General features: G+C 43.5%; 37 protein-coding genes and 1 tRNA gene (1 of these 38 only partly in view). 29 read left to right on the top strand and 9 right to left on the bottom strand.

All coding sequences use genetic code 11. The features are described 5' to 3' along the window. Window positions 1-65: 65 nt before the first annotated feature. The 4 genes from L0M98_RS03110 to L0M98_RS03095 form a co-directional block, all read right to left on the bottom strand. Window positions 66-674, bottom strand: a complete 609-nt coding sequence (locus L0M98_RS03110) for a GNAT family N-acetyltransferase (RefSeq protein ID WP_227214969.1) — start codon at window positions 672-674, stop codon at window positions 66-68. A gap of 5 nt (window positions 675-679) precedes the next feature. After that, entirely contained in the window at window positions 680-1,453 is a 774-nt protein-coding gene (locus L0M98_RS03105) for a class I SAM-dependent methyltransferase (RefSeq protein WP_227214967.1), read from the bottom strand. A gap of 300 nt (window positions 1,454-1,753) precedes the next feature. After that, window positions 1,754-2,836, bottom strand: coding sequence for a hydrogenase maturation nickel metallochaperone HypA (locus tag L0M98_RS03100; RefSeq protein ID WP_227214965.1), 1,083 nt, complete (start codon window positions 2,834-2,836; stop codon window positions 1,754-1,756). A 3-nt stretch (window positions 2,837-2,839) separates the two neighbouring features. Then, entirely contained in the window at window positions 2,840-3,955 is a 1,116-nt protein-coding gene (locus L0M98_RS03095) for an SPFH domain-containing protein (protein WP_227214964.1), read from the bottom strand. A 361-nt stretch (window positions 3,956-4,316) separates the two neighbouring features. On the opposite strand from L0M98_RS03095, the gene L0M98_RS03090 reads away from it, so the two are divergent. The 9 genes from L0M98_RS03090 to L0M98_RS03050 all read left to right on the top strand — a co-directional run bounded on the left by L0M98_RS03090 (window position 4,317) and on the right by L0M98_RS03050 (window position 18,440). After that, window positions 4,317-4,898 carry an RNA polymerase sigma factor gene (locus L0M98_RS03090; RefSeq protein ID WP_186975697.1) on the top strand — a complete coding sequence of 194 codons (582 nt, stop codon included), beginning with the start codon at window positions 4,317-4,319 and terminating at the stop codon, window positions 4,896-4,898. A 61-nt stretch (window positions 4,899-4,959) separates the two neighbouring features. Further along, complete coding sequence (locus L0M98_RS03085) at window positions 4,960-6,072, top strand: FecR family protein (protein ID WP_227214962.1); 1,113 nt, start codon at window positions 4,960-4,962, stop codon at window positions 6,070-6,072. A 170-nt stretch (window positions 6,073-6,242) separates the two neighbouring features. Then, window positions 6,243-9,632 (top strand): SusC/RagA family TonB-linked outer membrane protein, encoded by a 3,390-nt coding sequence (locus tag L0M98_RS03080; protein ID WP_227214960.1) that lies wholly within the window; start codon window positions 6,243-6,245, stop codon window positions 9,630-9,632. A gap of 18 nt (window positions 9,633-9,650) precedes the next feature. Then, complete coding sequence (locus L0M98_RS03075) at window positions 9,651-11,147, top strand: RagB/SusD family nutrient uptake outer membrane protein (RefSeq protein WP_227214958.1); 1,497 nt, start codon at window positions 9,651-9,653, stop codon at window positions 11,145-11,147. Window positions 11,148-11,163: 16 nt separating this feature from the next. Beyond that, entirely contained in the window at window positions 11,164-11,859 is a 696-nt protein-coding gene (locus L0M98_RS03070) for a DUF4843 domain-containing protein (RefSeq protein WP_227214957.1), read from the top strand. 13 nt (window positions 11,860-11,872) lie between these two features. Further along, window positions 11,873-13,465 (top strand): PKD-like family lipoprotein, encoded by a 1,593-nt coding sequence (locus tag L0M98_RS03065; protein WP_227214955.1) that lies wholly within the window; start codon window positions 11,873-11,875, stop codon window positions 13,463-13,465. Between the two features lie 257 nt (window positions 13,466-13,722). Continuing rightward, a complete protein-coding gene (locus L0M98_RS03060; RefSeq protein WP_227214992.1) occupies window positions 13,723-14,649 on the top strand; it encodes an ABC transporter ATP-binding protein in 927 nt (308 codons plus the stop codon). 12 nt (window positions 14,650-14,661) lie between these two features. Further along, window positions 14,662-16,968: a Gldg family protein gene (locus tag L0M98_RS03055; RefSeq protein ID WP_227214954.1), complete on the top strand. Its 2,307-nt coding sequence runs from the start codon at window positions 14,662-14,664 to the stop codon at window positions 16,966-16,968. 107 nt (window positions 16,969-17,075) lie between these two features. Further along, on the top strand, window positions 17,076-18,440 hold the full coding sequence (locus tag L0M98_RS03050) for an alpha-L-fucosidase (protein WP_370645573.1): 1,365 nt from the start codon (window positions 17,076-17,078) through the stop codon (window positions 18,438-18,440). Window positions 18,441-18,509: 69 nt separating this feature from the next. Here the strand turns inward: L0M98_RS03050 and L0M98_RS03045 are convergent, their stop codons facing one another. Further along, a complete protein-coding gene (locus L0M98_RS03045; RefSeq protein ID WP_227214950.1) occupies window positions 18,510-19,067 on the bottom strand; it encodes an RNA polymerase sigma-70 factor in 558 nt (185 codons plus the stop codon). A 350-nt stretch (window positions 19,068-19,417) separates the two neighbouring features. Between L0M98_RS03045 and L0M98_RS03040 the strand changes: the two genes are divergently transcribed. The 9 genes from L0M98_RS03040 to L0M98_RS03000 all read left to right on the top strand — a co-directional run bounded on the left by L0M98_RS03040 (window position 19,418) and on the right by L0M98_RS03000 (window position 32,565). After that, window positions 19,418-20,575, top strand: a complete 1,158-nt coding sequence (locus L0M98_RS03040) for a FecR family protein (protein WP_227214948.1) — start codon at window positions 19,418-19,420, stop codon at window positions 20,573-20,575. Window positions 20,576-20,653: 78 nt separating this feature from the next. Continuing rightward, entirely contained in the window at window positions 20,654-24,295 is a 3,642-nt protein-coding gene (locus L0M98_RS03035; protein ID WP_227214946.1) for a SusC/RagA family TonB-linked outer membrane protein, read from the top strand. A gap of 12 nt (window positions 24,296-24,307) precedes the next feature. Further along, complete coding sequence (locus L0M98_RS03030; protein WP_227214944.1) at window positions 24,308-25,858, top strand: RagB/SusD family nutrient uptake outer membrane protein; 1,551 nt, start codon at window positions 24,308-24,310, stop codon at window positions 25,856-25,858. Window positions 25,859-25,879: 21 nt separating this feature from the next. Beyond that, window positions 25,880-27,022, top strand: a complete 1,143-nt coding sequence (locus L0M98_RS03025; RefSeq protein ID WP_227214942.1) for a hypothetical protein — start codon at window positions 25,880-25,882, stop codon at window positions 27,020-27,022. 73 nt (window positions 27,023-27,095) lie between these two features. After that, complete coding sequence (locus tag L0M98_RS03020) at window positions 27,096-28,202, top strand: TlpA disulfide reductase family protein (protein WP_227214940.1); 1,107 nt, start codon at window positions 27,096-27,098, stop codon at window positions 28,200-28,202. Window positions 28,203-28,207: 5 nt separating this feature from the next. After that, entirely contained in the window at window positions 28,208-29,323 is a 1,116-nt protein-coding gene (locus tag L0M98_RS03015) for a TlpA disulfide reductase family protein (protein ID WP_227214938.1), read from the top strand. Between the two features lie 349 nt (window positions 29,324-29,672). Next, window positions 29,673-30,509 (top strand): AraC family transcriptional regulator, encoded by an 837-nt coding sequence (locus L0M98_RS03010; RefSeq protein ID WP_227214936.1) that lies wholly within the window; start codon window positions 29,673-29,675, stop codon window positions 30,507-30,509. A 91-nt stretch (window positions 30,510-30,600) separates the two neighbouring features. Next, window positions 30,601-31,188: a DUF417 family protein gene (locus L0M98_RS03005; RefSeq protein ID WP_227214935.1), complete on the top strand. Its 588-nt coding sequence runs from the start codon at window positions 30,601-30,603 to the stop codon at window positions 31,186-31,188. 6 nt (window positions 31,189-31,194) lie between these two features. Continuing rightward, complete coding sequence (locus L0M98_RS03000; RefSeq protein WP_227214933.1) at window positions 31,195-32,565, top strand: FAD-dependent oxidoreductase; 1,371 nt, start codon at window positions 31,195-31,197, stop codon at window positions 32,563-32,565. Window positions 32,566-32,609: 44 nt separating this feature from the next. On the opposite strand, the gene L0M98_RS02995 is transcribed toward L0M98_RS03000, so the two are convergent. Continuing rightward, a tRNA-Asp gene (locus tag L0M98_RS02995) sits at window positions 32,610-32,683 on the bottom strand. Between the two features lie 356 nt (window positions 32,684-33,039). Between L0M98_RS02995 and L0M98_RS02990 the strand changes: the two genes are divergently transcribed. The 11 genes from L0M98_RS02990 (at window position 33,040) to L0M98_RS02940 (ending at window position 42,447) form a co-directional block, all read left to right on the top strand. Then, window positions 33,040-34,212 (top strand): OmpA family protein, encoded by a 1,173-nt coding sequence (locus L0M98_RS02990; RefSeq protein ID WP_227214931.1) that lies wholly within the window; start codon window positions 33,040-33,042, stop codon window positions 34,210-34,212. A 133-nt stretch (window positions 34,213-34,345) separates the two neighbouring features. After that, window positions 34,346-34,891 (top strand): FKBP-type peptidyl-prolyl cis-trans isomerase, encoded by a 546-nt coding sequence (locus tag L0M98_RS02985; protein WP_099292802.1) that lies wholly within the window; start codon window positions 34,346-34,348, stop codon window positions 34,889-34,891. Window positions 34,892-35,056: 165 nt separating this feature from the next. After that, window positions 35,057-36,124: a chorismate synthase gene (gene aroC, locus L0M98_RS02980; RefSeq protein ID WP_227214929.1), complete on the top strand. Its 1,068-nt coding sequence runs from the start codon at window positions 35,057-35,059 to the stop codon at window positions 36,122-36,124. Between the two features lie 256 nt (window positions 36,125-36,380). Beyond that, on the top strand, window positions 36,381-36,671 hold the full coding sequence (locus L0M98_RS02975; RefSeq protein WP_099292798.1) for a hypothetical protein: 291 nt from the start codon (window positions 36,381-36,383) through the stop codon (window positions 36,669-36,671). Between the two features lie 66 nt (window positions 36,672-36,737). Beyond that, entirely contained in the window at window positions 36,738-37,451 is a 714-nt protein-coding gene (locus L0M98_RS02970; protein WP_227214927.1) for a M48 family metallopeptidase, read from the top strand. A gap of 12 nt (window positions 37,452-37,463) precedes the next feature. Then, on the top strand, window positions 37,464-38,000 hold the full coding sequence (locus L0M98_RS02965; RefSeq protein ID WP_227214925.1) for an NUDIX domain-containing protein: 537 nt from the start codon (window positions 37,464-37,466) through the stop codon (window positions 37,998-38,000). Window positions 38,001-38,004: 4 nt separating this feature from the next. Further along, complete coding sequence (locus L0M98_RS02960; protein ID WP_227214923.1) at window positions 38,005-38,520, top strand: O-acetyl-ADP-ribose deacetylase; 516 nt, start codon at window positions 38,005-38,007, stop codon at window positions 38,518-38,520. Between the two features lie 26 nt (window positions 38,521-38,546). Then, window positions 38,547-39,629 carry an Mrp/NBP35 family ATP-binding protein gene (locus L0M98_RS02955; protein WP_099292792.1) on the top strand — a complete coding sequence of 361 codons (1,083 nt, stop codon included), beginning with the start codon at window positions 38,547-38,549 and terminating at the stop codon, window positions 39,627-39,629. A gap of 105 nt (window positions 39,630-39,734) precedes the next feature. Next, window positions 39,735-40,760, top strand: a complete 1,026-nt coding sequence (locus L0M98_RS02950) for an HPP family protein (protein WP_227214921.1) — start codon at window positions 39,735-39,737, stop codon at window positions 40,758-40,760. A gap of 406 nt (window positions 40,761-41,166) precedes the next feature. Further along, the gene (locus tag L0M98_RS02945; protein WP_227214919.1) at window positions 41,167-41,808 is read left to right on the top strand and encodes a DUF6266 family protein; all 642 of its coding nucleotides are present in this window, start codon (window positions 41,167-41,169) and stop codon (window positions 41,806-41,808) included. Between the two features lie 12 nt (window positions 41,809-41,820). Continuing rightward, window positions 41,821-42,447, top strand: a complete 627-nt coding sequence (locus L0M98_RS02940) for a DUF6266 family protein (RefSeq protein ID WP_227214917.1) — start codon at window positions 41,821-41,823, stop codon at window positions 42,445-42,447. A gap of 116 nt (window positions 42,448-42,563) precedes the next feature. Here L0M98_RS02940 and tpiA read toward each other — a convergent pair whose 3' ends face one another. The 3 genes in view from tpiA to L0M98_RS02925 are tightly spaced (at most 29 nt apart) and all read right to left on the bottom strand, a layout consistent with a single transcriptional unit that may run on beyond the window. Continuing rightward, the gene (gene tpiA, locus L0M98_RS02935; protein WP_227214915.1) at window positions 42,564-43,334 is read right to left on the bottom strand and encodes a triose-phosphate isomerase; all 771 of its coding nucleotides are present in this window, start codon (window positions 43,332-43,334) and stop codon (window positions 42,564-42,566) included. Between the two features lie 29 nt (window positions 43,335-43,363). Next, the gene (locus L0M98_RS02930; RefSeq protein WP_227214914.1) at window positions 43,364-44,611 is read right to left on the bottom strand and encodes a BT_3928 family protein; all 1,248 of its coding nucleotides are present in this window, start codon (window positions 44,609-44,611) and stop codon (window positions 43,364-43,366) included. A 24-nt stretch (window positions 44,612-44,635) separates the two neighbouring features. Then, window positions 44,636-44,731: the end of a DUF1599 domain-containing protein gene (locus L0M98_RS02925; protein WP_099292782.1), read on the bottom strand. Its footprint extends 441 nt past the window's final position; 96 of the gene's 537 nt are visible here — the last part of the coding sequence; its start codon lies beyond the right edge, outside the window; the stop codon is at window positions 44,636-44,638.

Here is a 44,731-nt window from a genome sequence, read left to right as displayed (position 1 = left end):
TCATATAGGAAAAGAAAAAAAGAGGACTGCCAACATTTTATTGTTAGACAGTCCCATTTTCTTATTTACTTCAATTGAGTGTCTGTGACGTGTTTCTCTTTGTACGGAAAAGCTTTGTCATATTCTTCTATTTCTTCTTCGGTCATATCGAATACGACGTCTTCATAGAATTTGCCGGATATTTCGCACAGACTTCCTTTTGCCAATTCATAGACCATGAATGGCTCGAAATTCTTACCCTCGTGCGTGGTAATATTGAATTGGGCTGCATTCACGAAACCGAATCTATGGTAATATGCCGGGTTTCCCCAGAGAACGATGGCTTTATATCCCATTTGTCCGGCAACGTTTTTCGTGTGTCCTATTAACCGGGTGCCGATTCCCTGTTTCTGTACTTCCGGTGCGGCACAAATCGGTCCAAGGTAAAGGATTGTATGTTCCTTCTCTTCTTTATCCACGACTTTTGCCCGGGTACACACGACATGCCCGACGATCTTCCCTTCGTGTTCGGCAACAAAGTTAAGTTCGGGAATGAAACAATCCGCTTTTCTGATTTTGTGTAATAACAGGTGTTCTGACGCTCCCGGTTGATACACGTCCCAAAAAGCCTCCCGTGTCATGTTCTCCACGTACGCGTGGTCTTGCTCTTTTTCTTGTCTGATAGATATTTTCATGTATTTTAATTTTTTATTCCGATGTAGAATACATAACCGTAATACGATTTGTATCGTTGATAGAGATTGCTCTCGTTCAATTGTCCGGTCACGAAGGTTTTGGCGTCATCGCTGTACTTGTATTTTTGCAGGAATGATTCCGCATGTTCTTGCGCGGGACGGAAGAAGTTTTCTGTCCAACAATTTTCGGGTAACACGAAATGTGCCGCGGGAGTATATCCCGCCTGTTCCATTTGTTTTACTTTGGTCGAGATCAAATCGATTTCACTGTAATGGAATGTCCAGAAACGGTCTATTTCTTCGGGACGTGTCGGCGTGAACCATGATGCTTCCGAAACGGCAATTATTCCTCCCGGTTTTAGAAATTTTTTCCACTCGTTCAATCCTCTCTCGTACCCGATGTTGTAAATTGAACCCTCCGCCCAAATCAAGTCCAGTTCGTTTTCTTTAAACGGTAATTCTGCCATAGAACCCGTGATTCCGGATACCCGGTCGCTGAATCCATGTTGTTTCATGCGATCGTTTACTCTAGCAATCATCTTGGGTAGTAAATCAATAGCCGTGATTTTCCCTCGCGTATTCGCCGCGAGGGTTAGGGTTTGTCCTCCCGCCCCGCAACCGATATCGGCGATTTTTGATTCCGGGGATAGATTCCCGACGAAGCTTAACGCCAGTTTTGTTACCTCTTCACTTCCGGGACCTTGACGATCCAATGGTGAGAAAAAGTCTTCGATCATGTTCATGTCGAAGTCCGCGATTAATTTCAATTCTTCTTTCATGATGTACTTGTTTTTTGAATAATGAATAATATGTTTTGAATCACGTGCTTTTCGGGCACAAGGATTCAAATGATGATTTTCGAGGCACCCGTGGATGTGCTTCAAAACCTTAAAAGTGTTTTCAATAAGAAATCATTCCGGGTGGAATACCCGAATCGAAAAGCCCAGTCTGAAAAGATTACAGACTGTTAATTACGCATTTATCTTCTTAGAATTTGTTGTTTTCAAAAAGCAATTGTATTATTTTCGGGAGTAAAGATAGTGCTTTTTGGGTTATTTCCAATAGTATGTGTCATTTACTTACCGGTTGTAGTATATTATTCCCCCGATTAGCAAAAGTCCCAAGATGATCGTGAACACGATTTTCAGGGTACTGTAGGGGCGATCCCCTGTGATTTCTCCCGTTCTTCCGTTCACGAAGAAGTGGTATACTTTTTTGCCATACAAGTAAGACGACATGTAAACAGGCAGTAATATTAATTTGAATTTGATGTTGTCGTACCGTGTGTTTTTTGATAAAATCCGCTGTTTGTCGCCACCGATGTCCCGTCGGATGGCAGAGTCTATTTGTGTTGCCATTTTGCCTTGGGCAATCTCGAATCCTTGGGTGAGGTTGATGATGTATTTTTCCGTGATGAACCCGCTTAGGAAACGGTTGTCCATTTCCACGAGGTTTTCCGTGTCCCAGTTTTCGATTTTTGCCACGGTTCCCGAGGCGATTAATTTGGATGCCGGAACCATTACATCGTCGAAAAAGAGGGATATGTTTCCGTCGCGGTAACTCCACGCCGTGCGGATTACCGTGCGTCGGTTTTTGCCTGTTCCTACCGAGGTCGTGTAGGTAACACCCCGTTGTCCCGTGTATTGGGTTTCCGTTTGCGCATCGTATGTCCAACAAGGGATATACACGCCTTGCATTTTTTCGGAGCAACGGGCTTGTTGTTTCAAGTTACCGGGTGCGAACCATAATTTCCGTAACCATTTGTGGAGGCAGTCGTCAATTTCTTTACCGGAGATTTGGAATGGTAGCAGGTAGGATGGTTTGAACAGTCGTTCATAATGCGCATCGGCTTCAATCAAGGGAGTACCGCAGTAGGGGCACTCCATGGATTTCATGTTTTCGTCGAATGTCGATTCGGCGCCACATTTCCGGCATTTGATGATGTTTGTGTTGTGCGTGTTGAGTTCTTCAACGTGCCGGATGTGTTGCATGTAGTCCAGTTCGTTGATATTGACCACCACTTTCGTTTGGATTGGGGTGTCCGCCCCGCAATATTCACAATGCAGGAATGTTGTTCCCGGTTTGTATTTTAGCACGGCTCCGCAACATTCACACGGGAATGTGTCACCGATCGTCCGGTTGTCCTCGGTTTCTTCCGTCATACTTTATTTCTGTTTTGGAAGCGGCGGGGGTGTTGTTGTCCATAAACTCTGTAAATCAGCTTGCTCTCCGGCCGGAACCCACTCCGGTAATCCGTTTTTCCATACCAGAGAATCCGGGTTCAGAACTTGTTGCTTTACCAGTTCGAGTAAGCGCGCGAGGTTATAGGGACCGGACTGTTGACCGTTGATGGCGACGTAGTACAGTGTTTCTCCCGGTAACGGCGGGGGAGTGGCAGGGGTATTCTGCCCGTTTTGTCTGTCCGACGGGTTCATCATGTTTTGAGTCATCTGTTGGGCCATTGCTATACCCGCTCCCAGACCGACGCCCATTCCGGCTGTGCCCGACGGATTCTCCGCGGCAGCTTCCATGGCTTTGGCGGCTTTTAGTTTAGTCAATTTATCCAAGTCGATTTTTTCCAGACGGCTGAGTTCGAATATCTCTTTTTTCACATCTTCGGGCATGGAGATGTTTTCAATCAGGAATTTCGTTACTTCCATGCCGTAGGCGGCAAAGTCACTTTGCATGTAACTGAAGATGGTTTCCGATAATTCATTCAAGTTGGAAGCGTAATTCTCGATCGGTAAATTTGACTCTCCCGTGGCATCGGAGAAACGGGTGACGATGATACTCTTCAATTGTTCGCTGATATGCCGGGTGGTAAACGATTGGTTTGTGCCCACGATCTCCCGGATAAAAACGGGAGCATCGGTGATCTTGAACGAGTATATTCCGAATGCCCGTATTTCAACCATCCCGAATCGATTATCGCTTAGGATAATGGCGTTTTTTGTTCCCCATTTCTGGTCCAAGAAGTTTTTCGTACTCACGAAGTAAACTTCAGCCTTGAACGGACTGTTGAAACCGTATTTCCAGCCCTTCAACGTGCTTAATACCGGGAGGTTCTCGGTGTTAAGGGTATAAGTTCCCGAGGTGAATATATCCGCTATTTGTCCCTCGTTGACAAAAACAGCCGTTTGTCCTTCCCGGACGATGAGTTTAGCGTTGTTTTTTATCTCGTTGCCATGTCTTTCGAAACGGTACACGATGGTGTCTTGGGTGTTGTCCAAGAATTCGATGATGTCAATAAACTCGCCTCTAAGTTTACTAAATAGCCCCATGTGTTTTATCTTTAGTGTTATTTTAATTTCACGTCAAAAGTATATTTTTTTGTGCAATGTTGTCGGTTTGCTTTCTGTAAATTTATCTTTTTTCACGGAAATTCTCTCGTTATCCTAAGGTAATACTACCTCAACTTGCTTATCAGCCGGATGTAATGCGGTTATCGCGTCCTTTGCCAACGGGGGGATAAGAGGGGTAGAAGTATTTTGTGACGGGGTAGGGATTGTATTACGGTAGGATTGCCTTGGAAATTCAGCAGGTAGATTTATTGAATGTAGACAAGAATTTTCTGTTTAACAGATGTTGGTTATTGATATTTAAAATTTAATTTTATCTTTGCTTTTCCAAAGGATGTTGGATATGACAGATGAACAAAATACGGTGCAGCGACTGATTGCCGGGGATGTGAAGGCTTTTGAAAAAGTGTTTCGTGATTATTCCCGGGAGTTGTATTTTGTCGCGTTGGGATTAAGTCGTGATCAAGCGGTGGCGGAAGATGCCGTGCAGGAGAGTTTTGTTTATTTGTGGAGTCACCGGGAACAGATAAACGTGAAACATTCGCTCGTGAATTACTTGCGGAAAATGGTTAGGAATTACGTGTTGAATTATATGCGTCACCAGAAGGTGCGGGCGGAAAAGGAAGCGGATATTATTCGGGAACAGGTGTTCCTGAACGAAGAGGAGGAGGATATAACGCCAAAGATCGAGGCTATTCGCTCGGTGGTTGATTCTTTGCCGGAGGGATGCCGCAAGATATTCGTGATGGCGGTAATCGAGGGAGTGAGTTATGCCGAAACGGCGGAATCCATGGGAGTTGCCGTGAATACAGTGAAATCTCAGGTCAGGATAGCCTATAAGAAAATAAAGGAGTCGGTGCAGAATAATCCCGATAATACGGCGCTTACTATGTTATTTTTACTTTCCTTGAAAAAAATGTTATAATCTTTTCACCCTTTCGGGCAGTTCGAGTGCATTTATTATGCAACGAAAAATGAATGTATTCATGAAAACAAAGGATGAATTGTTCGAGAGTTTATGGAATGTGTTGTATCCCAATGAGTATTCCCCGGAAAAGAAGATAGATCCGGATGTGCGGGAGGCGATAGAGAAGCTGTATGATTTGACGTCTATGCCGGAACCCGATTATGACGGGATATGGAATCGGGTGGTGAAAGACCCGGTTATCGTGCGGCGTCACAAGATACGGAGGGTATTAAGGTATGCTGCCGTGATTATTTTGCCGTTTATATTACTTTTAAGCGGGGTGTTCCTGTTAAATCGGGATAAGCCGTCCGGTGAAATGGCAGTGTCGTTTGAGCGTCCCAAGAATGCTATTCTTCTGACATTGTCCGACGGTTCGGAGTTGAATCTGAGGGAAATGCAACAGAAGTATCTGACGAGAGAGAGTACGGTGGAGATACGGCAGGATAGTACGAAGGGATTGGTTTATGAAACAAAAGCCGAGGATGACACGGTTCGGCGATATCATACTCTTGAAATTCCGGTAGCTGCCGATTTCCGTTTGCAGCTTTCCGACGGGAGCGTGGTGTATTTGAATTCCGGTAGTAAGTTGAGGTACCCGGTGACTTTCGGGGGAGCGGAACGGAAAGTGTACTTGGAGGGAGAAGGTTACTTTGAAGTGGTCAGAGATGAGGCTCATCCTTTTAAGGTGGAAGTCCGGAATATGGAAGTGGAGGTGTTGGGGACAAGTTTCAATATAAATGCTTACCCGGAAAAAACGGATGTACAAACCACGTTGGCGAGCGGTAAAGTACAAGTGACGAGCGGGACGAAACGGGTGGTATTGTCGCCCGGGGAACAGGCCGCGTGCGTGAATGGCGATATTCACGTGAGGGAAGTCGACGTGCGGGAGTATACCAGTTGGAAAGATGGTATGTTTATTTTCAACAAAATGTCGCTACGGGATATTATGATTCAAATGGAGCGTTGGTATGGTTTAAAGGTAACTTTTTTCGGTAGTGGAATCGAGGAGTACACTTTTACGGGGATGATTGATAAGAATCTGCCGGCAGCGGAAACGTTCAAGGTGATCGAAAAGGTGGTAGATGTTCGATTTTCTCTGAAAGACAGGAATGTAGTCGTCACCAGACTGTAATATAAAAAATTACCGATAGTTGTTGGTAGCGTCTATCGGTAAGTTTCATGTTCCGGTAATTTGTTGGTAGCAAACCCGGATATTGTCTAACTTTAAAGTTCAAATTTATGAAAAAAAAGCAATTACACGTTGCTAGGTCAAGTTTTTTATTAAAAAAAATGCTTCGTGTTATGAAATTAACATTTTTTATTCTGTGCGTGTGTTTTATACACGTGAGTGCGGCAACTTACTCTCAACAGCAGAAAGTGTCGCTAAAATGCGAGAACGAGGTACTTTCGAAAGTACTGAAAGAATTGGAGAAGCAGACGAGTTTGTACTTCTTTTTCAATGACAAGGCGTTGGACGTGGAACGTAAGGTTTCGCTTTCCGTGGAGGACAAGGAGTTGGGTGAAGTTTTGGGAAAGTTACTGGGAAAAGATTACCGGTGGGAGATCATGAATAATTTGATCGTGGTGACTTTCAAACCGATAACGGACGAGAAGAAGGAGATAAGGATCGTGGGGAAGGTGACCGACGAGAAGAAACTGCCACTGGCGGGCGTGACCGTTTTGGTGAAAGGATTAACCGTGGGTACTGCCACGGATATGGATGGTAAATACGCTTTGACGTTACCCCGGATGGATGGTTTTTCTTTACTTTTCTCGTTTTTGGGTATGGAGACTCAAGAGGTGAAATACTCGGGAAAAGACACGATCAACGTGGTGATGCGGGAGGATGTGAAAAGCGTGGAAGAGGTGGTCGTGACGGGATATGCCAATATCAAGAAATCCAGTTTCACGGGTTCTGCCACGCAAGTGAGCCGGGAGGAGATATTGAAAGTGTCCTCTTTTAATTTGATAAGTGCCTTGGCGGTATTCGATCCTTCGTTGCGGTTGGTCAAAAATAACGAGATGGGTTCCGACCCGAATACCTTGCCGGAGTTTTACGTGCGGGGGCGTTCGGGAATAGCCAGCGTGAAGGAGTTGGATGAGATGGGAAGTTCTTCCAGTGTTGCGAAATTCGCTTTGACGAGCAATCCGAATATTCCTATTTTTATTTTGGATGGTTTCGAGGTGAGTGTTGAGAAGGTGTATGATTTTGATATTAACAGGATTGCCAATATTACAATTCTGAAAGATGCGGCGGCAACAGCCATGTATGGTTCCCGGGCTTCCAACGGGGTGATCGTGATTGAATCGGTGGCTCCTGCCCCGGGAGAGTTGCGGATTAGTTATAGCGGGAATTTGAGTATTACCGCCCCGGATTTGTCGTCTTACAATATGATGAATGCCAAGGAAGCTTTGGAGGCGGAGGTGGCTGCCGGGTTGTTTGATTATGATCCGGGAGATGCAACGGACCCTTTGTCACAAATAAAGATTAAGAATCAATATTACATAGAGAAGCTTAATAAGGTTTCCAAAGGGGTGGATAATTATTGGTTGTCGCAGCCTTTGCGGACGGAGGTTAATGCTAATCATAGCGTTTATGTAGAGGGTGGAAGCGAAAGTATACGTTTTGGGATAGATTTGCGCTATAATAATCAAAATGGTGTGATGAAGGGATCTTACCGGAATCGATTGGGTGCCGGGGTTGCATTGGATTACCGGTATAAAGGGTTGCAGGTGAGGAATCAAACGACTTTTGATATTACGCGTACAAAGGATTCTCCTTACGGCACTTTTGCCGATTATACCCGGCGTCACCCGTATGACGAGTGGGTGGATAAAGACGGGAATTATGTACAAACGTTACCTGGTTATGGATTGACCGGAACGATAGAGAAAAATCCCTTGTACGAGGCACAGTTAGAAAACTACTCTAAATCGGGATATAAGGATTGGACGAATAATTTGACGGTAAATTGGTATATCAATAATTATTGGCAGATTAAGGGGCAATTGGCTCTGAATTATAATATTTCGGATACGGACAAGTTCACGGATCCGGCTTCTTCCACTTACAGCGTGACAGCTTCCGCTTTTACCAAAGGAGAGAGGAACTTGACTGAAACAAAGAGTTTTGGATGGAACGTGAACTTGTTTACATCGTATAACCGTAGTTTGGGGAAGCACAATATCAATTTGTCGGTGGGTATTAACGTGAAGGAGGATCAGAGAGGATTCGAGGAGTCTGCATACAAAGGTTTTCCCAATGCCAAACGGCACGCGATTTCTTATGCCTACGAGATCGTGAAGAAACCCACGGTAACGGATAATAAAACACGTTTGTTCGGTTTCTTTACCACGTTGAATTATAGTTATAATGATATTTATTTGTTCGATTTTTCTTTCCGGGGTGACGGTTCATCCGAATTCGGGAGCGACAAGAAATGGGGACCTTTCTGGTCTTCCGGTGCCGGGGTGAATATCCACAAGTACGCGTTCGCCGAACAATGGAGTTTCTTGGATCAATTGAAGGTAAAGGCTACTTACGGGCAGACGGGTAAGTTGAATTTCCCGCCTTATGCCGCCCGACATTCTTTCGAAACCAAGCTGGATCAATGGTATCCTACCGGAATCGGGGCAACTTTGATTGCCATGGGAAATGATAAGCTGACGTGGGAGAAAACGCTTTCTTGGGATCTGGGGATGGAAGTCGGTGTTTTTCATGGAATTTTGTTCGGTCGGTTTAACTGGTATAACCGGAAGACGATTGACGGGATCACGGATGTTTCTTTACCGGCTTCCGCGGGTTTTTCCAGTTACAAGAGTAATGCGGGAGAGATACAGAACAGGGGAATGGAGTTTTATCTGAACGTGAAACCTTATACTTCCAAGAAATTGGATATCGTGATATACGGTTCTCTGTCACATAATGAAAATAAGATTCTGAAGTTGTCCAAGGCTCTGGAGGAATATAATGACCGGGTAGACGAGCATTTTAAGAAATATGCTAATGCCAATGCCAATTCCCCGTTGACTTCTATTTTGTGGACAGCGGATGATAACCGGGTGTACTCGAAGCCGGTGATGAAGTACGAGGCGGGTAATTCAACGACATCGATTTACGGGATGAAGTCGAAAGGGATAAACCCGGCTGACGGGCAGGAAATCTATCTCAAGCGTGACGGAACTATCAGTTACGAGTGGTCAACTTACGAACAACAGAAGATAGGGGATACCGAACCTTGGGGAAATGGTTCGTTGGGTATTAATGTACGGTTTATGAATTTTACTTTCTATACTACATTTATGTTTGAATTTGGGGGTGACAAGTATAACCAGACGTTGGTGGATAACGTGGAAAATGTCAACTTGTGGCGGAATAATGCGGATCGCCGGGTGCTTTCCCAACGTTGGCAAAAGCCGGGGGATGTGACTTCTTTGAAGTCTTTGAAGGATCGTTATTATATTACCCGTCCGACTTCCCGGTTCGTGCAAAAAGACCGGACTTTGACGTTCAATTCGTTGAACGTGGGATATGATTTTAATCGTGGTTTAATTCAACGTATCGGTCTGGATATGTTAAGGCTTCAGTTTAGCATGAATGATATAGCCACGGTTTCTTCTATCAAGCGGGAGATGGGGTTAAGTTATCCTTTTGCCAGAACCTTTACTTTTACTTTAAATGCAAGTTTCTAATCTAAAAAATAGAGTGAAATGAAAATGAAGAGATTGATACAGTGGTTGTTGGTGGCGATGGCGTTGACATCGTGCAATGATTGGCTGGATATAAAGTCTGACAGTGTGTTACTGGAAGAGGAGATTTTCGGCGATTATACCGGGGTGCAAATGGCAGTGAACGGTGTGTACCGGGAAATTAGTGTCACGAATTTGTACGGGAAGAACTTGAGCTGGGGATTTACCAGTGCTTTAGCCCGAAATTACCTTACTTCCGGGTTGCCCACGGAGTTGGTGGAGGCTTCTAATTATAATTGGAAAAATTCGAGTGTACAGGAGGTGACGGAAAGTACATGGGCGAAAGCCTATAATGTGATAGCCAGTTGTAATAATATCATACAGCAGGTGGAGAAGAAGGATAGTTCTTTTTTTAATAACAAGGATATAGAGAAACAGTTGATTCTTGCCGAGATGCGTGGCTTGCGGGCGTTGTTGCATTTTGATATGTTACGCTTGTTTTGCCCGATGCCCTCGGGAACGAATCAAGGCAGTCCGGCTATTCCTTACGTGACGAGATATCCGGATCATCAGCCCGAGCGTATGACTATGGAGCAAGTGCTTGAGAATATCGTTTCGGATATGGAGTTCGCGCAGGAGAAGTTGGGACCTTTGGATACCTTGAAATTCGCGGCATGGACGAAAGGGAGGCAGCATCGTTTCACATCGGGAGCTCATGCAACCCCGTTAGGTGGAGATGATTTCCTGAATTACCGGGGGGTACGAATGAATTATTGGGGTGCAACCGCATTGTTGGCACGGATATACATATGGATGGGTAACGAGGAGATGGCTTATAAAAATGCGGCGGCTATCAAACGATTCGTGGACACGGGATGGTTTAAGTGGACACCTGCCAATAATCACGGGAATTACGACGCATATCCGGAAATGTCCGATCCCAAACGCTGGGAAGAGCTTCTGTTGGGATTCTATAATAAAGATAATCTGGAGAATTTCGAGAAGGTAGCTTCGTATGCTCATTATTTTAGAATGAATGAAATGGAGAAACTTTTCGGGTTGGAAACGGATGATTATCGTTATAAATTTTATAACCGGTATAATGATAATCACCGCTATCTGGTGTGGGAGCGTCCGATTGCGTCCATAACTAATATGAGTGGTACCGTAACCACGAATATTACCCATCAGTGTCCGCTTATCCCGATAGTTCGTTTCCCGGAGATGTATCACATCATGATCGAGTGTCTGATTAACAAGGGACAGATCGTGGAGGCAAAAGAGTTGTTTGCCACGTTGAGAATCCAGCGGGGGGTGAAGGAGTATGCTTTGCCGGATGATCCGGATGACTTGAAGGAAAAGTTGGTGTACGATATGATTCGCGAAGGGTTGACAGAGGGACAAACGTTTTTCATGTACAAGCGATTGAATCATGATATTTTTAACGGGGATAGGGATATTCCGATGACAGCAGATAAGTTTATTGCCGAATATCCTAATAATGAAACGTCTTATTAATTTAATGGAAGAATTTATGAAACGAATACTATTGATATTAGGAATGTTGTATCTCTTCTCGGGTTGTGAACGAGAGCATATCATGACTTACGGTAATGATGCTTATATTCAGTTCACGGGTAGGATGGCGGATTCTTTAGAGGTGTCTTTTACTTTTTACCCGAACCAAGATACGATAGATTACGCTTTAGGCGTGAAATTAGTTGGGTATCCGGAAGGACGGGAGAGAGAGTACAAGGTCGTTGTTGTGGATGATTACACGACTGCCGCCCCGGGGAATTATATATTACCGGAACGTTGCGTGTTGGGAAAGAACGAGGAACAAACCGAGTTGGTGGTAAAGATTATTAAAACTCCGGATTTGCAAACGACACCGGTAAGGTTGACCGTGCGTCTGGAACCGACCCGGGATTTTATGCTTGGGGAGACATCTCATTCCGCTCGAATCCTTTGGATAAATGATAAGATTTCTAAACCGAGTTGGTGGAATAACACGATCATAAATAGTTATTTGGGGACTTATTCCGATGAAAAGTATCGATTGTTTATCAAGGTTACCGGGATAGGGTACTTGGATCCGGATGATGCCGTGGAGTGTCGTTACAACGCGTTGCTTTTGAAAAAGTATTTGAATGAAAAAGAGGCAAACGATGAAACCGTGTACGAGAAAGACGGACACACGAAAATGACTGTTACAGTAATAGGGGGTTGATTAAATGAAATATATGATGAGAAAAACGATTATATTTTGGGGAATAGTGTGCTCGTGGTTATTAAGCGGATGCTACGAGGACAAGGGTAATTATGATTATATTGAAGTAAACGAGGTGACTGTTACCGTGAAACCGGCAAACACGTACACGATTTACGGTTATCTCGGGGAAGAACTTACGGTTGTCCCTGAGTTGACATTTCAAAACCCGTCGGATACACTGGAATTCGATTATGCTTGGAAACTTGATACAACGGTTATTTCGCGTGAACGTGTGTTGAAGTACACGCATGAGGGGAAATGTGCGATTTATTCGCTTAATCTATTCGTGACGGATCGGAAATCCGGGCAAGTATATTATGACCGTAACGGGGTGGCTTTGCAGATAGATTCCCCGTATAAATACGGTTTCGTGCTTTTGGCGGAAAAGAGCGACGGGACGACGGAGCTTCATTTTTTGCGATTGGAAAAGCCTACGGATAAGCCTTTTTATTATACTCCTTTTTACAATCTTTACACTTCCTTGTACCCGGGGGAACCTTTAGGACGGAAACCTTATTACATCGCGGAGAATTTCACAAGTCCTAATAACGGAGGAGACGAGTTAACGATACTTCAAGAAGGAGGGGGATGCGTTTCTTTGAACGGGGCGTTGCTGAATAAAGAGGTTGCCTTGGAGGAAGAATTTTACGGTGGTTACCCGAAAGGGGTGAATCCGAAGCTTTTGTTGTTCGGTAATGTAGTTGACTTGATGATAGGTGATGACGGGAAAGCTTATTCCCGGTATATTTATCCACAATCAACTCAGCCGACGGGTTTTCATCTGACTCGTTTTATGAATATACCCTTTGATTTTGACAAGGCAAATACTTATATTGACAGGATTATTCCCGCTACTTATTTTTGGGTAGGGTTACAGTTGATGCATGATAAAGCGAATAATCGGTTTGTGGCTATTGCTGCTAATAGTGATCCGTCGGCAGGGTCACAGGGAGTCATTCGGGATAATTCGACAAATCCAGATGAGTTTGTGAATTTGACGAATTTTGGCGAGTATTCTTTGATTTGGGCGACCTGTGAGAGGGGTGATTATAGTACAGGACATTACCGGTGTATATTCAAAAAGGATGACGAGTATTATGTTCAAAAATTTTCGTTGACTAAAGAGTATTCTTACGTGACAATGAACGTATCGAATAAAGGTAAGTGGTTGTTTGCCGGTTCTGATATTGTATCCGATCGCACGGTGTACGCTATGTTGAGAAATGGAAATTACATGTACTTCGCGGAAGGAAAGTCTTTGTATTATTGCGAGTTTCGTGCTGAAGCCGAGGGAATGCGACAGATCGTGAAGAAAATACATGATTTTGATAGGAATGTTACACATTTAACCCCGGATTATAGTGGCGAACGGTTGTTGATAACTTTGGAAGGAGGTAAGTTATTTATATTCTACACGATAGATCAAGTGTTGGGTTCCCCGGATCCGTGGGCCGCGGGAAATATGTATGAATCACCCGATAACGTTGACTTGGGTGAGATCAAACAGGTGATATTCAAGTACGGGAATTTTTCGAATAGCAGTGGTGGGAGTGCCCCGTGGTAGTATATTTTGAGTAGGGGGATTCCCCCTACTCTTAAAATTCTATTTTTAAGGTTAAAGATATGAAGCCAGAAAAATATTTTGGCTGGGAATGTTGTGTTTTTTTATGTATATCGATTGTATGTGGAATGTGTGTGATAAATATTTGTACTATACAGTGAATATGGGGTGCTTGTTGCGAGAGTAAGGTGGTTAGACGAGATTTTCAAGAAATCAGTATATACGTGTGATAAGAAATTATGAATATTGATAATAAATTTATGCAAGAATCTATTTTAAAAATTGAACACTTGTCTCATCGCTATAATATTCAATGGGCGGTAAGGGATATTAGTTTTGAAATACCCAAGCGAGGAATTTACGGGTTATTAGGCTCAAATGGGGCGGGTAAATCGACCACGATGAATATTATCAGTGGGGTAATCAAGCAAACGGAGGGAAGTATTTTTATTAAAGGTGTTGATGCTCGAAAATCATCGATTGATGCAAAGCGTCATATCGGTTTTCTACCTCAAAAGCCTCCTTTATACGGGGATTTGACCGTGGAGGAGTTTTTACGTTATTCAGCCCGCTTGCGTTGGGTTTCAAATCAAGAACTAAAGTCATCCGTGGAAGAGGTCTTATCCCGTTGTGGTATTACCCATTTCCGAAAACGTTTAATAAAAAATCTTTCCGGGGGATACCAACAACGTGTGGGGATTGCACAAGCCATAATCCATAAACCCGATATTGTGATATTTGATGAACCGACTAATGGATTAGACCCTAATCAAATTATGGAGGTTCGCCATTTGATAAAGGACATCGCGCAAGAGCGCACGGTTATTCTCTCCACTCATATTTTACCAGAGGTGCAAGCAACTTGCGATCACATCATGATGATCGAGCAGGGAAAGCTTGTTTTCATGGGTACCGTGGATGAATTTGATAACTATATAGTTCCTAATACGCTCTATCTTTCTATGATGGATCCTCCTGCCATGGAAGAATTGAATAATTTAGAAAACGTGCTGGGTGTGGAAGAATTAGGGGAAAGGAAATTCCGTGTTCGTTTTAATGATGCTCAAGGAGCTATTGATGATATTGTAAAGCAATGTGCAATTCATGATTGGCATTTATCGGAAATTAGAGTGGAGAAAAGTTCTTTGGATAAAGTATTTTCAGAATTGTCTAAAAAAGTGCAATAAAAGAATAGGGTTATGTTTAAAATGATATTTAATATAGCGAAAACGGAGTTACAGATGCTGTTTTATTCTCCTGTTGCGTGGTTTATATTGGTTGCTTTTGGCATACAAGCCGGAATGTCGTTTGCCGGTCAACTTCAAAATACCGTGTATTCTCAAGAAATGGGATATATCCCTTATGGATGTACGCAACGCCTTTTCTCTGTTTACTGGGGGGGCGTTTTCGTGACGATGCAGAAATATTTGTATTATTATATTCCTCTTCTGACCATGAGTTTGGTTAGCAAGGATTTGAGTAGTGGGGCTATTCGTTTATTGTATTCTTCCCCGATCACCAATTTCCAGATTATCGTGGGTAAGTTTTTCTCTATGATGATTTATGCCCTCGTTATGATTGGTGTGCTTTTTTTACTTGTTTTGTGTAGCTGGGGATTTGTCAAAGATTTTGACTTGCCTTTGGTGTTGACCGGTTTGTTGGGTTTGTATTTGTTGATTTGCGCTTATGCGGCAATCGGTATTTTTATGTCTTCATTGACATCGTATCAAATTGTTGCGGCAATCGGTACTTTGGCAGTGTTGATGATATTGAATATGGTTGGCGGATGGTGGCAGGAGTACGATTTTGTACGGGATGTAACCTATTGGTTGGCGATATCCGGACGATGTGGTAAATTCGTGAGCGGGTTAATTTGTAGTGAAGATTTACTTTATTTTATCATAGTTATATGTTTATTCTTGGCATTAACGATTATTCGTTTAAATGCCGTACGGCAAAAAATTCGCTTTTCGATCACGGTAGGGAAGAATCTTGGTGTGATTTTTTTGAGTTGTTTTTTAGGTTATCTTTCCTCGCTTCCTTTAATGAGAGTGTATTATGATGTAACGGAAACTAAGCATAATACATTGACACCTAATAGCCAAGAAATTGTGGCGAAATTGGACGGAGGGGTGACTATTACTACTTATATAAATGTTCTAGAACCCGGTGGGGCATGGTTTGCCGCGTACAATTTTTTAAAGCCGGATATGGAGCGTTTTGATCAATATTTGCGTTTCAAGCCGGATATGAAATTGAAATACGTGTATTATTATGACGAAACCCCGAATCCCGATCTGGATAGACGTTTCCCGGATAAAACGTTGCGAGAAAAGATGTGTGAAATATGTAAGGTGTATGGGTTGGATTCAAATAGATTCATGAGTCCGAAAGAAATTCGTGCAAAAATTGATCTGTCGGGAGAAAAAAATACTTTTGTCCGTCAAATAGCACGAGACAATGGAGAGAAAGCATGGTTAAGGATATACAATGATATGCAGCGTTTCCCGACGGAACGGGAGATTTCAGCCGCCTTTAAACGGATGGTAATGAAACTTCCGATCGTGGGAATGGTCGAAGGACACGGGGAACGGAGTTTCACCGGGGGAAAGGATCGGGATTATAGTTTGTTCGCAAGCGAAAAAACATTTCGCAACGCTTTGATGAATCAAGGGTTTGACGTGGAGAGTGTTTCTTTGAGCGGGCAAATACCGGAAAATATCAATATTATTGTGATTTCTGATATGCGTGAATGGCTGACTCCGGAAGAAGAGGTTAATTTGCAGCAATATATTGATCGTGGCGGGAATTTATTTATTTTAGGAGAACCAAAACGTCGGGAGATCATGAACCCCCTTTTTGCTAAGTTCGGTTTCGAGATGACTGAGGGCGTGTTGGTTAAACAAGATTCAAGTCTTCAAGCGGATGTTATTCTTTCTTATCCGACGAAAGCAGCCGTTGATAGTATTTCTTATGAATTCGAGCGGATGTATACGCGTAAATTCGTGTTGTCGACACCGAGTGTCGCGGGATTGGAACAAGTTGCCGATAAGGGATACAAGGTAATTCCTATGTTCAAGACGGATACAACGGGAGTTTGGAATGAATTGGAAACAACTGATTTTATTGATGATGCGGTTCGTTTGAATCCCTCGATAGGAGAGATTGAAAAGCATTTTTCAACGGTAGTAGCATTATCCAAGAATATTGGGGATAAAGTACAAAAAATTATTTTAACGGGTGATGCGGATTGTATCAGTAATGGTGAGTTCGGACGGAGAATCCCCGGGAAGCAAGCATCGAATTACACGTTGATCGCGGGTGGGTTTTATTGGTTGTCAAATGGGGAGGTGCCGATTGATATAAGACGTCCCGATTTGCCGGATGATAAAGTGTACGTGAATAAGACAGGGTATGAGGTAATTAAATGGTTATTTGTAGCTATTGTACCTATGCTTTTGGCTTTCGGGGGTATTTTCATTTGGATTCGTAGGAAAGGAAGATAGGTTGAGTACCGCAAATGGAAGATTTTATTGAATAGCAGATAAAAATAGATAATTATTTTAATAATTATAGAGAGATGAAGAGGTTGCTTATAATTTTATTTCTAGGGATGATTTCTATACAATTCATGTATGCTCAAGATAAATCGCTTTATCAGTTGCAACAGGAATTTGTGGATTTGCGTTTCGGTATGTTTATTCATTTTAATATGCCGACCTATTTTAACGAGGATTGGCCTGACCCGGATGCCTCGCCAGCACTTTTCAATCCGACCAAGTTGGATTGTAAGCAATGGGCGAAAGCGGCGAGATCCGCGAATATGACTTACGGATGCTTGACAACGAAGCATCATAGCGGATTCTGTATTTGGGAAACCAAAACGACAGATTATAGTGTCACGAATAGTCCGTTTAAGCGTGATGTGGTGAAAGAATATGCCGATGCATTCCGGGCAGAAGGTTTGAAAGTGATGCTTTACTATTCTATATTGGATATGCATGCCCGGTTGCGTCCACATTGTATCACTCCGGAGCATGTGGAGATGATCAAAGAACAGATTCGTGAATTACTCACGAATTACGGGGAAATTACCGCTTTGATTATTGATGGGTGGGATGCTCCATGGTCCCGAATCTCGTATGATGAAGTTCCTTTTGAGGATATTTATTGTTTGGTTAAATCGCTTCAACCCCATTGTCTGGTGATGGATTTGAATGCCGCTAAGTATCCGGCAGAGGTGTTGTTCTACACGGATATAAAATCTTACGAGCAGGGGGCGGGGCAACATATTTCTAAAGAAACCAATCGTTTGCCAGCATTATCTTGTTTGCCGTTGCAAGCAAATTGGTTTTGGAAAGAGGGTTTTCCTTCCACGGCAGTGAAGAATCCGGAAAGAATGGTGAACGAGAATATTATTCCGATGGGGAAGGTGTATTGTAATTTTATTTTAAATGTGGCACCCAATAGGGATGGGCTTATGGATGCCAATGCGTTGAAAGCGTTGAAAGAAATCGGTAAACTTTGGAAGAATGATGGTCAAGTTGCTATACTTCCCGAGACAGAGGAGCCGATTATTTCTTCTAATATAGCTAAATTCAAACCTGCCGAAGGGTCGTGGAGTAGTGATTATGCTATTATGGATTTTGCCAATGATGATAATTTCGGTACATGTTGGAATTCCAATCCGGAGGTGAAAACTCCGTGGTTTACAGTGGCTTTTGAACGGGAACAACCTTTCAATATGGTGGTTGTCACAGAACGGAATAATGACTGTATGCAGGAGTATCGTGTGGAGTATCGCGTAAATGGCGTGTGGAAAACAATTTACGAGGGAAAGGCTCTCGTGAGCTCACGGGTGAAAATCCATCGTTTTGACACGGTGTGGGGAGATGCCGTGCGGATAACAGTATTGAAGTCTAACGGGACGCTTTCGATAGCAGAATTCGGCGTTTATTGTGAACGTTGTAGATTTTAGTTGTTAATGTGTGTAAGAGGCTGCCTGAAAACCTTTTGAATATTTTTTATAAGGTTTTTGGGTTGCTTTTTATAATAATGTTTCCAGATATAATATCATGGCTATGGATGATAGGTTCCCCAGTTCATCTTGTAAACGTTTTAAGGCTATCGTTTTTTGTTTTTTCACGGTGTCCACGGCAAGGTCTAATTCTTGGGCGATTTCGGAAGGTTTTTTCCCATCGAGTGTCATGAGGCAGATTTTTTTGCATTGCGGGGGGAGATGGTCAATCGAATTTAATAGCTGACGATATACTTCTTCGCGAATGAGAGCGTGTAACACGGAGGGGTTTTCTTGCTCTTCTATTTCATCGGATATTTTTTTCTCGTGTTGTTGTTGAATCTTTTGCTTTCGGATGTGGTTTATACACTTGTGTTGTACGGAGCGATATAAATAAGTACGGAGAACTAATTCATTTGTGAATTTGAGTTCCTTTTCCCAAAGTTGCACGAATAAATCTTGAACTATATCCTTTGCAGCCTCGTTGTCGTTGATTATTTGAAAGGCGAATTGCACTAAAGGGTTATAAAATTCTTTAAATAGAATCTCATATTCGGACTCATCGTATATGTTGCGAAAGTTTTTCATTATCAGTTTAATCCACCTCTGAAGTGTAATATGAATAAATGTTCATTTAATAATACTCTTTTCGTGCTTGAAAATCATTCGTGGAATTTTGATATCAAGTAAATGAAAGACTTTGATTATGAAATAGATCGAAAATACATTCATACTCTTGTTTAGAAATAAAAAAACACTAATTTTGAATTTTATTAAATGAACGTTTTTATATATTATCTGTGTGGTTGCTAGCTTATTTTATTTTTTTAGAAATCCGATCTATTGGAGTGATGTATCGCTATAATCTATGAATTTTTTGAGTTTCTTTTACCACTTTTTATCTCTTGATGTGTTTGTATTATAAACAGAGATAAGAAATGGATAAGAATTTTGAGATTGCAGATATAATAGTTGCTTTTATCAAGAATGAGGCGACTCCTCGACAGATAAGCGTGTTAGATGATTGGATAAATGAATCGGAGGCTAATAAACGCTTGTTTATTTCATTATTGGATGAGGTGGCATTTGAACAAAGATTGGATAGATCGAGAGTGTTGGAATTGGAAGATGCGTTTGGAAAGGTGCGTGCAAGAGTAAGAAAATCCAAACGCGGCTATTGGCGATATGTTGCTGTAGCGGCTTCTGTTGCAGTGGTTGTTGCTATCGGTGGCATTATGGCATATTGGGTAGGAATACCGGAGAAACAGGGTATTGTCACTCGGCAACAATCTATATCCGTGGGGAAGAGTCGGGCATTTTTAACTTTGGGTACGGGTGAAAAAGTGGCTTTGGAAAGTCAGGATACATTGTTGAGGGGAAAAGCAATGAATATCCGGATACAGGAAAACGGGGAAGTCTTTTACGAGATGGCGGATTCCATTGCGCCCGCGGAGGTGGAATACAATATAATGGAAACACCGCGGGGGGCGGAATTTCAATTGGTGTTGTCCGACGGGACAAAAGTATGGTTAAATGCCGGGACGAAATTACGTTATCCCGTGAAATTCATTGGAAAAGAGCGAAGAGTGGAGTTGACGGGAGAGGCTTATTTTGACGTGACTCGTGACGAGGATGTGCCTTTTGTCGTGGAGACTTCCCGCTCTGCTGTGACTGTCTTGGGGACGGAGTTCTGCGTAAGGGATTACGCGGGTGAGGCAAATCTGACTACTTTGGTGCAAGGGAGCGTTTCTGTCGAAGATCAGCGGGGCAATGCTTATCTGATTCGTCCGGGGCAACAGGTGAATATCGGCAAGGAGGGTTCCCGGGTATTGGATGTGGAAACTATTTATTTTACTTCATGGAAAGACGGGTATTTTATATTTAACGAGGCGACATTGAGCGAAATTATGAGCGAATTGTCTAAATGGTATGATTTTGATTGTTTCTTCCTCAACCCGGATGCCGGTAATGAAAGACTAACTGCAAGACTGAAAAAATATGATGATATAAGCGTTATTCTGGATATTTTATCCCGGACAGGTAATATACAATTTACCCAAAAGGGAAGAGCTATTACGGTAAGAAGCGCTTGGTAAGAAAAACTTCGGGGAATCGGCACCACCCAAATTCCCCGTAAGTAATTATTAATTAACGTACAATTAATACGCAAATTTATGAAAAAAACGGAGAATGCGGGTAAATGCCCGCGAGAAAAATTGAAACATCTGATGAGGCTTTTGAATGTCTTGTTGCTGATGACTTTATTATGTATGCCTTCGCGAGGATTCTCGCAAGAAAAAAGGTTCACGTTTGAATTTAAACATGTGCCGGTGAGTACGGTTTATCTTCACATCGAGAAGAATAGTGATTATTCTTTCGTGTACAATACCCAAGAACTTCAACGGATCGGGTTGAAAGATTATAAATTTGAAAATGCCACGATTCAGGAAATTCTGGATTATTGTTTGAAGGGAACCGATTTGAAATACGAGATTCGGGACAAACATATTATTATCAGTCGTACGCGTGAAATCCGGGGACCGGAGGATATGCAGCAAATTCGGGGAAGGGTGATCGGTAAGGATAGCATCGCGCTGCCGGGAGTAACGGTTATGTTGAAAGGAACGACCATGGGGATCACGACCGACCAGAGAGGGTATTACTTTTTTTATATCCCGAAGCGTGATGATGCCGTGTTGGTGTTTTCTTTCGTGGGAATGAAAACACAAGAAGTTCCTTGTAAGGGGAAAAATATTATAAACGTGGTCATGGAGGAAGACGTGGCACAAATGGAAGAGGTGGTCGTGACCGGGTATCAGACGATGCGGAAAAGTGATGTCGTGGGTTCTGTCACTACAATAAAGGCTTCGGATATCATGATGCCAGCCTATACTTCAATCGATCAGATGTTGCAGGGGCGTGTTGCCGGAATGATGGTGATGAACACGAGTTCCCGCGTGGGGACGAGTCCGAAGATTCGGGTTCGGGGAACTTCAACCATTTTAGGTAATCAAGACCCGTTGTGGGTAGTCGACGGGATTATTCAGCCGGACCCGCTTCCCATAGACCGGAGTGACGTGATGGTGGATGATTTGAAAAATATTCTGGGGAATCAAATATCATGGTTGAATCCGGCGGATATTGAAACGATCACGGTGTTGAAGGATGCTTCTGCAACAGCGATTTATGGTTCAAAGGCGGCAAACGGGGTTATCGTGATAACGACGAAACGGGGGCAACAAGACCGTATGACCGTGAATTATAGTGGTACTTTTTCTTTTAGAGCCCGTCCGAATTACGGTTTGTTCAATTTGATGAATTCCAAGGAACGAATCCAGTTTAGCCGGGAAGCGTTTGACGAGGGTGCGATTTACTCATCGACACCTATTGGTTCTATGGCTACCTACGAGGGAATTATGCGTTTGTTCTATGACAGAAGAATAACTAAAGATGAAGCCGAAGAGGCAATATTAAAATTAGAGAAAACGAATACAAATTGGTTTGAATTGTTGACTCGAAATTCTTTCAGTCACAATCATAATTTGAGTATTTCGGGTGGAAGTACGAAAGTTACTTATAACGCTTCCTTGGGATACAGCGATCAAGCTGGAATAGAATTGAATAATGATGCAAAGAATTTAAGCGGGAGAGTGAATGTCGGGGCACAATTACATCCTAAGGTTCACGTGGATGTGAATTTGATAGGTTCAATTAATAAAACGTGGGGGTACGCGGCGGAAGTAAGCCCGATGAAATACGCGACGGAAACAAGTCGTTCGGTATTGGCTTATGATGATAATGGTGAGCGTTACTACCAGCAGAGACGCGGAGGATATCGATATAACTCGGACGAACACTATTTAGGCTATAATATTTTGAATGAAATAGATCATAGTTATTCAAGAAATAAGACTTCCCGTTTAGACGGTTCTTTAAATTTCTCGTGGGAAGTGTTACCGTGGTTGAAATATGAATTTGTCGGGGGGGTGAGTAATAGTACCGGAACCAGAGAGTCTTATGCCGGAGAGCAAACGTATTATGTTGCGAAGAACTATCGAGGCTATGATTATGAATCTGAAATGTACGGTTCGGATAAGTATAAAGCGGCGATGTTACCATTTGGCGGGGAATTGTTGAATGGAGTAAGTGATATATTTAGTTGGAATATTCAAAATAAGGTATCTTTCTCGAAAACAATACAGGAAGATCACCGGATAAACGTATTATTGGGTACGGAGGTGATATCAACCCGAACTCAAGAACGGTCGCAAACGATATTCGGTTATGTCGCGGAGAGAGGAGAGCAAGTTGTGCAACCGACACCAATTAAAGATATTGTGCCTCTCGGACAAGGCGGAGCCGTTTATAATTGGGGTATTTTGGACAAGCTTTTTAACGGACAAGGTTGGGCGCGTAATTCTGTGGTTTCCAATCAGTTTTCGATATTCGCTACTTTGGCTTATTCCTATAAGAATCGGTACGTTTTGAACGCCAGTATGCGTAATGACGCTTCTGACCGTTTCGGGCAAGACCAGAACAAGCGTTTTGATCCGACTTATTCATTCGGTCTTTCATGGAATATTGCCCAAGAGCCTTGGTTGCAGAATTTTTCAAGTATATTGAATCAATTTAATTTGCGAGCCTCTTACGGGATTCAAGGAAATGCGGTGAATTCCATTAGTCCGGAACTTATTTTAAGAAGAGATATGATAAAGCAATATTATGGCGAATACATGTCCAAGATATCCCGTTTACCGAATCCGGATTTGAGTTGGGAGCGCACGAAATCATGGAATTTTGGCGTGGATATTCAGTTGTTGCAATGGATTACCATGAATCTGGAATATTACACGAAGTCGTCCAATAATATAGTGAATCAAGCTATTGCTCTGGAATACGGACGTGATGGAATGGAAATTAACGGTGGACGGATCACAAATTCCGGGGTGGAGTACACGTTAAGCATAACTCCTATTCGTTCTAAAGATTGGGGATGGACGATCGGGTTAAATTCTTCAAAAAACTGGAATACGGCGAAAACACAGTCGATAAGTGAAATACGATTGGATGATTATTTGAGTGGTGCCACGGATAAGGTGTTGAAAAAGGGATATGCGCTGTCCAGTTTCTGGTCTTATAGTTACAAGGGAATAAATCCCGACAATGGTTCTCCGGAATTTAATTTGATTTTCGAGGAAGATGAAAACGGTAATTTCGTGAGGTCGGAAAACGGAAACCTTGTATTGAGAGAAATCTCAGAATTAACGGATATACTCGTGTATTCGGGAAAGACAGAGCCGGATTTCACGGGAGGTTTAACGACTAGATTGAGATGGAAAGGTTTGACATTCGGGGCAAATTTCTCCTTGTTATTGGGAGCGAAGAAAAGATTACCCAATCCATATCCGTCCAATGGTAATATACCTCTTTCGGACGTGAATTTGAGTAAAGATCTAATCAAACGTTGGAAAAAGTCCGGAGATGAGAAATACACGGATATACCCGGTGTTTACTCGGGACGAATTGCTAATTATATAACTCTTCAAGATGGGATGTCTCATAATTATTATGAAATGTGGGGTAGGTCGAATTTGAGGGTGGTAAGTGCCTCTTTTTTGCGTTGTCAACAGATGTCTTTGACGTGGAATGTCAACTTTGTGTGGTGCGCAAAGGTAGGTATAAAGAGTTTGTCACTGAACGCGATCATAAATAATGTATTTGTTATCGCTGATAAAAAGTTTGACGGGTTTGATCCGGAATTAGGTGATAGTGTTCAGCCTAAAACTTATTCTTTTGGTGTAAATATCGGTTTTTAAAAATGAAATCTTATGAATAGAATATTGAAATATGGTTTTTGGCTTGTTGTGTCGGTTTTGACTTCTTGTCATGATTTTCTTGAGCCGAAATCACAAACGGAATATGTACCTAAACTGGTGAAGTCTTTGGACGAATTACTGTTGGGAGAAGTTTACATGGGACCCGGGATGGGAGATGGGGCATTTTATAGTGTATTAGGATTGTTTGATGATGATGTTGCCATTCGGAAAGAGTGGAACGCGAATAATGAGGAAGCGGGTTTGAACAATATACGTTTGACTTACACGTGGGCAAAAGATATGAAGGATAACTTTAGTAATTATAATATTTACGGGGAAGTCTATAAAAAAATCGTGGGATGTAATTCCGTGTTGGATTATATTGATGATGTGCAAGGAACGGAGATTGAAAAAAATAGAGTGATGGGACAAGCGTTAGCATTCCGGGGGTATTTTTATTTTCATCTGGTGAACTTGTACGGTCAACCTTACTCTTTTAACAAAAATGCCTTGGGAGTGCCTTTGAAATTGAACTCGAAATTGTCAACGGGAGGGATGCCCCGGAATACGGTGGAGGAAGTGTACACGCGAATAGTGAAAGACTTGCAGGAAGCAGAACGTTTATACAAAACCCTGCCGGAGGATGAACAGAACCTTCATAATAATAGAATTAATCTGCCTTGTATACAGTTGATTTTGTCCCGTGTGTATTTATACATGGAGAATTGGGAACAGGCATTAGCTTACGGGGAGAAGGTGATTAAAGACTATAATTACGAGATAATGGATTTAAACTCTTTGCCATTGCCCGAACGGTATAACGATCCGTCCTATATGAATTATTATACTTGGGAAAATCCGGAGGTGATGTTTTTGTTTGGTAATCAGGGTGATGTGTTGGCATTGCCTATGACAACGGTTCAGTACACGGAATATAGCGAATCCGGCAGACCGACTTACTACACTTATAATCTTTCTGTTGTATCCGATAGTCTGGTTAATACATATGAATCGATAGATTTGCGAAAAAAGCATTATTTAATATGGGAGCAAGTGGGACGAGAGGAAACTCCTCACTATTATAGACCGATAAGTAAATATGAGGTCGGATCAAATTATGGGATGAGTTGGGGATGGAGTGCCGGGAACTGGGGGATTGCCTTTAAAGTGACAGAGGCGTATTTGAATGCGGCGGAAGCAGCGGCATGTTTGTATAAAGAAACCGGAAAAGGGGAATATTTAACGAGAGCCGGGGAGCTTGTGGATCAATTAAGATTGAAGAGGATTGTTGCAGGTGCTTTTCGGGATTGTTCGATAACCGATCCGGATAAATTAATCTCTTTTGTTCGGGATGAGCGTCGCCGTGAGTTGTGTTTCGAGAATCATCGTTGGTTTGATTTACGGCGTTACGGGATGAATGAATTGAAACACGTTTGGTACGATAAAACGGGAAATTCGACGGAGTACGTGTTAGAGAAGAATGATCCCGGTTTTACTTTACAGATACCTGAAGAGGCATTTGAACATAATCCCGCTATGGTACAGAATGAACCTAGAAAATAGTGTAATTTAAATTGTATTGTTATGTTGAAAACGCAAATATATTGGATATTGTTGCTATCTCTACTGGGATTGGCATCGTGCGGAGATGATGACAACATCGGATTCGTGGAGAAGTTTGATTTACAACAGTTCGATTTTCCACAGGGAGATAACCCGTGGGATAAAGAAATCGAGCAAATTGCCAAGGATTGGGGTATGTATATTATATACAAGGATGTTGATAGTACTCATCTGAACAAGATGTGGACAAGTCCTATTTATTATGATCCGATCTATGTTTGCAAGACGCCGAGTGATGAAGATGTTCAGGTTTATCTGGAACTTGTAAAAACGTGGTTGTTGGGAAGTTTGGATAAAAATAAAGATTCGGATAGAAAACAATTGCCTTTTTATTTATATCTGGTAAATGATTTAAACGATGGTAATCCGCGATCGCAAACATACGGGAAAAAGCATATCCAGTTTAAAAAAGACGGGTTAGATTATTGGAGCCTCAGTTTTACCGGCGAGGAATTGGAGGCGGGCTTAACTTCCGAGATTATTCATAATGTGGCTTGTTCTTTTAGTTACCCGGGTTTGAAAGTACGTTTTTCGAGCGGCGAGTATGAAATACCGGATGAATTTGCTGTAATGTCTGACTATGAATCGAGAATCGGTATTCGCTATTACTCTTTGGAGCAATTTAAAATAGATAATCCGTGGGCTCCTGACTCTTACTACACGGAGGATGTTATGGTGCACCCGAATGAAAAAGATCCGGAGAATGCTTTTCAAAGACGAGGGTTTGCTCCGGAAATAGGAGAAGATTTTAAACCGGTGACTGTTGTTGGTTGGTCAAAGACGTATGGGGCTCCCACGTGGATGCCATGGATCGTGAAAATAATAGAAACTCCCTATGGATCTTTCGAGGACGATCGCAATCCCGGACCTGTCGCGGAAACTGTTAAAGAAAGAGTTTTACAGGATTTCATGAATATGGTTCGTTTGGCTATGACTTACCCGGAAACGCAGATACGTGAAGATTTTCCCCTTGATGCGGAAGATCCCCTTGAACAAGCAGGTAATCAAATTATCAATGATAAATATGATTTGGTTGTAAAATACATGAAAGACACTTATAATGTTGATTTGCCCAAGTACGCGGATATTTTAGACGGCGAATAGTGTTAAGAAGAATGGGGCTGTCGGAAGTGAATCTGACAGCCTCATGTAAATTTAATAAATAAACAAAACAGGTATGCGACGAATTTTATTTTTAATAATTCTTATCGGAGGGATTTTGCATGGATGCAGAGCCTCTGGAGGATACACGATTAACGGTACGGTAGAGGGAATCGAGGTCGGGAAAGTGTTTATACTGAAACAAAAATTCACGAAAGAGAATTGGGATACTTTGGCGATAGGAACGGTAAAGGACGGAAAATTTGTGATAAAGGGAAAAGTACAAGAACCGACAGCCGGATACGTGGTTATGGAGGGAATGATGGGGGCTATCGTTTTTCTTGAAAATGATGCCAAGTATGATATTCATATGGCATCGAGAGAAGTGCCGGTTGTTACCGGGGGCGGACAAGAACAGAAAATATACCAAGGATACGTAGATATAAGTACCCGAATGACAGAAGAATATCATAAATTCTCTCCAGACATGATCAAAGCACTTCAAGAGAATAATGAAGAGAGAAAGCGTGAATTTGAAGAGAGAATGGGCAAGATGCGGGATGCGTTTGAAAAAGAACAGGTCGCTTATTTGAAACAGCATGGTAATTCTTTTTTCGCGTTGTTCAAATTGGCGACGAGAGCCTTGGGGATGGATGTTGCGAGCGTAAAGAAAGATTTTGATTTATGTAGCGAGGAATTGAAAAAGACGGAACCGGGACAATATATCAGTTCACTATTACCACGTTTAGCCAAAATTGCTATAGGTGCGACTGCACCTGATTTTACGGCGAAGACGCCGGATGGAGATGACGTGTCACTATATGGGACAAAGGGAAAAGTGAAATTGTTGGATTTCTGGTCATCTAACTGTGGAAAATGTCGGGAAGAGATTCGAAAATTTATTCCGATTTATAACGAATACAAGTTGCAAGGATTTGAAATTCTGGCTCTTTCCCTTGATAAAGACAGGGAAGCATGGGTGAAAGCTATAAAGGAGGATGGAGCACCTTGGGTGCAGGTGTCTGATTTGAAAGGTTCGAAGTCCCCGTTGAACGAGATTTACGGGATTTGGACGTTGCCGTCGAATCTACTCTTGGACGAAAATAATAAAGTCCTTGCCCGAAATATTAGTAGTGAACAGTTGAAAGAAATGCTCCCTGAATATTTGAATTTGAAACAATAGAAATTATGAGAAAATTATTGGTAATGATAACATTTATCGGAATATGTTTTGTTGCGAAAGCTACAACGGATGGATATAAAATAACAGGTAAAGCTTCCGGGACGAAGAAAGCGACAGCTTATTTGATCACTTTTTCGAATTATGTTGCGGATACGATTGGTCGGGCAGAAGTTGCGGATGGGGTTTTCGAGTTCAAGGGAAAGGTTCACGAGATTTTACCTGCCTTGTTGTTTTTATCCAATCAGTCAATGGGAGGTGTTCCCGTTTATTTGGAGAATGAAGATTATCAAATTGAGATCGATCCTGATTATATATATTTCAGTGCTATAAAAGGTGGTGGTGAAGCGCAAAGACTATCCAACGAGTATCGGGATATAGAGATAAAAGGTCGTGAACAAACAGAAAAATATCGGGATGAATTTGTATCATTGAAACCGGGAGATGCTCGTTTTCAGGAGTTGTCGTTAAAATTTGATTCTATAAACCAGAAAATAAGATCAGACCGGGAAACTTTTATGAAAAAGCACGCGGATAGTTATCTGGCACTTGATTTCTTAGCAGCAGGAGCACAAAAAAAGGAATTGGAAGAATTGAAAGATGAATACAGTAAATTCAGCCCGGAATTGCAAAAGAGTTTTGCCGGTAGAAATATATCCGATTGGATTGCCAAACAGGAAAAAGCGGGAATCGGGAAGAAAGCGCCGGATTTCACTGTATTTGATCCGAAGGGAGAGAAGTTCAATTTTTATTCGGTAAAAGCTAAAGTCAAATTGATTGACTTCTGGGCATCGTGGTGTAGTCCTTGTCGGGCTATGGTTCCGGAGTTAAAGGAAATTTATAAGGAGTTTCATGATAAAGGGTTAGAGATAGTGAGTATATCTATGGATAAAAAGAGAGATTATTGGCTGAAAGCCCTTGAAGAAGAAGCCATGCCATGGGTACATGGATGTGATTTTAAAGGTAATGAAACGATGGATATTCCTCTCATGAAAGCCTATGCTTTTTGGGGTGTTCCTTACATGGTATTGGTGGACGAACATAATCGAATTATTTCGCGTGCCAGCGGTGCAAATCAACTACCGGAAATAAGGAGTGTTCTTTTGGATATTTTGGGTAAATGATGCTATCGCTATTTTCAATTTTCAATTATTTTGATAATAGGAATAATCGTAGTATTTTTGCAAAACGGCTGTGATAGCCTTTTTTGAGTGTTTTGAAAGCAGTTGGTTTCGTTTATCAGTGCACACATTTTATTCCATAGACATACACCTCGCCAACTGCTTTCTTTCTTTTCTTTGAAAATGTAGTTCATATCCATGTAATTCTCGTGGGAGTATTCGTGTCGGTTGTATCTAGTATCGCGTGGTAATTCTTGATTTACGCTTTTTCTCCGGTTGATTTCCCCGGAATGTGGTGGGGGGGACAAATAAATGATTTTATTCTGTATTTTTGTTTCAAAATAGGATCGGGATGGAATATTGTCTTAATACACGATTGAACGGAAATGTCGCTATGACTTCCAATTTTCACGAGAATGAATCTTTAAAGCGAAACAAGAGCCTGTACAAGTTGATATGGGTGCAGAAAGGGTCGTTGGTGATAGAAATAGATCATGTTGCGGTGCGAATCGACGAGAATGAACTCATATCGCTGACGCCTTTGCATCATATCGAGGTGAAGGAGGTGGACGGGGAATACTTGAGTTTACTCTTTAACAGCAATTTTTATTGCATATTCGGGCATGATAGTGAAGTGTCGTGTAACGGGTTCTTGTTTAACGGTTCTTCCAATGTCTTGAAATTGAAGTTGACACCGAAGCAAGTTATCATGCTGAAGGATATTTCGGGTATATTCATGAATGAATGTGGCGTGCAGGATGACTTACAGGAGGAGATGTTACGGATTATATTGAAACGTTTCATTATCACTTGTACGCGTATCGCCAGAGAGAAGTTTTTCGTGGATCGGAAAAAGGAAAAGAGATTCGATATCGTGCGACAGTATTACGTGTTGGTGGATAAACACTTTAAAGAGAAAAAGCAAGTACAGGATTATGCCGATATGCTGTGCCGAACCCCGAAGACATTGTCCAATTTGTTTTCGGAATACGGGTTCCCGCCTCCTTTGCGGGTAATCCATGAACGTGTGGAGGCGGAGGCAAAACGGCTATTGCTCTACACGAATAAAAGCGCGAAAGAGATCGGTAATATTCTGGGATTTGAAGATTTGGCTGCTTTCAGTCGCTTTTTCAAGAAAATGACTCAAGAAAGCATATCCGAGTACCGGAAAAGGAAAAAACAGGAATAATCGCCAACTAATACGGAAAAATCGCCATTTTTTGAAAGGGAAAAACGAACGAATTTTGTGTCATACGTATAACCCTTAAATTTAGATTAAAATGATGGCGAAATTATCTTCTTTGTTTGTTACGTTTTCGCGTGTTGCTGCTTCAAGTCTGAAATTAGGTATTAACCTGATACGGGTAGCTATTCTTGTGATTTTCATGTGGATTGGCGGACTGAAATTCTGGAATTATGAGGCGGAGGGAATAGTGCCTTTCGTGGCTAATAGTCCTTTTATGAGTTTCTTTTACACGAAGAGCACCCCGGAATATAAAGATTATAAGTTGAAAGAGGGAGAGTACAACGAGGTAAAACATCAATGGCACGTGGCAAACAACACGTACGGTTTTTCTCGCGGGTTGGGAATTTTGATTATGGCTATCGGCATCTTGACCTTCTTGGGTATTTTCTCTTCCAAGATTGGTTTGATAGGTGCCGTGCTGGCTATTATCATGACGTTAGGTACTCTCTCGTTTCTCGTGACTACTCCCGAAGTATGGGTTCCCGATTTGGGAAGCGGTGAACACGGTTTCCCGTTGTTGACGGGGGCGGGACGACTGGTTATAAAAGATACGGCTATTTTGGCGGGAGCGCTTGTCGTGCTCTCTGATAGCGCGAAAAGAGTTTTGAATCAATTAAAATAGAAGGTTATGAAAGAATTTGACGCGATTATTATCGGCTTCGGCAAAGGCGGAAAGACGCTTGCCGCTGATCTGGCAAAACGAGGATGGACTGTTGCCATGATCGAACGTTCGGATAAAATGTATGGAGGTACATGTATCAATATCGGATGCATTCCCACGAAGGCATTAGTATATCAAGCGAAATTCGCTACCCGGTTAAAGGACTCGTCTTTCGAGGAAAAAGCAGAATTTTATCGACAAGCAATCTCGATAAAAGAAGATGTTACCGGTACTCTTAGAGATAAAAATTTCCATAACTTGGCGGATGATCCGAATATCACCGTGTATACCGGAACGGGATCATTTGTATCACCCGAGGTTGTTGCCGTGCAGATGAAAAATGAAAGAATGGAATTGAAATCAAAGCATATATTTATCAATACCGGGGCGGAAACAGTTATTCCGGCGATAGAAGGAATCGAGAACAACCCGTTCGTGTATACCAGTACCTCGATAATGGAAGTTACCGGGCTCCCCCGCGAGTTGGTTATCGTCGGTGGCGGGTACGTCGGGTTGGAATTTGCATCGATCTATGCGTCCTTCGGTTCACGGGTAACTGTACTGGAAGGCTTTCCCGAACTTATACCTCGTGAAGACAGGGATATCGCGGAAGAAGTGAAAAAAGCCTTGGAGAAGAAAGGGATTGTATTCCGCGTGGGTGCGAAGGTGCAGTCTATCGTGAACATGGGGAATAAAGCATCGGTTGAATTCATGGATACGCGAGCGAATGTGGCGTTTAGTCTGGAGGCTGATGCGGTATTATTGGCCACGGGGCGCAGACCTTACACGACAGGGCTTAATTTAGAGGCAGCCGGGGTAAAGATTGATGATCGGGGCGCTATTATTGTAGATGAACATTTACGGACTACACAACCTGCTATCCGTGCCATTGGTGACGTGAAAGGCGGATTACAATTCACGTACATATCATTGGATGACTATCGAATTATCCGAGAGGATCTATTCGGTAACAAGGAGCGTGACCAAAATGACCGTTTGCCAGTGAGCTATTCCGTGTTCATTGATCCGCCCTTGGCTCGTATCGGGATAAATGAAGACGATGCCCGTAAACAAAACCTTGACATTATCATTAAGAAATTACCCGTGGCAGCTATCCCGAGAGTGAAAATATTAGGAGAAACCAACGGTTTATTCAAAGTCATTATTGACAAGAAAACCAATAAAATTCTTGGGTGTACTTTATTCGGTCCGGAAGCAAGCGAAGTGATTAATCTGGTCGCTTTGGCGATGAAAGCGGATTTGGATTACACGTTTTTGCGGGATTTCATTTACACTCACCCCAGTATGAGCGAGTCGATGAATCAGTTACTTTCGTGAAAAGGCATAAAAAAACTTCGGAATTAATTTCCGAAGTTTTTTTGCGGTCTGGACGGGACTCGAACCCGCGACCCCATGCGTGACAGGCATGTATTCTAACCAGCTGAACTACCAGACCTAATTTTGAATGCGTGAAAACAACCTCTGTTATTTTCTTTTGCGGTTGCAAATATAATGCATGTTTTTGATTCTGCAATGGTGAGTAGAAAAAAAATGAAGATCGTGTGACTCGTGAAGTTTTCAGGATTCGTGTGGGAATATCATGTGTTATTATATGATTAATAAGTTGTTGGATTGTTTATTTTTGTTTTTGGCTTTAGGAGGTAAAGGGCATGAATATGTTAAAATATACTTTAACACAATTTTTATTTGTGTTTTGTGTAACGTTTTTACAGGAGTTACCGTATTTTGAGGTATGATAAACAAGCTATATATTAGCAAATAATCGACAAAATTATAAATAATGTAGAGAGTATGAAAAAGACATTTTTTATGCTGCTGGTAGTGGTTTTGCCTTTAATCGCTTCAGCACAACAAGTGAAAGAGACTGTTATAGTAGAAGAAGAAGCCGGTTCATGGCGAGGATTCGTTACTAATCGCTTCTGGGATAATTGGTTTATTTCGGCAGGTGCCGGGGGACAGGTTTACTTTGGGGAACGTGATCACCATAGCCGTTTTGGAAGACGTATCACTCCGGCGTTTAATATAGCCGTGGGGAAATGGTTCATGCCAACTTTCGGTGTGAGATTGCAAGCCGGGGGATTTACTTTAAAGGGATTAACGGATGACCCCAATAATATTTATGCCAAAGGTGCGCCGGATAATCGCGGGTTGTACAAACAGGAATGGGATCAATTTAACATACATGTTGACGGTATGGTGAATTTAGCCAACTGGATAGGCGGTTATCGTACGGATCGTTTTTATGAAACTGTATTTTTGGCCGGTTTTGGTATGGCGCACGCTTACACGGGAGGCGGTAGTACCAAATTTATGTTCGTGAGTGGCATTAATAATAAATTCCGTATTTCGGATGCTTTCGATTTTAACTTGGATATCAACGGGCATCTGGTGCCGCAGGAGTTTGATGGTCAGGTGGATAATCATCGGGCTGAGGGATTCGTGAGTGTGACCGTCGGGTTTACTTATAAATTCAAGGATCGTTTCTTCAGAAAAGAAAGAAAGGAAATCGTTAACACGGGTGTTTCTCCCGCAATGTTGACCGCGGCTGAATCTCGTTTGGCTGATGCTATCAGTAGAATAGGACAATTGGAGGATGAATTGGCACAAGCTCGCCGGAAAGAACAGACCCCCGTGGTAAAACAAGAGGTGGAAGCCCCCGCTTTGTATGTATTCTTTGCTATCAATAAAGCAAATATCGACAAACGTCAAATGGAGAATTTGAAATCTTACGCCGAGATCATCAAGAAATCTCCGGACAAGAAATACAAAGTATTCGGTTACGCGGATAAAGCCACGGGTTCGGCTGCATTCAATCAGGCATTGAGTGAAAAACGGGCTCGTAACGTTGCCGATATTCTCGTCAAGAAATTTGGAGTGAATGCAAACCAACTTCAGGTTGTCGGCAAAGGCGGAGTCAGCGATTTCTCGGACAAAGCAATGAACCGAGTTGTAATAGTGGATTAGTAGGGTATCGGGTAAAAACGGGCAAAAATATCGGGGTGTCTTGACATCCCGATATTTTTTTACCTGTTTTTTAACTTTCCGCTTTCGGCTTTTAATTGTATCTTTGCAACTTGAATAATTAAATAACTGAGAAATGATAACAAAAAATAAGCATGTGACCGTGAGCTATGAGTTGAGAACGGCAGCGGATGCAGAACCAATCGAGATCGCGGATGCAAGTACTCCGTTGGAATTTATTTGCGGACAAGGACAGACACTCGAATATTTCGAGATGAACCTGTTGAACTTGAATACCGGAAATTCTTTTGATTTCAAGATTCCGGCGGCTAACGGGTACGGGGAGGTAAACGAGGACATGATTGTAGAATTGCCTAAAGATATATTTGCCGAGGTAGAGGCTGACGAATTGCAACCCGGTAACACGTTACCGATGCAGGATAGTCTGGGACGTCACTTGAACGGTACGATTGCCGAGGTGGGCGATGATTTCGTGAAAATGGACTTCAACCACCCGATGGCAGGTAAAGATTTATATTTCAAGGGTAAAGTATTAGCGGTAAGAGATGCGACCGACGAGGAACTGGAAGCCTTGCATTCACACAAATGCGGCGGGTGTCACGGTTGTGGCTCTGACGACGGCGGATGCGGTTCAGGTTGCAGTGACGGTTGCTGCCACTGATACAATTGAAAATGGAAAATTGAAAATGGAAAATTAAGATTCACGTGATCTTGATTTTCCATTTTTTTTCATACATTTGATTCCCTTATTAACCCTTGGAGATTGTATTATTGACAGTGATTCGTTCATTTTCAATTTTCAATTTTCAATTTTCAATTGCATTCAATGAACACGATCGGGAAGTTATACACGCTGACATCATTCGGGGAATCGCACGGGGATGCGATGGGAGGTATCGTTGACGGTTGTCCGGCAGGGTATATTCTGTCGCCGGAGGAAGTGCAGCGAGAACTGGACAGGCGCAGACCCGGACAATCGGATTTGACAACGGCACGGGCGGAGCAAGACCGTGTAGAGTTTCTCTCCGGCATATTCGAGGGCAAGAGCACGGGGATGCCGATAGGTTTTATCGTGCGCAATCAAGACCAAAGAAGCCGGGATTACGAGGCGCTGAAAGAGGTGTATCGCCCTTCTCACGCGGACTATACCGTGGAGGCAAAATACGGGATTCGGGATTACCGGGGAGGAGGACGTTCTTCTGCCCGTGAACACGTGGCTCGTGTCGTGGCTGGTGCCATAGCGAAACAGGTACTGCGGACTCGCGGTATTTCGATTCAGGCTTACACCTCTCGAATCGGTCGCGTGGAAGTGGATAAATCGTACACGGAATTGGAACTGAACCGAGTAGACGAGAGCGTGGTACGTTGCCCCGACGAGCGGATTGCCCGGGAGATGGAAACTTTAATACGGGAAGTGAAGGCGGATGGGGATAGCGTCGGGGGCGTGGTGAGTTGCGTGATTAGGGGACTTCCGGCGGGAGTCGGTGAACCCGTGTTTGATCGTTTTCAAGCTCGTCTGGGGTATTACATGATGGGAATAAATGCCGCTAAAGGATTCGAGTACGGGGAAGGTTTTCATGCCGCCGCGATGCGGGGAAGCGAGCATAATGACGTGTTCGTGACCGAGAACGGGCAGATTAAACCGCAGACCAATCATGCCGGGGGAATATTAGGCGGTATCACCAGCGGGGCGGACGTCTATTTCCGGGTAGCTTTCAAACCGGTAGCGACGATCGGGAAGGAACAGCAAACCGTGAACCGTTCGGGCGAGGAAATCCGGTTTTCCGCTCACGGGCGGCATGATCCTTGCGTTGTGCCTCGTGCGGTTCCGGTGGTCGAATCCATGGCGGCTATGGTGGTACTGGATATGTTGCTGGAGGCGGGGCGGTTTTAGTTAGTTTATAAGGTTCATAAAGTTTATAAAGTTCATAAAGTAACGAGTGTTCTTCGGACAGTATTTATCGGCAGCTTTGCTGCCGTAGACCAAGCGCCCGCAGGGGCTATAAACCTTATAAACTTTATGAACTTTATAAACCTTATGAACCGTGGCAAAAGCATTTTGACGCTTTTGCCATGTAATTTTTAGTCGTCCGTTTGTTTGATTTGGATATAATCTTTATTACTTTTGTAGAAATTAAATATCATTTGTTATGGCAAGTATAAGAAGATTGAAGAAAGATGTTGATTACTTGACTTTCGCGGTAATCGCTGATTGTATGAACTACAATTCTACCACGGAGAAGAATGACCCTGAGGTTGTCAATATCGTGAAGGACATGGTTGAATATAGAAATGAAGTGAGAAGCAAGATTTCCGGTCGTAAGTCTTTTAACGACAAGAAAGAAGCGAAAGCATACTATAAAGGGATTTCTATCGATTTGTTGAAAACGATAGATGGCGAATTTACTCGTTTGAGCGAGCTTATCAAGAAGAATGCTTAACTAATCGGGAAGACCTTATAGACTTTAAGGACTGAAAAGAGGCTTTTAAACGGCCTCTTTTTTTAAATGATGCAGGACGAGATTATTTTACCGGGAATAGCGAAAGTGAAAGTGAGGCGGGGTATGAATATCCGTTTCCTCTCGGTGCGTATGGCACCGGGCAGAGGCGTGTGGGTGAATGTTCCTTACGGGGTGAGCGGGCGGAAAGTGGAAGAATTTGTCTTTTCGCAACAGGAATGGATCAAGACCAATCTTGCGAAGATCAAAACTTACGAGAAAGACACGGGGGTGGGACTGGGAATGGATTCCGAGGTGAAGACTAAATTCCACGTTTTGAAGGTACTCGCTTGTGACGAGCCGCGTCCCCGTTACAAGATAGAAGGCACGGAAATTCGGTTGTATATTCCCCGCGATACCGATTACGCGAAAATAGCCCCTTACGTGGAGAGTTTCCTCGTGGAGGTATACCGCATGGAAAGCAAACGATATTTGCCGGGCAGGGTGAAGGAATTGGCGGAGCGCTTCGGTTTCCGGTACAGGGATTTATCTTTCCGGAACAATATATCGAACTGGGGAAGCTGTTCCGTCGAGGATAACATCAGTCTGAACGTGAAACTCATGAAGTTACCCGACGAGATTATCGATTATGTCATCCTGCACGAGCTTTGCCACACGGTGGAGAAGAATCATTCCGCCGACTTTTGGGCGTTAATGAAGAAAGTTTGTCCCGATTGCATGAAACTTCGCGGGCGGTTGAGGGAGTATAATACACGGGTATAAATGAATTTGATTATGGAAGAAAAATATTGTTATCAATATCCTCGTCCGGCGGTGACCACCGATTGCGTTATTTTCGGTTTTGACGGGCAAAAGTTGCAGGTGTTGCTTATCGAACGGGGAGGCGAACCGTTCAAGGGAAGGTGGGCTTTCCCGGGAGGCTTCCTGAACATGGACGAAACGGTTGAAGAGTGTGCTGCCCGCGAACTGGAAGAGGAAACCGGGATGAAAGATGTTTTCGCGGAACAGTTCCATGCTTTTTCGGCGATAGACAGGGATCCCCGGGGAAGAACGATCACGGTCGCTTTTTACGCTTTGGTGGATCCCCGCGGTATGAAAGTTTCGGGACAGGATGACGCGGCGGATGCCCGCTGGTATGATATCCTCGAGATGCCTTCTTTGGCTTTTGATCACGAGGATATGTTCCGGAAAGCGCTGCAACAATTGAAAGTGAAAGTTTATTTGCAATTAAGTGGTTTTGAACAACCGGACAAGCGTTTCGCCGCGTTCGATTTGAAACGGGTACAAACGTTGATCCCTGATAAGATATAATCCTATGGAGAGATTGAAAATTATAGAAGCGGATATTACCGTGTTAGACACGGACGCTATCGTGAACGCTGCCAATTCTTCGTTGTTAGGCGGTGGAGGTGTCGATGGAGCCATTCATCGGGCGGCGGGAAAAGAGTTGCTGGCTGAATGCCGGACTTTAGGCGGGTGCAAGACCGGGGAGGCGAAAATCACGAAAGGCTATAACTTGAAAGCCCGGCACGTGATTCATACCGTGGGACCGGTTTATTCGGACGGGCAACACGGGGAACCGCAACTTCTGGCTGCTTGTTATCGCAACAGTCTTGAGTTGGCGGCGAAGAACGGGTTGAAAACGATAGCATTCCCCTTGATTAGCACGGGTGTTTACGGTTACCCGATGGAGGATGCCGCCCGGATAGCACTTCGGGAAATAATGACTTTCCTGATAGCACATCCCGATTTTGAACAGGTCGTCGTGGCTTGTTACAAGCATCGGGCACGTGAAATCGTGGAAAGCGCGAAAATGAACATGCAAATTTAAAATCTTACAATAACATACTGGATATTATGCAAGAACTTGTAAAAGAGATACGTGACGTGTTGGCGGAGGTGAAATACCCCGGAACGTCGAAAAGTATCGTGGCACTGGATATGGTGCAGAATATTAAGGTAGAAGACGGGCAAGTGAGCTTCCGTCTGGTATTCCAGAAAGCGAACGACCCGTTCGTGGGCGCAGTAAGCAAGAAATGCGAGGCTTTGCTGAAGGAAAAATTGAATTACACGGGGGTACGGGTTGAAACGGTTTTCGTGCATGACTTGGAGAAACCTTTAGCGTTGGAAAAAGTGAAACATATCTTGGCCGTTTCTTCCGGCAAAGGGGGAGTCGGTAAATCTACCGTCGCTTCCAATCTGGCGGTTGCTCTGGCTAAATTGGGTTATAAAGTGGGACTGGTGGACGCGGATATCTTCGGTCCTTCCATCCCGAAGATGTTCGATTGTGAAGATGCCAGTCCTTATATGGTTGAAGTCGGCGGGAAAGAGTTGATTGATCCCGTGGTTAAATACGGGGTGAAATTACTTTCTATCGGTTTCTTCGTTGACCCTAATTCCGCTACCGTGTGGAGAGGTCCGATGGCTTCCAATGCCTTGAAACAGATGGTTGAGGGTGGTTTCTGGGATGAATTGGACTTCATGTTGATAGACCTTCCCCCGGGAACGAGCGATATTCACTTGACGCTGGTACAGACGGTAGCCTTGAGCGGGGCGATCGTGGTAAGTACCCCGCAGCAAGTGGCACTGGCGGATGCCGTAAAAGGTATTAATATGTTCGAATCCCCCGGGATACAAGTTCCCGTGTTGGGAGTGGTTGAAAATATGTCGTGGTTTACTCCTGCCGAATTGCCGGATAATAAATACTATATCTTCGGTAAAGAGGGCGCGAAGAAACTGGCTGACGAGAAAGGATTGCGTCTGTTGGGACAAATTCCTATCGTGCAGAGTATCATGGAAGGGGGAGAGGCAGGTACGCCCGTCGCCTTGGACGAGAACACGGTTACCGGCGAGGCATTCCGGGATTTAGCCCGCAATGTCGTGGCGGCGGTAGAGGAAACCGGGGAAACCGCTCACCGGGTTAGAGTAACTAAAGGATAAAGAATAAGAGGAATAAGGTTTATAAAGTCCCGATACCTGTATTCAGGATGTTTGGTAACTTTATAAACCTTATAAACTTTATGAACTTTATAAACTATTTCATTCATGGTAATTAGAAGTGCTGCCGGAAAACCTTTGTTTGGAGATGTTATACAGCGTAAGCGTTATTTTTATGCAATGTTGATGATATTGCTGATGATCGGTGTGGCAGAATGGTTGGGAGAGAAGGAAATTATATTTCCGGAAATGGCGGCACTGACAATCGGTATGTGGATCGTGGATAAGCGGGTGTGGCAGGTGCGTCGTTTGCTTGTTGTCGTGTTAATGACGCTTGGTGCCGCGGCCGGAGTTTGTATCGTGCGTTATTCGCCGTTGCCGTTGATCGGAAACCTTGCTTTAGCGTTTTCTTGCGCGGCAATCGGGTTGACTTTGACCCGTTCCACGCTTGTCCCTTTGGTGTCTGCCTGTATGTTGCCCGTGTTGTTGGGAACGGAGAGTTGGGTGTATCCATTGGCGGTACTCGTGATGTCTTTGAGCGTGATTTGCGGGCAATGGTGGATGGAAAGAAAAGAATTGAGGACAATGGTAGAGTTTGTTCCCGCGGAGAGGGGGCGGGGGGAGCGGTTGCAACGTTGGTCGCTTTTGCTTGTCAGCATGCTCGCCGTTGCTTGGTTAGCGATTTACACGACGAATCTTTACTTTATTCTTCCACCGTTGATTGTTACCTACGTGGAATTTGCCAATTCTAAAGCGGGGTTTCGCGACAGACCGGTGCAAGTGTTATTAGTTCTGTTTGTGGCGGCAATACTCGGCGTGACATTCCAGTTTATCGGGCATTATTATTTCGGTATCCCGGAATTTATAGTTGCTTTTATGATATTTGTTTGCCTGTTCACGCTTTTCGAGTTCCTTGGAAAGTTCTTTGCTCCCGCCGGAGCGGTGGCTCTGATTCCGATGATCATTCCCCGGGAGGGGCTGTTGTGGTTGCCTTTGCAGGTACTTGTAGGGGCTGCAATGTTTATCGGGTTGGCGATGATATGTTTCCAAAGATGTTTGGCTTGGCCTAGGGCACAGTTGATAGTCTGTCTGATTCCCCCGTTTATTCGGGATCTTCGGAAAAGAATATGGTGATTTTATAGGTTTTATGGACTTTTGTACCGGAGAGTTTCATTGCAAACACGGGTGATATCTTTGTTTTCCCGTGCAAATTTTTAAGATGCAAAACTTTTTTTTGAAACACAACAAAGAGAAATTTCACGCTCGATTCCTAAATAGTTTCTGTTAAAATAAGCTATATGATATAAATTATATATTATTCATATTTATAGTTTCTTTATAGCATCTCCTATTCAACTCCCATTCAACTCCCATTCATCTCCTATTACAATTATAAAAATATAGTATTTTATTAGGAATTGAATAAAATTTGTTATATATTTGTTACCTGTTATTTTAAACTAGGATAATAGTATAATTGCCGTGTATCGCAGGAATACTTGAGGTGTACGGCAGCATGTTTAACGAAATAAAAGAAAGAATGGCGACATTGGACGGTTCTATTTTAGATGGTGCTTCAGGTAAACTTGATGGTTACGTGATTTACAAGGTCGGGAAGAAAACGCACGCGCGCAAGGCACCCAAGACCATAGCGAATCCCCGGACAGAGGGGCAGACAGCGCAACGCTCCAAGTTACCGGGAGCGCAGACGATGCACCGGGCGGCGAGGGGAAGCGTGCTGGAACGGGTGTACACGATCGTGGCACGGGAAGAGGAACGGCGTTCGGGCTACCATTGGTTCCTACACGCGAACATGAAAGTGTTCGGGGTGAATGATTACGTCGATTACCCCCGTCTGGTTCTGGCGGACGGTAGTTTACAATTGCCGTTCGGGATGCGAATGGTGAAAGGGGATGCGGGGAAGGTGGAGGTGGAGTGGCTGGATAATACCTCGACTGTCACGGCACAATCGACAGACCGGTTGATGGTGGCAGCTATTTTTGACAACGAGCCATATCAACCCGTGGTGTTGGAGAACGTGACGGGATGTCGCGCTGACGGGCGGGGTGTCGCGAGTATCCCGGGAGGGGAATGGAACGAGGTTCACCTGTACTGTTTCTTCGGGGCGGCTGACGGACGGCGTTATTCCCCGTGCATGTATTTCTCTGTTTGTAAATCTTAAATCATCACGGTTATGGCTACATTCAATCCTACTATATTTCAAGATATCTCGGGTTCCGTGGGGAACGTGACGACGTATAAGTTGGGCGACAAGCACGTGGCGCGGGCGAAGGCGTTCGAGGTGAAGGACGCAAAGACGCCGGCGCAGTTGAAACAGCGTACTCGGGTGAGCGTGATCACGAAACTGCGGCGTAGTTTTAACGCCGCTTTGGAGATAGGGTATTGTTCTTCCTCGAAGAAGGTTTGCCTGAATTGTTTCATGAAGGATAATGTCGGGAAAGTCGAGGTGGACGATGATATGAACGTGACCTTGGATTTGTTGTCGCTTTCCCTGTCGGGTGGAGAACTCGACATTCCCCGGGTAGGGGCAGAAATAGAAGCGAACGAACGGCAAGTGCGGTTCCGGTGGGAACGGCAACCATTGATGCCTCGTGCCGCGAAAGACGATCGTTTGTTCGGCGTGGTGTACGAGCGGGTGTTGCAACGAAGTCGGCTCGTGGAGTTGGGAACGAGGGGAGAGAGTGGCGAATTGGCATGGATGCTGCCCGAGGAGTGGGACGCGGGGCAACTGGTCGTTTACGGGTTTGCCGCCAGCGCCAACGGACGAAAGGCATCGGGGACGCTGGGAATATTGGGGTAATATATAAATAAGGCTTTATCAGTTGAATTTCAGCGATAAAGCCTTATTTTGGGATATCCTTATCAGGGGTTGTCAATTACTTTTTTGACAACCCCTGATTGTTTATTTAGAGGTTATTAGTGTCTTGCCCGTGCTTTGATGATTTCGAAGAAATCGGCTGCTTTCAGGGAAGCACCCCCGATTAATCCGCCGTCCACGTCAGGGTTGGAGAATATCGCATCGGCGTTTCCGGCGTTGCAGCTACCACCGTAGAGGATGGAGGTATCGTCGGCAACGGTTTGCCCGTATTTCTCGGCTACCACGGAGCGGATGAAAGCGTGCATTTCTTGAGCTTGGTCGGGAGTGGCGGTTTTGCCGGTTCCGATAGCCCAAACAGGTTCATAAGCGATAACCACGTGAGCGAATTGCTCCGGGGTTAAGTTGAAAAGACCGTCAACGAGTTGTTGTTTTACCACTTCAAAATGTTTACCCGCTTCTCTCTCTTCCAGTACTTCACCCACGCAGAAGATGATTTCCAGTTTGCTGTCCAATGCTTGTGCTACTTTCTTCACGAGAATAGGGCTTGTTTCCCCGTAATAACTTCTTCTCTCGGAGTGTCCTAGAATCACGCATTTTGCCCCGGTGGAAGCAACCATTTCGGCTGATACTTCACCCGTGTAAGCCCCGGATTTTTCGGTTGCGCAATTTTGCGAGGAAACCATGATCGAGGGTTCCGTGATATTGTGAGCCACCTTTGCCAAATGGATGAAAGGGGTTCCAAGAACAACCAACACGCCTTCTGCACCTTCCTTGTATCTCACGTAGTCGTTCACTTCTCTTGCCAATTCGACACCTTCAGCGAAGGTTTTGTTCATTTTCCAGTTACCTGCTACAATCTTTTTTCTCATGTCTATAGATTTAAATCGTTGTGTTTTATTTAGTTTCTTCTTTTCTTTATACGGGGAAAAAGTAAATATGCTACAAAGAAAAGAAGGATAAAGGAGTAAACCAAATAATTCCGTTGCATTTCTTGTTGACTCTGCAAGCAATAGGCTGCCAAGTCCGTGTCTTTTAAATCTTTGATATCCGGGATATCTTTCCCCGCGCGTTTGTCCAGAATGGTTCCCTGCCGTAAAATAATCACGCCGGGATTGGAACGGATCATGGTTTTCAACTGTATCTCGTCTGCCGCGCAGAACTCGTACGGCACGTGATGGCGGGTTCGGTAGGCTTGGATATCCTTTCGCGAGGAAGAAGTTAAACCGTAGAACCTGTATCCTTTTTCCCGCGCCAGATTTGCCAATCGGTTCAAAGCGGGTTGTGCATCGGCGTCGCTTTTGTTGATATTATAGGCAACTGCAAGTATCGTGTAATTGTCATCTTCAAGTATTTCTTCCGTGATGTTGCCCAATTCCGGGTGTTCGATCACGAGATCGTGTATTGGGGTGATGTATCCTTTCTTTACCAAGCGTTCCGAACTACTCTCGTATTCCCAGTTCACGGTATCTTGCCAAGGGTAGTTCTCCTCTGTGAATGATTGTATTTCCCCGGTCTGCCTGTTCTTGTATTTTAGAGTCACCTCGTACTGGTCGGGTTCGGCTCCCTCCGGTAGCCGCATACCCTCGGCAATATTTTTACCGATCGCGTAGGGGCGGAAGTCTATCACGGGTAAATGACGGTAACAATAGACGGACAGACACAACATTCCGGCTCCCGCGAGCACGAGCATCGAGAATTGCCCCAGCGGGGTAAGTTGGGGTTTGTACTTTTCGCGATAAACAAAGACCACGATGGCAAATAATAACAAGACGATATTCTTCCAGAACGTTTGCCAATTGGTCAGTACGAGGGCATCCCCGAAGCACCCGCAATCACTGACAGGATTCGTCAAGGCGAGCGCTAACGTCAACGGCGTGAAAAATGCCATGAATAGTAAAGCTCCCCAAGCGAGGCGGGATACCCACAGGTTGAACAGTAACGCTATCCCGATCAGAAATTCTGCCAACGAGAGGGCAAAGGAGAAAAATAGTGTCGTGGCATTCATCCAACTCATGCCGAACGCGTTGAAGTAGTCGGTGAATTTATAATCCGACCCTAGCGGATCTATCCCTTTCACGAAGCCGGAGTAGATAAATACGATACCGACCACGATCCTGCAAAGATTTTGAATGAATTTGCTTATCATGTTTACTTTTCTAGTTTTCAGTCTTTAATTCTCCACGACCAGGCGAATTAACCCGAACACGGCGTAATTCACCATGTCGAAGTAGTTCGCGTCAATACCTTCCGATATGATTGTCGCTCC

The sequence above is a fragment of the Butyricimonas sp. DFI.6.44 genome (assembly GCF_022132345.1).
GTDB lineage: Bacteria > Bacteroidota > Bacteroidia > Bacteroidales > Marinifilaceae > Butyricimonas > Butyricimonas muris.
This window is presented reverse-complemented; position numbering and strand designations above follow the sequence as displayed.

Excerpts from the sequence above, each read along its gene's own strand:
- L0M98_RS03110 (WP_227214969.1), bottom strand. The coding sequence starts at position 674 with ATGAAAATATCTATCAGACAAGAAAAAGAGCAAGACCACGCGTACGTG.
- L0M98_RS03105 (WP_227214967.1), bottom strand. The coding sequence starts at position 1,453 with ATGAAAGAAGAATTGAAATTAATCGCGGACTTCGACATGAACATGATC.
- L0M98_RS03100 (WP_227214965.1), bottom strand. The coding sequence starts at position 2,836 with ATGACGGAAGAAACCGAGGACAACCGGACGATCGGTGACACATTCCCG.
- L0M98_RS03095 (WP_227214964.1), bottom strand. The coding sequence starts at position 3,955 with ATGGGGCTATTTAGTAAACTTAGAGGCGAGTTTATTGACATCATCGAA.
- L0M98_RS03090 (WP_186975697.1), top strand. The coding sequence starts at position 4,317 with ATGACAGATGAACAAAATACGGTGCAGCGACTGATTGCCGGGGATGTG.
- L0M98_RS03085 (WP_227214962.1), top strand. The coding sequence starts at position 4,960 with ATGAAAACAAAGGATGAATTGTTCGAGAGTTTATGGAATGTGTTGTAT.
- L0M98_RS03080 (WP_227214960.1), top strand. The coding sequence starts at position 6,243 with ATGAAATTAACATTTTTTATTCTGTGCGTGTGTTTTATACACGTGAGT.
- L0M98_RS03075 (WP_227214958.1), top strand. The coding sequence starts at position 9,651 with ATGAAAATGAAGAGATTGATACAGTGGTTGTTGGTGGCGATGGCGTTG.
- L0M98_RS03070 (WP_227214957.1), top strand. The coding sequence starts at position 11,164 with ATGAAACGAATACTATTGATATTAGGAATGTTGTATCTCTTCTCGGGT.
- L0M98_RS03065 (WP_227214955.1), top strand. The coding sequence starts at position 11,873 with ATGATGAGAAAAACGATTATATTTTGGGGAATAGTGTGCTCGTGGTTA.
- L0M98_RS03060 (WP_227214992.1), top strand. The coding sequence starts at position 13,723 with ATGCAAGAATCTATTTTAAAAATTGAACACTTGTCTCATCGCTATAAT.
- L0M98_RS03055 (WP_227214954.1), top strand. The coding sequence starts at position 14,662 with ATGTTTAAAATGATATTTAATATAGCGAAAACGGAGTTACAGATGCTG.
- L0M98_RS03050 (WP_370645573.1), top strand. The coding sequence starts at position 17,076 with ATGATTTCTATACAATTCATGTATGCTCAAGATAAATCGCTTTATCAG.
- L0M98_RS03045 (WP_227214950.1), bottom strand. The coding sequence starts at position 19,067 with ATGAAAAACTTTCGCAACATATACGATGAGTCCGAATATGAGATTCTA.
- L0M98_RS03040 (WP_227214948.1), top strand. The coding sequence starts at position 19,418 with ATGGATAAGAATTTTGAGATTGCAGATATAATAGTTGCTTTTATCAAG.
- L0M98_RS03035 (WP_227214946.1), top strand. The coding sequence starts at position 20,654 with ATGAAAAAAACGGAGAATGCGGGTAAATGCCCGCGAGAAAAATTGAAA.
- L0M98_RS03030 (WP_227214944.1), top strand. The coding sequence starts at position 24,308 with ATGAATAGAATATTGAAATATGGTTTTTGGCTTGTTGTGTCGGTTTTG.
- L0M98_RS03025 (WP_227214942.1), top strand. The coding sequence starts at position 25,880 with ATGTTGAAAACGCAAATATATTGGATATTGTTGCTATCTCTACTGGGA.
- L0M98_RS03020 (WP_227214940.1), top strand. The coding sequence starts at position 27,096 with ATGCGACGAATTTTATTTTTAATAATTCTTATCGGAGGGATTTTGCAT.
- L0M98_RS03015 (WP_227214938.1), top strand. The coding sequence starts at position 28,208 with ATGAGAAAATTATTGGTAATGATAACATTTATCGGAATATGTTTTGTT.
- L0M98_RS03010 (WP_227214936.1), top strand. The coding sequence starts at position 29,673 with ATGGAATATTGTCTTAATACACGATTGAACGGAAATGTCGCTATGACT.
- L0M98_RS03005 (WP_227214935.1), top strand. The coding sequence starts at position 30,601 with ATGATGGCGAAATTATCTTCTTTGTTTGTTACGTTTTCGCGTGTTGCT.
- L0M98_RS03000 (WP_227214933.1), top strand. The coding sequence starts at position 31,195 with ATGAAAGAATTTGACGCGATTATTATCGGCTTCGGCAAAGGCGGAAAG.
- L0M98_RS02990 (WP_227214931.1), top strand. The coding sequence starts at position 33,040 with ATGAAAAAGACATTTTTTATGCTGCTGGTAGTGGTTTTGCCTTTAATC.
- L0M98_RS02985 (WP_099292802.1), top strand. The coding sequence starts at position 34,346 with ATGATAACAAAAAATAAGCATGTGACCGTGAGCTATGAGTTGAGAACG.
- aroC (WP_227214929.1), top strand. The coding sequence starts at position 35,057 with ATGAACACGATCGGGAAGTTATACACGCTGACATCATTCGGGGAATCG.
- L0M98_RS02975 (WP_099292798.1), top strand. The coding sequence starts at position 36,381 with ATGGCAAGTATAAGAAGATTGAAGAAAGATGTTGATTACTTGACTTTC.
- L0M98_RS02970 (WP_227214927.1), top strand. The coding sequence starts at position 36,738 with ATGATGCAGGACGAGATTATTTTACCGGGAATAGCGAAAGTGAAAGTG.
- L0M98_RS02965 (WP_227214925.1), top strand. The coding sequence starts at position 37,464 with ATGGAAGAAAAATATTGTTATCAATATCCTCGTCCGGCGGTGACCACC.
- L0M98_RS02960 (WP_227214923.1), top strand. The coding sequence starts at position 38,005 with ATGGAGAGATTGAAAATTATAGAAGCGGATATTACCGTGTTAGACACG.
- L0M98_RS02955 (WP_099292792.1), top strand. The coding sequence starts at position 38,547 with ATGCAAGAACTTGTAAAAGAGATACGTGACGTGTTGGCGGAGGTGAAA.
- L0M98_RS02950 (WP_227214921.1), top strand. The coding sequence starts at position 39,735 with ATGGTAATTAGAAGTGCTGCCGGAAAACCTTTGTTTGGAGATGTTATA.
- L0M98_RS02945 (WP_227214919.1), top strand. The coding sequence starts at position 41,167 with ATGGCGACATTGGACGGTTCTATTTTAGATGGTGCTTCAGGTAAACTT.
- L0M98_RS02940 (WP_227214917.1), top strand. The coding sequence starts at position 41,821 with ATGGCTACATTCAATCCTACTATATTTCAAGATATCTCGGGTTCCGTG.
- tpiA (WP_227214915.1), bottom strand. The coding sequence starts at position 43,334 with ATGAGAAAAAAGATTGTAGCAGGTAACTGGAAAATGAACAAAACCTTC.
- L0M98_RS02930 (WP_227214914.1), bottom strand. The coding sequence starts at position 44,611 with ATGATAAGCAAATTCATTCAAAATCTTTGCAGGATCGTGGTCGGTATC.